The sequence below is a fragment of the Pseudomonas sp. P4_B4 genome (assembly GCF_056402255.1).
The window spans coordinates 281415-338091 of record NZ_JBFUHS010000003.1; the positions used below are offsets into that span (position 1 = coordinate 281415).

Here is a 56677-nt window from a genome sequence, read left to right on the forward strand (position 1 = left end):
ATGCACCGGCCAGAGAAAAACTCTGGCATGAGACAGGCGGGTGGTGCGCCGGTATTCGCCTGTCGCTTTCTCTGGAGCAGGTACGGTCGTCACCCTTGCTCGGCCAATACCTTGAGCGCGAACTGTTGTTGCGGCTGAGCCAGGAACAGCGCGAGGTCCTGTGTGGGCTCGCGCATTTGTCCCGATTCAGCGCGGACTTCTGCGAGCAGTTATGGGAAGGCCAGCAGGGCGCCCGGGTATTTCACAGCCTGCTGGATTGCCGGGCATTTCTGTTCCCGGTCGAGCAACAGCCCGGTTGGTATCGCCTGCTGCCCGCCGTGGCACAGGCCCTGCAAAACCAGTTGAGCGCAGCACCGTTGAATCGGCTGCGCCTGCGGGCTTGTCAGTTGCTCAGCGTGCTGGGGCATGTCGATGAGGCGGTGGAGCAGGCGTTGTGCGCTGATCAGCCCGAGGTGGCCGCCAATTACATGGAGCGCTTGTGGCTGAGCTGGATCCTCGGCGAACGGCATCTGAGCAAGCTGATGGACTGGCGTGAGCGCATCGAACCGCAGTTGCTGCACAGCAGCCCGCGCCTGATTTACCTGTGTGCCAAGGCGCTGTTGTTCAGTGGGCGGCTGGACGAAGCCGCCGATTGCCTGGCGCGGCTCGGGCACTTTCTGCCGTTGCCCGATACCCGGCGCAATCAGCGCCTGCTGGCGAACTGGCAGGCGCTGTACGGCACCTTGCAGGCATTGCGCGGCCATGCCGATTCGGCGCGCCTGCATTGTCGGGCGGCCCTTGACGAGCTGACGGCGGAGGATTGGCTGTCGGTGTTGCTGTGTCATTGCATCCTGGCGCGGATCGCGATGGAGGGCGGCGACCTTGTCGAGGCCCAGTCGCTGCTGGATCACTCACTGGAGCTGGCCCGGCGCCAGGGCAGTCATGAGTCGGAAGTGCTGGTCAACGTCGACCGGGCGCGCCTGCTGATGCTTCAGGGGCAATGGGGGCAGGCGCAATCGCTGGTGCGAAGCGAGCTCAACCGACTGACCGTGAAGGGCGCGCAACCTTACCCGCTGCTCGGGCGGCTGCTGTTCACGCAAGGCGAGTTGCTGTTGCAACAGGGCCATACCCACGAAGCCGAAGTGGTGGTGCAGGCAGGGCTGTTGCAGGTCCGCGACTGCTGCGCCCCCTTTGTGCTCAACGCCTACCTGCTGTTGTCGGAAATCGCTTCGCGCAGCCATGACCCGGAAAAGGCCTGCTGGCACTTGTACGAAGCCGAGCGGCGCATGCATTGGGGCAAGATCCACGCTGCATGTTACCAAGGGCCGATCGCACGGCAGAAAGCCCGGATCGCCGCCCGCGAGCAACCGGCCAACGACGACAAGGTTTCGCCGGTTCGCCTGACCGGCGTGGCGGATTACCAGGATGACCTGACGCCCCGCGAGGTCTCGGTGCTCAAGTTGCTGGCCGAAGGCATGTCGGTACGTGAGGTGGGCAGCCGCTTGTTCATCTCGGAAAACACCGTGAAAACCCACGCCAAGAACATCAACGTCAAGCTCGGCGCGTGCCGTCGCACCCAGGCCATCAACAGCGCCAAGGCCATGGGCATCCTCGCTTGAATCCATCGTCGTTGCGCCACCCACCTGATCCGGGTGGCGGCGCCGCGCCGGCGATGATCAACCATGCAGCCAGACCCTGTGCATTGCAGCCCGACCGTGGCCGCGTCCTGACAAAAACAAGAGAGGTAGTGATGAGCGCCATCGAGAGTTCGACGAGCTGTGACATCCGCACGATCCTGGAAAAACAACGCGCGGCTTTCCAGGCCCGCGAACCCTATACCCTTGAAGAACGCAGCGAGTTGCTCGACCGGGCGATCGGTTTGCTGGTCAATCATGAGCAGGAAATCATCGACGCCCTGACCGCCGATTTCGGCCATCGCAGCCCCGGTTTCTCCAAGGGCAGTGAAGTGCTGTCGCCACTGGCCACGCTCAAGCAGACCAAAGCCGAACTGGCGCAATGGATGCGCCCGGAACAGCGCCAGGCCCGGGCCGGTGAAGCCTGGGTGCAATACCAGCCGCTCGGCGTGGTCGGCATCGTCACCGCCTGGAACGTGCCCGGCTACATGGTGTTCAGCGGGCTTGCCGGCGCGTTGGCAGCGGGCAACCGGGTGATGATCAAACCGTCGGAATTCAATCCGCACACCTCGGCATTGATCGCCCGTCTGATTCGTTCGGTGTACTCCGAAGATGAAGTAGCGGTGGTTCTGGGCGGCGCGCAGGTCGGCCAGGCGTTCTGCGGCCAGCCGTTCGACCATCTGCTGTTCACCGGTGCCACTAGCATCGGCAAACACGTGTTGCGCGCCGCGGCGGAGAACCTGGTGCCGGTGACCCTGGAGCTGGGCGGCAAGTCGCCGACGATCATCTCGCGCTCGGCGGACTTCAACGATGCGGTGGCCAAGGTCGTGATCGGCAAGCTGCTCAACGCCGGCCAGTTGTGCGTGGCGCCGGACTACGTGTTTGTCCCGCAAGAGTCGGTGGACGCCTTCATCGGCGTGGCGAAAGCCGTGGTGGCGAAGTTCTTCCCGACGCTCAGGGACAACCCCGACTACACCTCGATCATCAACGCCCGGCATTTCGAACGCTTGCAGGGTTACCTGAGCGAGGCCCGCGCCGCCGGTGTCGAGCTGATCGAACTGAACGCCGGTGCTGAAGATTTCAGCCAATCGACACTGAACAAGATCGTGCCGACGCTGCTGCGCAACCCCGGTGACGATTTGCAGGTCATGCAGGACGAAATCTTCGGCCCGTTGCTGCCAATCAAACCCTACGAAACCCTCAGCGAGGTCATCGCCCAGATCAACGCGCGGCCGCGTCCGCTGGCCTTGTACTACTTCGGTAACGATGCCGCCGAAGAGGCCCAGGTACTCAGCCGCACCTGTTCCGGTGGCGTGACCCTCAATGGCGTGATGAGCCACGCCAGCACCGAAGGTTTGCCATTCGGCGGCGTCGGCCAGAGCGGCATGGGTGCCTACCACGGCATCGACGGTTTCCGCACTTTCAGCCACGCCAAGGCCGTCTTGCGTACAGCGGCCAACCCGGTCTGAACCCCACATCATTGTTGAGAGAACTGCCATGAAAGCTGCCGTATTCCATCAGGTTGGAGCCCCGCTGGTCATCGAAGAGGTGGGCATCAGCAAACCGGGTCCGCGCGAAGTGTTGATCCGCACTAAAGCGGTGGGTGTGTGCCACTCGGACCTGCACGTCATCGACGGCTCGTTTCCCTATCCCGGCCCGATGGTGTTGGGGCATGAAGCCGCCGGTGTGGTTGAGCAGGTCGGCTCCGAAGTGCGTTCGGTCAAGCCCGGCGATCATGTGGTCACCTGCCTGACTGTGTTCTGTGGCCACTGCGATCATTGCGTGACCGGCCATCTGGCGCGCTGCGTGTCGCCGGAAACCAAACGTGGCAAGGACGAAGAGCCGCGCCTGACCTACGTGCACAAACCGATGCCGCAATTCGTCAACCTGTCCGGGTTCGCCGAGCAGATGCTGGTGCACGAAAACGCCTGTGTGGCGATCCGCCGCGACATGCCGCTGGACCGCGCCGCCTTGCTCGGTTGCGCGGTCACCACCGGTACCGGCGCGGTGTTCAACACCGCCAAGGTGCGGCCGGGCGAAACCGTGGCCGTGATCGGTTGCGGCGGTATCGGCCTGGCCGCGATCAACGGCGCGGCGCTGGCCGGGGCAGGGCGGATCATCGCCATCGACATGCTCGACTCGAAGCTGGAGCTGGCCAGGCAGTTCGGCGCCACCGATGTGATCAACGGCCGCGACGGTGATGCCGCCAAGCAGGTGATGGAGCTGACCCGTGGCGGTGTGCACCACGCGTTCGAATGCATCGGCCTCAAGCAGACCGCCGAGCAGGCGTTCGCCATGTTGGCCCGTGGCGGTACCGCCACGGTGATCGGCATGCTCAAGCCGGGCCTGAAGATCGAACTCGACCCGCTGCAATTGCTCCACGAACGGCGCATTCAGGGTTCGCTGATGGGCTCCAACCGCTTCCCGGTCGACATGCCGCGCCTGGTGGATTTCTACATGTCCGGCAAGCTCAAGCTCGACGAGATGATTTCCCAGCGCATCCGCCTGGACCAGATCAACGAGGCGTTCGATGAACTGCGTCGCGGTGAGCTGGCGCGCTCTGTGATCGTTTTCGAATAAACACCGCAGTTCCCCTGTGGGAGCGGGTAAGCCCCAATGCTTTTGGAGTGGATGGATGGACATTGAATTCACGGTGCAGGAACAGGCCTTTCGCCAGGAAGTCCGGGCCTTCTTGCGCGACAATTTGCCTGGCGAACTGTCCGAGCGAATTTCGTTGGGCAAACGCCTGAGCAAAACGCATCAAGTGCAATGGATGCAGATTCTCGACCGCCAGGGCTGGCTCGCGCCGGGGTGGCCCGTCGAGTTCGGCGGCACCGGCTGGAACGCGGTGCAGAAGCATATTTTCGACGAGGAATGCTTTGCCGCGGGCGCACCGAAGGTGGTGTCGTTCGGCCTGAAAATGGTCGCGCCAGTGATCATCAAGTTCGGCACTACCGAGCAAAAAGCACACTTCCTTCCCCGGATTCTTTCCTGTGAGGACTGGTGGTGCCAGGGCTACTCCGAGCCGGGTGCCGGTTCTGATTTGTCGTCGTTGAAAACCCGCGCGGTGCGCGAGGGCGATCACTACGTGGTCAATGGCCAGAAGACCTGGACCACCTTGGCGCACTTTGCCGACTGGATGTTCTGCCTGGTGCGCACCGACCCCGAGGCTCGTCAGCAACGGGGCATTTCGTTCCTGCTGATCGATATGAAGACCCCGGGCATCACGGTGCGGCCGATCATCACCCTGGACGGCGAACATGAAGTCAACGAGGTGTTCTTCGACAACGTGCGGGTGCCGGTGGCGAATCTGGTGGGGCAAGAGAATGAGGGCTGGACCTGCGCCAAGTACTTGCTGACCCACGAACGCACCAGCATCGGCGGGATCGCGCAGAACAAGGCATTGCTCACCCGGCTCAAGCGCATTGCCGGCCAGGAAGTCCGTGACGGACGGCCGCTGATCGAAGATCCATTGTTCCGCGCGCAGATCGCCGAAGTCGACATGCAATTGATGGCAGCCGAAATGAGCAACCTGCGCACATTGGCGGCGACACAAAACGGCGATGTACCCGGTGCCGAAAGCTCGTTCCTGAAGATCAAGGGCACCGAGATTCGGCAGGCCATCACCTACCTGATCAGCAAGGCCGTGGGTCCCTATGCATTGCCGTTCATCGAGGATGAGCTCGGTTATGGCAGCGAACCGTTGCTCTACACCGACTACAGCAGCGCGGCCACCTACCAGTACCTGGATGCGCGCAAGGCCTCGATCTATGGCGGCGCCAATGAAATCCAGAAGAACATCATCGCGAAAATGATCCTCGAACTCTAAGGCGCCACGACCATGGATTTCAAACTGACAGAAGAGCAGCTGATGCTGCAGGAAACCGCCGCGCGCCTGGTGCGTGACGTTTACGGTTTTGAGCATCGCGAGCAATACCGCCAAAGCAGGCAGGGATTCAGCGGCCCGTTCATGCAGCAACTGGGTGAACTCGGACTGTGCGCCGTGCCCTTTGCCGAAGCCTATGGCGGCTATGGTGGCAGCGGTGTGGAGAACATGCTGATCATGACCGAACTGGGCCGGGGGCTGTGCCTGGAGCCTTACCTGCACTCGGTGATTTTCGCCGGCGGCCTGGTCGAGCAGTTGGGCTGCGCAGCCCAGAAAGACACGCTGTTGCCGCAAGTCGGCAGCGCCAGCCTGCAACTGGCCGTGGCCCTCGATGAGCCGCAGAGTCACTACCAGTTGCACGACGTTCAGACCATCGCCGAGCCAGTCAGCGGCGGCTGGAAACTTAGTGGCCGCAAGTCGGTGATTATCGGTGGCCAAAGCGCCGGGCTGATTCTGGTGTCGGCGCGCACCAGCGGCGGTGTTCGGGACGAGAAGGGCATCACACTGTTCCTGGTCGACCCGCAAGACAACGGCGTCAGTCGACGCGACTTTGACACACTGGATGGGCGGATGGCCTGCGAGCTGTACCTTGAGGACGTGTTCGTCAAAAGCAGTGCGGTACTCGGCGAAGTGGGGCAGGCCTTGCCAGCGCTGCGTTATCAGCAAGGTCGTTGCATCGCCGCGCAATGCGCTGAGGCTGTTGGCAGCATGGAAGCGGCGTGCGCGTTGACCCTCGATTTCCTGAAAACCCGCCAGCAGTTCGGTCAGCCCATCGGCAAGTTCCAGGTGCTGCAACACCGCATGGTGGATATGCGCATCGAACTGGACCAGGCCACCTCGATAACCCTGCTCGCCGCCTGCGTGGCCGATCAGGCCGACAGTGACGAGCGCAGCCGCATCCTGGCAGCGGCCAAGTTCATCGTCAGCCGCGCCAGCCGTTTTGTCGCGGACCAAAGCATCCAGTTGCACGGCGGTATCGGCCTGACCTGGGAATACATGCTGTCGCACCATGCCAAGCATTTGCTGATGGTGGCGCGCCAATTCGGCGACGACGATCACCATTTGCAGGCTTACGCGAAGTTGATGCCGGTGGCGTGAGGCGTCGCGGGGGTGGTGGCTATCGCTGCCTGACACCTTCGAACGAACCTGTGCGCACCTCGCCGCTGCGGGTGTAGCGGGCGATCAGCACCCCTCCGGGGGAGCTGATCGAATTCACCAGGGTGAAGGCCGATGCTTGTGCGTTGTCGTCGAACAAGCGCTTGCCGCACCCCAGCAGGATGGGATGAATCATCAGCCGTAACTCGTCCACCAGGCCGGCGGCAAGCAGTTGGCGCACCAGGTCGCCGCTGCCTTGGGTCAGTAGCTGAGGACCGTCCTGGCGTTTGAGCGCGCTGATCGCGTCGACCAGGTTGCCCTCCAGCGCATGACTGTTGTGCCAGGCCAGCGAATCGGCGTGATGGGTGGCCACGTGCTTGGGGGCGGCGTTGAACAGGTCAGCGATGGTGTGATGGGGTGCGTCGGCCTGAATGTGCGGCCAATAGGCGGCGAAGATGTCGTAGGTACGACGTCCCAGCAGCAACTCGAAAGGCTGTGAGAACAGGTCCTGTACGGCCTGACCGGTGGTTTTGTCGGCGTAGGGCACGATCCAGCCACCGAAGCGGAATCCGCCACTGGAATCCTCTTCAGGCCCGCCGGGCGCCTGCATGACGCCGTCCAGACTCACGAACGCGGCAACGGTCAGTGTGCGCATGCTGTTCTCCTGGTTGATCCTGGTTCAAGCGGTTAGGCAGGGAAGTGTGCGATTCCTTGAGAGCGTTCCCTGAAAGATAGTCGAACCAGACGCTGGGAAATCGACAACAAAATGCGCGGTTTTTATTCCTTGTGGGAATGCATTGCATAAAATTAATGAATTTTTATTATCGGTTTGTGTGGCGTAGTTTGATTTGAGGACATGGAGAGTCGCCTTGAAATCATCCTCTGCCCACACCGCTGAAAAGTTTAATACCTCCCGGGCCAACGAGTACGCAAAGCAGAGTCGTATTGCATTGGCAGGGTATGACGCCAGCCCGGACGAAGTGAAGATCAAGCCTGGAAAAATTCTCAAGGCGCCGATCCCCCGCATTCCGAGGCGGCGGTCCAGAAGTTGTTGCATGACTGCGGATTCGCAGAGGCCACGCGTTTCTTCAGCAGCCTTTTCCGGGGCGCCTGGCTGGCGTGTAAAACGGGTTGAAGGCGACCGGTTGAATCTACAGGCAATTGCTGCCTGTCGTGGAGGGCTGCATCCGCCCCAGGATGTGTCTACAAAATCCAGGGCGATTCAAAATCCGGAAATTCGTGTTAACGGGTTGTTGACGGTGCGGTGTGCAGACTGAGGCTTCGATTCCTGGAGGAGCTTCACATGGCACGTTCGATGGCAAAATGGCTTGCAGCATCCGCTCTTGGACTATCACTTTTACAGCCAGCATTCTGCGCGACTCAAAACTCGCCGAAGGTCTTTGGCTGGATCGAAGAAGGTGTGTTGATGCCTGAAAATATTTCAGTGAAGATCAAGCTTGATACCGGGGCATTGACCTCCTCACTGGACGCCAAGGACTTGGAGCCATTCCAGAAAAATGGCGAAAAATGGGTCCGTTTTAATGTTGAGGTAAAAGACAGCGAAACTGGCAAGCTGGTTACTGCACCGTTCGAGCGGAAGATTGAGCGGAACGTGAAAATCCGAGGTGCCGGTGGTGCCGAACATCGACCAGTGGTCCTGATGAAGATCTGTATTGGCCATCAGATCTATAACGAACAGTTCTCGTTGAAGAATCGGGGCAAGATGAATTACCCCGTGCTCATTGGACGAAGAACGCTGGAGAATGTGGGTCTGGTAGACGTTTCTCACACTTTCACCAGGGAACCGAAGTGCGATAAAGAAACAGCCATCAAGTAGGCATTGATGGCCGTCCAAGCCGGGCTAAAGCTGAAAAACGGCGCAATCGGCTTTCACTTTGGCGGACATATCGGTTCGCAGATGACCGGGTACGCGCGATGTTAATGAGTCAGCCATGCGAATTTTGATTATTGAAGACAACCCGGACATCGTGGCCAACCTCTACGAGTATTTTGAGCCCCTTGGCCATGAACTCGACAATGCCCGCACGGGGCTGGCTGGGCTGGCTCGGGCGACCGAACAACGTTTCGACGTGATCATCCTGGATGGGATGCTGCCGGGCTTGGACGGGGTAGAGGTGTGTCGCCGCTTACGCGATGAGCTGCACTGTAATACGCCGGTTTTGATGCTTACTGCGCGGGACACGGTTCATGACAAGGTAAAGGGGTTGCAGGCAGGCGCCGATGATTACCTGGTCAAGCCGTACTCGCTGATTGAGTTGGAAGCACGGCTTCATGCGTTGATGCGGCGAGCGAGTGCCTTGAGAACGGATCAAGTACTACGTTTTGGTGAGTTGGAATTTGATTGCGGAATTTTTGAAGCTCGTCGCGCAGGACAGCGGATCGAGTTGACACCTTTCGGGTACAAGATATTGGCGGCACTGCTACGCGTGGCGCCAAGCCTGGTAACCCGTGAAGAGCTTGAGCAAGAGCTTTGGAAAGATGATCCCCCGCTCAGCGATGCCTTGCGAAGCCATATCCACGCCCTCAGGCAGGCAATCGACAAATCCTTCCCTGAGTCTGCGCCAATGCTGCTTACTGTTTCCGGAATAGGCTATCGACTGGTTGACCATGATGTTTCAGAGTGAATCGTTACGCGGGCGCATGATTGCAGCCTATGTACTGCTGGCGGTCATTATCGTTGGCTTTTTTTCCGGTGCGACTTTCTACGTAGTAGCGAAAATCGAGAAGGAACTCATCGATACCCGACTTGCGCGTGCAGCCGATCTTTGGGCTGCTGATTCATACCATGCCGTGCAGTCACAAACACTCGATCTCAGCTTTTTTAAGGGCACGTCGATTCCACAGCCTTTTCAAAAATTAGCGTTTGGCACTCACGAAATGAAATTGAACGGACGGGGACTGCACGTACTGATCGGTGAGGCAGGTGGCGAGCGCTATGCTGTCGTGGATGACCAAAGCGACTTTGAGTCTATCGAATCCTCTTCCTACATCACCCTGGGTATTGCGTTTCTGGGCGGCATCGGCTTAGCCATCTTGATCGGCAGAGCCAGTGCAAACCGGGTAATCCTGCCATTGACCAAACTGGCTCAATCGGTTCAGAACAAACACTCGACAGGCAGGCTGCCCGGCCTCGATGCTACGGACGAAATTGGTGTATTGGCACGGGCAATTGATGATCGAACCAACCAGTTGAGCCATGCCTTACAACGTGAACGTTGGTTCACCGCCGACGTCAGTCATGAACTGCGCACGCCCTTGACGATCATGCTCGGCGCAGCGGAAGTGCTCACCAGTCGCTTGCAGGATCGTCCGGAACTTCTGGGCATGACTGAGCGTATTCGACGTAACGCTTCGGAAACTGCCCAGCAGGTCGGGGCCTTATTGCAGTTGGCCCGGGTACCGGAGGTCAGCGACCTTGTTTTGATCAACTTGCGGACCTTGATCGAGCGTGAACTGGAGCGCTGTCAGCCTCTGCTCCGAGGAAAAGCCCTGACGCTCGACTTTCATTGCACCGACGATGTTTTAGCATTGGCCATTCCTGAACTGGTCACCATCGCGGTGAGTAACTTGCTGCGTAACGCTTGCCAGCACACAGAGCAAGGCGTCATCAGCATTTGCTTGAACTCATCGGGGATTGTGGTCGAGGACAGTGGCGCGGGTTTACCTGAAGCCGTACGTGCCCGGCTGTTTGATCGATTCGTCAGAGGAGACGATGACTTCATCAGCGGTTCGGGTCTAGGCCTGTCTATCGTCAAGCGTGTGACAGAACATCTTGGGTGGAGTGTTCGGCATGACCCCAGCCCGAACGGTGGTAGCCGTTTCACATTGCTGTTCTTCAACCGCGCGTAGTTTGCCAACAGCCTGCCGATTCGGAGCCTGAAACACCTCTCCATTCACGGTTGGCCATCAAAGAGTTCCAGCAATGACCTTTTCCAGGATTTCCCCAAAGGTGCCGAGATGAAAGACCTCCTTGAACATCTGCGTCGGTGGGCAAAAGGACTGAAACGACAAACCATGGTGTTATGGTTCTGTTACCAGCACCCTGAAACGCCGTGGCTACCAAAATGGATTGCGATTTTTGTGGTGGCCTACGCACTGAGCCCCATAGACCTCATTCCAGATTTCATCCCGGTATTGGGCTACCTGGACGACGTCATCATTTTGCCTCTCGGCATTCTGCTAGCAATTCGGCTGATGCCAACCAAGGTGTTAGGCGAATGCCAACTCAAGGCAAATGAGTGGGAGAAAGGCCAAGTGAAGCGCCCGGTGAACAGGGTCGCTGCAGTGCTCATCGTTTTGGTCTGGGTAGCGGCGTTGGCAGGCTCGTGGTTTGTATTCACTCACCCCTGAGTAGTCGGATTTTCACTATGTACGGCGCCTCCTTCGATTTGGGTTTGAGCTTGGTACAGGAAGAACTACGAGGCTTGGGGCCTATCCGTACCAGCGCAGCGAGGCTTGACGGCAAAGGTGTGGGCAGGGTCGACAAACCAAGGTCAATCATGCGAAAACCTGGGAGCCGGCGTGGATGGACTCTCGCCATTGGAGCAAGGACGCCAAAAGATTTTCTCGGTATCGTGCGTTGAAGCGGTTACATGGACAGATTCCAATGTCTGGCTGTGGATTCAACCAGTCGCCTGCACGCTCAATGCTGCGTAAATCATATGTTGGCGATAATGCTGGCTTAATTCAGATACGGTGATATCGCCTGAATCAGGGCCTTCGGCAGGCTGCTGAGAGCAAGCATCCAATTGTAAGAGCAATTTTCAGCGACTACACTCCGGCCCATGAAACGCTATCTGCGGTTTTGCCTCATTTTCGTGATTAGCCTGGCGCTTCCTCTCAGCGGGATGGCGGGCGTCCAGGCACCGACAGAACCGTGCCCGATGAAGACGATGGGCATGGTGATGATGGACGACATGGGGATGGACTGCTGCAACGACATGAAAAGCCCGACAGAGCATGGCAAACCCTGCAAGCCAGGCCAGGAATGCAAGACGGGTGGCATGCTGCAAGTCTCGATCCTCAAGCCTCCTGTAACCGTGTTCAGCCCCGTAGTGGTTTCCTTCTTCAGTGATTCCCTGCCCGTACAAACCCCGTCCGGGGTATGGCGACCGCCTCGCGTTTGATTCCTGTCCCACATTGAGCCTCATTCCGCATTAGCGGGATGGACTGGCTGCGCGCATGTCTTTTGACGCGTGCAGTGGATGATCACAGGAATCGTAAACATGAACTCCAAGTGCTATTGCACAGGTTGGTCCCTCGTGGCCGGTCTGGCGGCAAGCGTACTGGCATTGCCTGGCTTCGCTGCCGCATTGACACTCGATGAAGCGTTGCGGCTGGCTGAAAACAATGCACCGTCGCTGACCRCACAAGACGCTAAAATTCAGGCTGCCAGCAGTGCGGCTATTCCAGCGGGTGAATTACCTGACCCCAAGTTGCTGGCAGGTGTGCAGAACTACCCCATCGGCGGCCCGGATCGCTGGAGCATCGACCAGGACTTCATGACCATGCAAATGGTCGGGGTCAGGCAAGATATGCCCAACAGCGACAAGCGCAAAGCGCGCATTGAGGTCGCCGATGCGGCCGTTGATCGAGCTGCGGCAGAGCGTCGGGTCGAACGCCAGAAGGTACGCCAGTCCACGGCGTTGGCCTGGATCAGTAGCTACTCGGTTGAGCGCAAAGATGCGCTGTTCCAGGACTTCTACAAAGAAAACCGCCTGCTGACCGATACCGTCCGGGCCCAGATTGCCGGTGGCCGCGCTCAACCCGCCGATGCGGTGACGCCCAAGCAAGAAGCGGCTCAACTGGCGGAGCAGCAGGACGATCTGGTTCTCCAGAGAGCGCAGGCCCGAGCGGCCCTCAAACGCTGGATTGGCTCCGCCGCCAACGACAAGCCTGTGGGCAGCTTGCCGCAGTGGCCTGTCGATTCCTCAAGCTACGCCCATAAACTGCAACACCACCCCGAGTTGGCAGCGTTTGCGCCGATGACCCGCGAAGCGCAAGCCAAGGTTCGTGAAGCCATGTCGGAGAAACAGTCGGACTGGAGCTGGGAACTGGATTACCAGCACCGTGGCCGTGAGTTTGGCGATATGGTCAGCGTGCAGTTTTCCTGGGACTTGCCGCTGTTTCCTGACTCCCGGCAAAACCCGAAAATCGCAGCCAAACAGGCTGAAGTCAGTCAGCTTGAGGCTGAGCGCGAAGCCCTGTCACGCGAGCACAGTCAGCAACTGGAAAACGAACTGGCTGACTATGAGCGCCTGAATCGTGCGGTAAGCCGCAACCAGGAAAGCCTGCTGCCGCTGGCCAGGGAAAAGGTCGAACTCAGCATGGCCAGCTACCGTGCCGGCAAAGGCGATTTAAACGCCGTTGTTACCGCCCGACGTGAACTCATCGAAGCCCGCCTCAAACAGATCGACGTGGAAGAGCAGCGAGCGCTGACCAGTGCGCGTCTGTTTTTTGCTTATGGGGAGTCCGGCCAATGAACCTTACAAAATGGAACGGGGCATGGCTGGTTGGCCTCTCGCTGGCATTGGGTGTTGCCGGTGGTTACTGGCTGGCTCCCCAGCGCATGAGCGGAGTACCCAGTACCGCCCCGCAGCAGAGCCCCAATTCACCGGATGAACGCAAGGCTCTGTATTGGTACGACCCCATGTACCCGCAGCAAAAGTTCGATAAACCGGGTAAGTCCCCCTTTATGGACATGCAACTTGTCCCCCAGTACGCCGGGGGCGTCGGGGATCGTGCGACCGTCAGTATCGATCCGAGTCTGACCCAGAATCTTGGTCTGCGTTTTGCGACTGTCACTCGTGGCGTCTTTGAGTCCAACCTCGACGTGACAGGTGTCCTGGCGTTCAACGAACGGGATGTCGCGGTGATTCAGGCTCGTACAGCGGGCTTTGTGGAGCGGGTCTATGCCCATGCACCCGGTGATGTGCTCAAAGCCAACGCGGCATTGGCGGATATCCTGGTGCCGGAGTGGGCGGCCGCCCAGACAGAGTTCCTTGCACTCAAGCGCAACGGTGATGCTGACCTGTTGGCTGCGGCCCGCCAGCGACTGAGGCTCACAGGGATGCCGGCTGCGCTGATCATCCAGGTAGAGCGCAGTGGCAAAGTCCAGCCGAACCTGACCCTCACCAGCCCCATCAGCGGCGTGCTGCAAGAGTTGAACGTACGTGCGGGTATGACCGTGTCGGCTGGCGAGACTCTGGCGCGTGTCATTGGCTTGAGCAGTGTCTGGCTCGCCGTGGCCGTTCCGGAATCGGATGCCGGAGCTATCACCGTGGGGCAGGCCGTCGAAGCGCGCTTGCCAGCCTTTCCAGGGGCAACGCTCAGTGGCAAGGTCAGCGCGATTTTGCCTGAAACCAATCCGGACAGTCGCACCCTTCGCGTACGTGTCGAGCTACCCAATCCGGACGGGCGCTTGAGACCAGGTTTGACGGCGCAGGTCCGCCTGAACCGTGCAACTGAGCAAAGTGTGTTGTGGGTGCCGAGCGAAGCGGTGATTCGCACTGGCCGACGTGCCTTGGTGATGCTCGCCGAAGACGCCGGCCGCTACCGCCCGGTGGAGGTGCAGCCCGGGCAGGAAAGCGATGGCAAGACGGCGATTTTGAAAGGCCTGGAAGAAGGCCAGAAGGTGGTTACGTCTGGCCAGTTCCTCCTCGACTCGGAGGCCAGTCTCAAGGGCATTGTTGCTCGCACGGAGCAAGAGTCGCCACCCAGTGGAGCAGCCGCCAGTTTGCATGAGGCTGACGGGCAGATCGTCGAGATCGACGATAAAGAAGTCACGCTCGCTCATGGTCCCTTCAAGACGCTGGGCATGCCTGGCATGACGATGACGTTCCCACTCGCCAACCCGGCGCTGATGCAAGGCCTTAAAGCGGGTGACAAGGTTCGGGTCGCGGTGAGCCAGACCGACGATGGCTTGCGTGTCGAGCGTCTGGACAAATCGGGGAGTCAGCCATGATTGCTGCCCTGATTCGTTGGTCGGTGGCCAATCGCTTTCTCGTATTGCTGGCGACACTGTTCGTCACCGCTTGGGGCATTTGGTCGGTGCAGAGCACGCCCATCGATGCGCTGCCAGACCTCTCCGATGTGCAGGTGATTATCCGCACCCCTTATGCAGGACAAGCGCCGCAGATTGTCGAGAATCAGGTGACCTATCCGTTGGCCACCACCATGCTCTCGGTGCCGGGCGCCAAGACCGTGCGTGGTTACTCCTTCTTCGGTGACAGCTTTGTCTACGTGCTGTTTGAAGACGGCACTGACTTGTACTGGGCCCGCTCGCGGGTGTTGGAGTACCTGAGCCAGGTGCAGAGTCGGTTGCCGGCCAGCGCCAAGCCAGCGTTGGGACCCGATGCGACGGGGGTGGGATGGATCTACCAGTACGCACTGGTGGATCGCAGCGGCGGACACGATTTGGCGCAGCTTCGCGCACTTCAGGACTGGTTTCTCAAGTTTGAACTCAAGACGCTGCCCAACGTTGCGGAAGTGGCCACGGTGGGTGGCATGGTCAAGCAGTACCAGGTGCAGCTGGATCCGCTGAAACTGGCCAGCCTCGGTATCACTCAGGCTGAGGTGACCGAGGCTATCGGCAAGGCCAATCAGGAAACCGGGGGCGCGGTGCTGGAGATGGCTGAGACCGAGTTCATCGTGCGGGCTTCCGGTTACTTGAAGACACTCAATGACTTTCGGGCAATTCCACTCAAATTGGGTGCGGGTGGTGTTCCGGTGACCCTTGGCGATGTCGCCACGATCCAGTCGGGACCGGAAATGCGCCGTGGCATCGCCGAACTCGACGGCGAAGGCGAGACGGTCGGTGGCGTGGTGATTTTGCGCAGCGGCAAGAATGCTCGCCAGACCATTGCAGCGGTCAAGACCAAACTCGACGAGCTGAAAAGCAGTTTGCCGGCCGGGGTGGAAATCGTCACCACTTACGATCGCAGCAAGCTGATCGATCGCGCGGTGGAAAACCTCAGCCACAAACTGATCGAAGAATTCATCGTTGTCGCGTTGGTCTGCGGGATCTTTCTCTGGCACTTGCGCTCATCGCTGGTGGCGATCATTTCGCTGCCGGTGGGGGTGCTGATTGCCTTCATCGTCATGCGCTACCAAGGCATCAACGCCAACATCATGTCCTTGGGCGGGATCGCCATCGCCATCGGCGCCATGGTCGATGCCGCCGTGGTGATGATCGAGAACGCCCACAAGAAGATTGAAGCGTGGCACGTGGCCAATCCTGGAGAGGAACTGAAGGGTGAACATCATTGGCATGTGATGACCGAAGCCGCGGCGGAAGTGGGACCAGCGCTGTTCTTCTGCCTGTTGATCATCACCCTGTCGTTCATTCCGGTGTTCACCCTGGAAGCGCAAGAGGGGCGACTGTTCGGCCCTTTGGCTTTCACCAAGACCTACGCCATGGCCGCAGCGGCGGGGTTGTCAGTGACCCTGGTGCCAGTGCTGATGGGCTACTGGATTCGGGGGCGAATTCCCAGTGAACAACAGAACCCGTTGAACCGGTGGTTGATCCGGATCTATCAGCCGGCTCTGGACGCGGTCTTGCGTCGACCAAAGATCACTCTGCTGGTGGCGCTATTGGTTTTTGTCAGTGCGTTATGGCCATTGTCGCGCTTGGGTGGCGAGTTTCTCCCGCCGTTGGACGAGGGCGACCTGCTCTATATGCCTTCAGCTCTGCCAGGATTGTCTGCGCAGAAAGCCGCGCAACTGCTGCAACAGACTGACCGCCTGATCAAGACCGTGCCAGAAGTTGAACACGTTTTCGGTAAGGCCGGTCGCGCTGAAACCGCGACAGATCCGGCGCCTCTGGAAATGTTCGAAACCACGATCCAGTTCAAACCACATGAGCAATGGCGTCCGGGCATGACCCAGGAAAAATTGGTGGAGGAACTGGACCGTGTGGTGCGAGTGCCCGGTCTGACCAACATCTGGATACCGCCGATTCGTAATCGTATCGATATGCTGGCAACGGGCATCAAGAGTCCCATCGGTGTGAAAGTTGCCGGTACCAACCTGACGGAAATTGATGCGGTCACCCAAGCGGTCGAGCGAGTGGCCAAAGACGTGCCCGGTGTCAGTTCGGCTTTGGCCGAGCGCCTGACCGGTGGTCGCTATATCGATGTGGATATCGACCGCAAGGCTGCCGCCCGCTATGGGCTGAATATCGCCGATGTGCAGTCCATCGTGGCTGGCGCCATAGGGGGTGAAAATGTAGGGGAGACGATAGAAGGGCTCGCACGCTTCCCGATCAACGTACGTTATCCACGTGAGTGGCGCGACTCGCCAGGTGCCCTGGAGCAATTGCCCATCTACACCTCGTCAGGAAGCCAGATCACCCTTGGCACCGTGGCGAAGATCAGAATCACGGACGGTCCGCCAATGCTCAAGAGCGAGAATGCACGGCCCTCTGGTTGGGTATACATCGACGTGCGTGGCCGGGACATTGCCTCGGTGGTCGCCGATCTGCGCCGGGTCGTCAGCGATCAGGTCAAGTTGCAGCCCGGCATGAGCCTGAGCTACTCGGGACAGTTCGAATTTCTCGAAAGAGCCAACGCTCGACTCAAGCTGGTGGTGCCGGCCACGCTGTTGATCATCTTCGTGCTGCTCTACCTGACTTTTGCCCGCTTCGACGAGGCCTTGCTGATCATGGCCACGCTGCCGTTCGCACTGACTGGCGGGGCATGGTTCCTCTATCTGTTGGGATTCAACCTGTCAGTCGCCACCGGGGTCGGTTTTATCGCCTTGGCAGGGGTGTCTGCGGAATTTGGCGTGATCATGTTGTTGTACCTGAAGAACGCCTGGGCCGAACGTGAAGACCTCGGCGACAGCACTGAGCACGGGCTGGTTGCGGCCATTCGTGAAGGCGCCGTGCAGCGCGTTCGACCCAAGGCCATGACCGTGGCCGTGATCATCGCCGGTCTGTTACCCATCCTGTTGGGCAGCGGCACCGGCAGCGAAGTCATGAGCCGCATCGCCGCGCCCATGGTTGGCGGCATGATCACGGCACCCTTGCTGTCCCTGTTTGTCATTCCGGCAGCGTATCGCCTGATGCGCCGCCGTCACCTCCGGGTTGTACTCACCACCCCTCAAGGAAAAATCGTATGAAACTGACCCTGATTGCAGTTGCCAGCACCGTAGTTACGCTGTCTTTTTCTGCCCTGGCAGAGGACATGCCGGGCATGAAAATGGACGGTATGGAAGGCATGGAAATGAAGCAGGAGTCGAAGCAAGTTCCAGCCGCCAGTGCCGAGGGTACGATCAAGGCTATCGATCCTGCGAAGCATACGGTGACCCTCGCCCATGGCGCTGTTCCCGCCGTGCAATGGCCGCCGATGACTATGGCCTTTTCAGTGACGGAAGATCAGCTGTCAGGGCTGACGCTTGGAGACCGTGTATCGTTTTCTTTCCGAGTTGAGGGTGGAAAAGCAACGATTGTGTCCATTAAAAAGTAAGTACCGGTGATGGAAGTGGCCGGCACGCTTTGTCGTGCCGGACATAACCCATTAAATCCGCATGTTCAGGAAAACCGGCACGTCAGTGGGATCGCTGGCAGAAGGGCGATTCCCACCAGCAGATCACCCAACTATTTGAACGAAAGCTCGCCTTGTAAATGCAATTGCTAATTTGTATCATTCGATTTCAATTCAGCGAAGCAGGGAACGCAGCGCCAAAACAATAATAAGGTCAAGGCAATGCTCAAAATGCTTCTCGTGTACGGTCATCTGCTCGCTACGTGTATTGCCCTGGGGAGGGTGTTGCAGGCGGATCACAAGCTTTGGAGTTGGCGCAAGGAAATACTGGACCAGGCGAGGCTTGAGTACCTTGATGAAACCCAGAAAATCGTCAGCCTCGCACTGCTGGCCCTTTGGGCAAGCGGACTGTTGCTGGTGCTTCAGGGTTATCTCATTGAAGGCGACGCGTATCTGCTCAATCAGAAACTCTGGGCCAAGGTGACGGTCGTCGCGCTGCTGAGCCTCAACGGTGCACTATTGCATCGAGTCGGCTTCCCGCTGCTGCAAAAGGCTCCCTTCGTCGCACTGCGCACTGCAGGCCGCACGCGGCTCGCCTTGTTGGGTGCGCTTTCCATGAGCGGTTGGCTATTCGCCGCTTTCCTGGGGGTGGCTCGAGCCTGGAATCACGTGTTGCCTTACCTGCATGTGATGGGCGCATTCGCCGCATTCTCGTTACTGGCTTGTTGCGTGGCACTGGCAGTCGCCGGCAGGGCGGGCAATGCCGGTGCGCAAAAATCCTCGGTACCGGGGTAGCTATCGACGAAGCACGCCAAAAGCCAAGCCCATTTCACCCCCACATGGGCAACCCCCATCTCCATCCCCATCCGTGTCCCCAGCCGTCGGTCGGCTTTCTCCTGCGCCGGTTGACCCGGAGCCAGAAAGGTCTAATTTCATTGTGTGGGAAAAAATCCCACGCAATGAATTCAGGAGAAACTGTAAGTCAGACGGATTGCTCCAATGCCGCTCCCGGATTGCAACGCGTATTGCGTTGACACTGCTCGCGGTAAATCACCAGGAGAATGCACGATGAACACTTACCTGCTTTTCAAGAAAGGATTACTGGCACTGGCAATTGGTGGCGTCCTTTCGGCTTCCATGGTTTTGGTACCGGATTCCGTTTCCCATGACTCGAGTGCCTACGCCAAGGATGGTGGTGGTGGTGGTGGTGGTGGTGGTGGTGGTGGTGGTGGTGGCGGAAGCGGCGGTGGCGGTGGCGGCAATGGTGGTAGCGGTGGCGGTCACGGCGGCAACAGCGGTAGCGGTGGCGGTCATGGTGGCAATAGTGGGAACGGTGGCAACAGTGGCCATGGTGGCAATAGTGGGAGCGGCGGCAACAGTGGCCACAGCGGCAGCGACCATGGGAATTCAGGCCATGCCGGTTCTGGAGCCTCGAACTCCGGTCGCGGTGGTACCCATGCAGAGGCGGGTGACGACCACGGCAACCACGCTCGCGGCGAAGCCGGTGACGACCACGGCGTCCATGTTGGCGGTGAGCCTGGTGATGACCACGGTGTCCACGTTGGCGGTGAGCCTGGTGATGACCACGGTGTCCACGTTGGCGGTGAGCCTGGTGATGACCACGGCGTCCACGTCGGTGGCGAGCCTGGTGATGACCGAGGCGTCCACGTCGGTGGTGAGCCTGGTGACGACCGCGGCGTCCATGTCGGCGGTGAACCCGACGACAACAGCCGGATCTGATGCGTTTTGTGGCCTCATGCCAAACCCTGGGGACCGGTTTTGCATGAGGCGCGACAAAAAATACGCGCGTGCGTTCATGGGATTATTTCCCACGTAGCTATACTGGGGTTATCTATCCAGGAATTCGCTGAATGCAATCGTCGACGCTGCCCACCTCGCTCCTCAAAGCCTTGCGACATGTCATGCGGCCGCTGGTACGCCTGATGCTGCGCAAAGGCGTCACCTACCTGGTGTTTGCCGACCTGCTCAAGGAGGTTTTCGTCGAAGTGGCGGACCGTGAGTTCCGTCTGGGCGAGAAGGCACCGACCGACAGCCGCATCAGCCTGCTCACCGGCGTGCATCGCAAGGATGTACGGCGCTTGCGTAATACCAGTGACCCGGCTTCTTCCACGCTTCCGGAAAACATCACTTTCGGAGCGCAACTGGTCAACGCCTGGGCCAACGCGCCGTTCTGCAACGACGCCGGCCAGCCACTGGCACTGCCTCGATTGGCCCGTGTCGGCGGCGACCGCTCCTTTGACGCCCTGGTGGCGAAGGTCAGCACGGATATCAGGGCGCGGGTGGTGTTGGACGAGTGGCTGCGTCTGGGCGTCGTGCGCCTTGACGAACAAGATCTCGTGCACCTCGAAGCCCAGGCCTTCGTGCCACAAAAGGGCTTCGATGAGAAAACCGCTTACCTGGGCCATAACCTGCACGATCATGCCTGCGCCGCGGTACACAACCTGAGCAGCGAAGGTCCGGCCTTTTTTGAACGCAGCGTGCACTATGACGCACTGTCCCCGATGAGCGTCGAGGCGTTGCGCGAGGCCGTTGCCAGCGAGGGAATGCAGGCCCTGTTGAGTTTCAACCGACTCTCCGCCGAACTGGAGTTCCGGGACCTGCCCAGCCTTGAACCACGCCAGCGCATCACGGTCGGATTGTACTTCTACACTGAAGCTTCCGATCCCGATTCACAAACGGCCCCTAAGCCATGACCGTCAATTTGCGCCTGATTCGTACAATCGCCCTCACTCTGGGCCTCGGGCTTCCGATTGTGCTGCAAGCCGCCCCAGCCTGTGTCAGCCAGAATGACGCGGGCACCAGCACAGTGCCAGTCATCCAGGCTCCGGGCGGTACCGGCGGCACGGGCGCAGCGCCTGGCGGCATGGGCGGTACCGGCATCGACACCGACAACGGCGGGATCGGCGGTACCGGCGCACCGCTGAAAAAGCGCCCTGGCGGCATTGGCGGCACCGGTGCCGTTGCAGGCGGCGTGGGTGGCACGGGCATCGGCAGTGAAAGCGACAACGGCGGGATCGGTGGCACCGGCATTGTCGGCACCATCACCGGGTTCGCCTCGATCTGCGTCAATGGCGTGGAAGTGCACTTCAACAACAACGTCCCAGTCAGCGAGAACGGCATTGCCACCACCAGCACCCACCTGGCGGTAGGCCAAGTGGTTGCCGTGGAAGCGTTCAATTCCCAGCGAGGTCTGGAGGCCGGGCGCATTTCTATCCTGCACGCCTACGAAGGTCCTTTGACAGCCCTGCCGCGCGCTTCCATGCCCATGCGCGTCATGGGGCAACCGGTACGCCTGGCCAACGGTGCTCAAGTCGCTCCCGGTCTGCGCCTGGGTGATCCCGTACGGGTCAGCGGGCTGCGCGATGCTCGTGGCGAAGTGGTGGCCAGCCGCATCGACCTGGCGCCCGGCCTCAAGGAAGCCAGTGCCATCGGCTCGGTGGATCGCAGCGGCTATCTCCAGGGAATCAAACTCAGCAATCACCCAGGCCCGGCGCAGGAAATGCTGGTGCGCGGCCACTGGTCCGGTCGCGAGTTGGACGTGAACCAAAGCCGCCCCGATCCGAGCCTGCCTTTCATTGGCCGGGCACACAATGCGGTGATCGAGGGCCTGGTACAGGGCCGGCAGGACCACCGTTTAGTGGTCGGTGGCTTTAATGTGACGCTGGCGCGCGACACCGTGTTTGTCGGTGTGCAGGCTTCGGAACTGGCGCTGGATCGACGCGTGCGGGTCAACGGCGTGTTCACCGGCGCGCGAGACGTGCAGGCAACGCGTATCGAATTGCCCCGCGAGCGCTCCGATTCGCCAGCCGGCAACCGGCACGGACGACCCGGCACCAGCGAGCAAAACACCGACGACTCAAGTGGCTCGAGCAACTCGAGCGGCTCCGATAGCTCCGGCAGCTCCAATAGCTCCGGCAACTCCGGCAACTCCGGCAGCTCGGGGAACTCGGGCAGTGACAGGAGCGGCCGCTCCGAGAGCGAAGGCAGCGTTGTCGACGATACTCGCCACGGGGGCAATGACAGTCATGGCGGTGGCGACAAGATAGATAGCGTGGACAAGTCCGGCAAGTCGGAGCGTATCGAGAGGGTCGAGCAACCCGACAAAGTCGAGAGGGTGGAAAAGGTAGAGAAAGTCGAAAAGGTCGAACGCCCGGAGAAAGTCGAGAAAGTTGAACGGCCAGAAAAAGTCGAGAAGGTAGATAAGGTTGAAAAGGTCGAGAAGGTAGAGAAAGTTGAGAGGGTCGAGCCGGTCGAAAAAATCGATCACTCCGGCAGGTCGGGTTAAACAGTGCAGTCATGATGCACTATCGTCATAAGTGACTAGGCTTGGTAAGTCACGCAACAAAGCATGCGTGTGAACTTCGATGACGCAAGACACGAGGTGAGCATGAACCCCAAGCGCATCCTGCTCGTAGGTTGGCTTGCCAGCCTGGCCTTGCCAGCCTTGGCCGATACCTTCACGACTTCGATCGGAACCGACTACTCTCGGGGCGACTATGGCACCGGTACAACTTCCGAAACCTGGTACGTCCCGCTGGTGGGCAAATACCAGACCGGCCCCATGACCTACAAGCTCACTGTGCCTTGGCTACGCATCACTAATCCTTCGGTCGGCCCTGACGGCGAGCCGTTGCCCGGCGGCTGCGGCAAAGTGGAAAGCGGTTTGGGCGACACCGTCGCCGGTGCCGACTATGCCGTGCTTGACGGCAGCGTCAGCGGGCTGTTCGTGGACCTGATCGGCAAGGTCAAGTTGCCCACAGCCGACGAAGACAAATGCCTGGGCACCGGCAAAACCGACTATTCCGCCCAGGTCGATGTCGCCAAAGCCTTCGGCCCTGTGACCGGGTTCGCTACCCTGGGCTGGAAAAAATTCGGCGACCCGTCGGGCTCCAACTTCGACAACCCGATATTCGCCGGCCTGGGCTTTGCCATGCCCGTGTTCGTACGCACCACGGCGGGGGTGTCCTACGACTGGCGGCAGAAAGTCGTTTCCACGGGCGACCAGATCAAGGAACTCACCCTCTTCCTCACGCACAAGCTCAATCAGAACTGGAAGTTTCAGTTGTATGCCGTCAAGGGTTTTTCCGACGCCAGCCCGGATGGCGAGGCTGGACTGGTGTTCAGCCACACCTACTGATACCCGCCTGTTTCTCTTCACTGATGCGCTTCACCGCTTCGACCCAGGCGGGTCCGTACGCGGCAGTGCGCTTCGAAAAACCTGCCAGGCCCGCTAGCTCTCACCCCAGGTTCCCTGGGTAAATCCGAATGTCATCTCCTGATCTATTCCATTGAAAAAATTGTCTCGTTTAACCAGCCGATCGGGTGAGGGGCGACTCTCCAATGGGGCAGGTTGAAGTTTTTGCTCAACGCTGCATTTGTTCTGATATTTGGTCGTTGACACTTGGGCTAATAGTACTAATCTGAGTGTGTGGGAATATTTCCCACGCGAATATGCTAACTGGCTCTGAGGGATCGTACGGAAACCGCGGTGGCTCGTTATTGCTGCAGACTTATGGCCGTGCCGGTTGGCTGGCCGCTCCAATGGGCGGCCGGGAACTCACTGGACATTGCGTTCGATACGGAGATGGCGACGCAACTCCAAGCGGAGGTGCATCATGCTGCTCAAGAAATGTTTGTTGGCTCTGGCAATTGGCGGGGTCCTGTCGGCATCGACTGTTCTGGTGCCCGATTACATCGGTAGTTTCTCCAGCGTGTATGCCAAAGATGGCGGCAGCGGCGGAGGTGGAGGCGGAGGCGGCCACGGTGGCGGTAGCGGCGGAGGCGGCGGTGGTCACGGTGGTGACGGCGGAGGCGGTCACGGCGGCGGCAGCGGTGGTGGCAGCGGCGGTGGCGGTGGTGGTCACGGTGGCGGCGGTGGCTCCGGCAGTGGAGGCTCCGGAGGCGGTGGTCACGGTGGTGACGGCGGAGGCGGTAACGGTGGTAGCGGCCATGGAGATGGCGGCGGTCATGGTGGTGCAGGCCATGGCGCTGACGGCCGTGGAGGCCCAGGGCGCGGCGACGCTGACCATGGTGGTATGGCCGGGAACAGAGGCCCGGGCAATGCGCATGACAACGACGATGACCATGGTGGAATGGTCGGGAACAGAGGCCCAGGCAATGCGCGTGACAACGACGCGCGTGACAACGACGATGACAACGACGCGGATAACGCTGCAGATGCAGCCAGGGAAGCCGCAGAAGATGCTGGTGATGCTGCAAGGGAAGCCGCAGAAGACGCCAGGGACGCTGCCAGGGAAGCCGCGGAAGACAGAGGCGCTGCCAGAAATGACGCTGATGTAGCCAGAGACGCGGCCAAGGCTGATGCAGATGCAGCCCGGGACGCCGCCAGAGCTAAGGCGGATGCAGCCCGGGACGCCGCGAGAGCTGAGGCGGATGCAGCCCGGGATGCCGCAAGAGCTGCTGGCGTACCGCGCGCAGATGCAGATGCAGCCAGAGACGCTGCCCGGGCCGCTGCGGATGCAGCCCGGGATGCCGCCAAGGCTGACGCAGATGCCGCCAGAGACGCAGCCAAAGCCAAGGCGAACGCAGCCAGAGAGGCTGATAAAGCCAAGGCGAACGCAGCCAGAGAGGCTGATAAAGCCAAGGCGAAGGCGGCCAGAGAGGCTGACAAAGCCAAGGCGAAGGCGGCCAGAGAGGACGTGGCGGACGCCCCGGACGCGCCAGACGCGCCGGATTTCGACGCGGTTGAGGTAGAGAACTAGGCCTGCACGTTCGGCAATGAACAAGTCAGGCATACCCGTCGATGACGTCCCGGGAGTTTGAAGGACGTATCGGCAATGAGTCGCAAGCCCCGAAGAATCGAGGGGCTTGCGACTTTTTTTCGACTTCGTGTCTTTGAAATTTCCTGCCGCAATACCGCTCATCCATGGTGGTTTGTGCGAAAACCCGCGCGGTTACCTGAGGTTTTTGCACGAATCTTCACGACTGCCGCTCGTATCATTTCACCCGGAAACCACGGTGAGCATTGCGATGACAAAAAACACAACGTTGTGGGACATCAGTCCACCCTTGAGTACCGATACACCGACCTGGCCGGGTGACACGCCCTTCCTTGAGGAGCGCGTCTGGACCTACGGTCCCGAGTGTCCGGTGAATGTCGGACGCATCACCCTGTCGCCGCATACCGGCGCCCACGTCGATGCACCGTTGCACTACAGCGCTGACGGCGCGGCGATTGGCGATGTCGGGTTGGACGTCTATATCGGGCCTTGTCGCGTTTTGCATTGTCTGGACAGCGGCGAGCTGGTGCAGCCGGGGCAACTGGAAGGGCGTTTGCACGATGTGCCCGAGCGGGTGCTGCTGCGAACCTATCGACAAGCACCGCTGACGACCTGGGATTCGAACTTCACGGCGGTTGCCAAGGAAACCATCGACCTGTTGGCGAGCCTTGGCGTGCGCTTGATCGGCATCGATACACCGTCGCTGGACCCGCAGCAATCCAGGACCATGGATTCCCACGGCGCCGTGGCCCGCCATCACATGGCGATTCTTGAAGGCATCGTGCTGGATGAGGTCCCGGAAGGCGATTATGAATTGATCGCCTTGCCGCTGCGGTTCGCTCATCTGGACGCCAGTCCGGTCAGGGCGATTTTGCGGCCGTTGAGTACTACACAACGCGTGTAACCCATTCAACAGATCCGAAGTGGACGCCGGTGCCCGGTTCCGGCGCTCCCTTCGGGTGAGCGGTGTCAGGCATTGCTCTCGGTGAATTTCTCGTAGTACAGCTGCACGCTGTCCAGTGCCTGTGCCTGCAACCAGGTTTTGATCGACTCCACCATCGGCGGCGGCCCGCAGACGTACATGTCGACCTGGCCATCACGCAGTTCGGCGATGTCGAAGTGTTCGGCAATGTAGCCGCGCTTGCCGGTCCAGTGTGGCGACGGTTCGCTGACCACCTCGGTGTAGCGAAACCCCGGGATGCGTTGTTCATACGCCTGGATGCGCGCCTGTTCGCACAAATCGGCCGCATCGCGCACGCCGTAGTACAAGTGCACGGGCTGCTCGCAGCCGCGCTCGGCGAGTTCGTCGAGCATGCCCAGCAATGCCGAAAGACCGGTGCCACCGGCCACCAGGATCAATGGCCTGGCGACGTGCCGCAGATAGAAAGCCCCCAGCGGTGCCTCCAGGGCGATTTCGTCGCCCACCTGGCAGCGTTCGCGGATGTAGTCGCTCATCACCCCATCGGGAAGCAGGCGAATCAGGAATTGCAGCTCATTACTGGCGCTCGGCCGATTGGCGAACGAATAGGAGCGCTTGTTCTCGGTCCCCGGAATCAGCAGCCGGGCGTACTGTCCGGGCAGGTAATCCAGCGATTGTCCCGCATTGCCCAGGTGCAGATGCAGGATCGCCGTGCTGGCCGACACCTGCTTGACATCGGTGACCCTTGCCCTGAGTTGATCGGGGCCGGCGGCGTTGCACAGGCTGGACGCGAAGTCGAAGTAGAACGCGGCGTCGGATTTGACCCGTGTCTGGCAGGTGAGCATCTTGCGTTGTTGCAGGTCCTGGCTGGAGAGGGCTTCCTCATCCACATAGTCCTGGCTGTAATCGCCTGACTCGCAACGGCCCTGGCAGGTTCCGCAGACGCCTTCGCGGCAATCCAGGGGAATGTTGATGCCATTGCGCAGGGCGGCGTCGAGCAGGATTTCGTTGGGTTGCACGGGAAAGAACAGCGTTTTGCCGTCGGCAAAGCTGAACGCGACCTTATGGTTCATGCCCCGGTCTCCTTGGATTCAGAGGTGGTAGAAATCGAGTACCGAGTTGATGGTGTCGTTGAGCAGCAACACGTGCTTGCGGGTGATCAGCCAGCTATCGACGTGGGGCGTGAGGTGATAGGTCGCGCGGCCATAAAACTGCTCGGATGTCGCCAGGCGGTAGTACAGCGTGTGCCAGTTCAGGCGTACCTCCAGCTCGCCGTTTGCAAGGGCGCCGATCCGCACGTTGCTGATCTGATGCAGGGTGCGCGGCATCGGCGTCGCGGACGCGGACTTGCCGGTGCGCAGGCGGAATACGCGGTCCTCAAGGCCTGAACGATTGGGGTAATAGATCAGCGACATTTCGCGTTTGGGGTCGCGGGTGTAGACGTGTTCGGAGTCCCATTGCGGCAAGTGGAACTCGCTGTGCTCGGCGAACAGCTGGACATAGGCATCCCAGTCCTGGGCGTCGCACAGTTCGGATTTGCGATAGAAAAACTGTTCGATCTGGTACTGCAATTGCGCATTCATCATTGCACCTCACGGAGTTTCAGGGATTTCGCGTCCAAGCCATCGAGCAGGAATTTCTGCCAGTTGCTGTGCTGGTTGACGTAAAGCCCTTCGTGGGTGAATTCGGTGCCGGTCATGGCCGGGGCAATGCCGATTGACTCGCTGTTGGGCGTGCCGCCGCTGGCCCAGCGGTGACTGCCGCGGGAGATGTCGCTCCAGCGTTCCAGGCGCGCCTGGAAACCACGCTGGGCTTCACGAAACTCCACCAGGTCATCCGGTGTGCCCAGGCCCGAGACGTTGAAGAAGTCCTCGAACTGGCGAATGCGGTTTTCGCGGTCGGCGTCCGACTCGTTCTTGACCCCCAGGCACTGGCTGATGATTTCGGTCTTGTTCCACGCCACCGGACGGATGATGCGCAATTGCGAGCTGATCTGATCGAGGAAAAACAGGCTCGGATAGATGTTCAGGTTGCGCAGGCGATGCATCATCCACTCGGCCTTTTGCTGGCCGTGTTCTTCGACCAGTCGCGGCATGATCGTCGCGTAGCCGGAACGTACCGACGGGTTTGGCATGTCGCTGAACAGCAGGCTGTGACCGTTATCGAACGCGAACCAGCCGTCATCGGTGTTGGCGTCGCCGGCGCCGAGCTTGCTGTAGTCGAGGGTGCCACTGGCGGCAGTGCCGTTTTCGCTGTTGACCTGCTGGCGATGCTGCACCGTGGCCACGTAGTTGTAGTGCACCGTGCTGACGTGATAACCGTCCAGGCCGTTTTCGTTTTGCAGCTTCCAGTTGCCGTCGTAGGTGTAGGCCGACTTGCCGGGCAGCACTTCCAGCTCACCGGTGGGCGACTGGGCGACCATCATGTCGAAGAACACCTTGGCGTCGCCGAGGAAGTCTTCCAGGCTGTTCTCGGCCTGCACATCAAGGCTGATGAAGACGAATCCCTTGTAGCTCTGGATGCGGGCCTTTTTCAGGCCGCGTGTGGCCTTGTCGAAGCCTTCCGGGTACTCGCCCGGTGCCTTGACCTTGACCAGGCGGCCATCGCTTTTGTAGCACCAGGCATGGAAGGGGCAGGTGAAGGTCGACTGGTTGCCCTTGCCGACGCGGGTCAGCGTCGTGCCGCGATGCTGGCAGGCATTGATCAGTGCATTGAGCTGACCGTCACCGTCGCGGGTGATGATCATCGGCTGGCGGCCGGCGCGGATGGTCACGAAGTCGTGGTTGTTGGCCAGCTCGCTTTCGTGGCAGGCGTAGATCCAGTTCTTCTCGAAGATCAGTTCCATTTCCAGATCGAACAGCTGCGGTTCGGTGAACATGTCCCGGGCGATGCGGAATACGCCTTCTGCCGGACGGAAGTCCAGGCAGCTTTCGATAAACGTTTTCCATTGCTCGACGTTTTTTTCGCCACTCATGAGGTGTACCTGTTTTTATTGGGGCTAATCGGTACGTTCATTAGAGAGAGTGGGGCGTGCCTGGGTCTATCCGCTTTGTGGGCGAAGGCAGTCCATAAAGTTTGGCGGTAACACTCAGGGGGCGGGCTGGGCAGCGAATACCCAGCGGCATGCACCAGGCGATAAACGGCTGCTGCGGTTTGCGGTAATCAGGTACTGTTCGAGCGGGCGTTCGATACCCTTTGATGGCATTTTCCGGCTCGAGTCGCCAAGCGTTATCCACTTAATTGGCGATTGCTATCCACCGGGTCAGCACCGCGATCTTGTGGCTTGGAACTTGCCTTTGCAAACCGCATACGCGCCATCAGAGCGCGCCGAAAAAAACCTTGAGTGCACCGTGATGAGCAGCAAAGTCGATCCGCAGTTTCGCGACATTCGTGTCGACAGCGATGACCTGGAGGCCGCCAGAAGCTGGATGTCCGGTATCTGCGGACCTCATCGGCTGGTGAGTGCGAACCCCGAACGGATCCGCTTTCATCACAACGCCAACATGTTCAAGTCGATGGCCACCACCCTGGGCACGATCGAATACGGTACCGATGTCACCATCGATATCGAGGACGCCGAGCACTTCAGCAGCTACAGCCTGAGCTTGCCGCTGGTGGGCGAACAGGAGCTGAGCAAGGCTGGCAGCGTGGTCAGGTCTGACCGTGATCAAGGGGTCATCATTTCCCCCAATGAACACCAGCTGCTGGCGATTTCCGGTGACTGTCGCAAGGTCCAGGTGGTGATTACCCGAGTGGCGATGAGCGAGGCTCTGGAAGGGATGCTGCAACGGCCCCTGGATGCGCCGCTGCGCTTCGAGCCGGTGATGGATGCGATCGATGGGCCATCGGCGTCGTGGTGGCGCATGGCGCGTTATTTCATCGACGAGATGGAGCGCAGCAGTGAACTGTTCGAGCAGGTGGCCTTTACCCGGGACATTGAAAGCTCGCTGATCAAAGGCTTGATCCTTGCCCAGCCAAACAACTATTCGCAGGAGCTGCGGGACGCGCTGGGCGTGAAGTTGCCGCACTACCTGGTCAGGGCCCGGCAATACATCCACGACAACGCCCGGGAAGCGCTGCATCTGGAGGACATCGAAGCCGCTGCCGGCGTTTCGCGCTTCAAGTTGTTCGACGCGTTCAAGAAGTACTTCGCCCTGTCGCCGATGGCCTACCTGAAAAAGTATCGCTTGAACGCCGTCCGCCAGGAGATCCTCGAGCACGGCACGGTGCGCAGTATTTCCGGGATCGCCATGGGCTGGGGGTTCATGCACCTGGGGCGTTTTTCTACCGAGTACCGCAAGCTGTTCGACGAAACCCCGAGCATGACCTTGCAGCGCAACGAAGCCCGGCGCCAGCAGGGACTTTGAAGGGCCGCCGCGGCCTTACTTGCGTACCACCAGATCCAGCAATTGCTCACGCTCCTTGATTTTTTGCAGGACGATTTCCGAACGAATATCGGTGACGCCGGCGGTGCGGTTGAGGTGATTGACGATGAAATCCGAGAAGTGCTTGAGGTTGCGGGCCTGGACCCGCAACACATAGTTGCTCGCCCCGGTAATGACATAGGCGGTGACCACCTCCGGCCACTGCTGCACCTTCTTGATGAAGGTCTCGTGCCAGTCCTCGACGTCCTGTCGCAGCGACACATGAACGATCGCTTCCAGCTCAATGCCCAGCCGCTCGGCATTCAGCACCGCGCGATAGCCGGTGATGATCCCTTCGCTTTCCAGCAGGCGTAAACGTCGCAGGCAAGCCGAGGGTGACAAGGCGACTTTCTCCGCCAATTCCTGATTGCTGATACGGCCATCCTGTTGCAATTGATGCAGGATTCTCAGGTCTGTCGAGTCAAGATTCATGGTTTGAATAAATCCGCGTTTATTGGGGTTTGATTCGAACATTCTGCGAAATAATTACTACATGGCCGGTTACTTTGCACGAAAATTCTTCAAAGGTTCGTTCATTATCTCTCCATCGAAAGGCAAGTGAATCGCCTTGAATCAGGGCGCCTGAACCGGCTGATGCAACCTGCCCGGATGGCGTCGCATAACAAAAAACAGGACACCCGATGACGACAAGAAACAGTTGCCTGGCGCTTGATGCCCAGGACGCGCTGGCGCCCCTGCGCCAGCAATTTGCGCTCCCCGAAGGGATTATCTATCTCGATGGCAATTCCCTGGGCGCGCGGCCGGTCGCTGCATTGGCGCGGGCGCAAGCGGTGGTCGCCGAGGAATGGGGCAATGGCTTGATCCGCAGCTGGAACAGCGCAGGCTGGCGCGAGCTGTCCGAGCGTTTGGGCAACCGCCTGGCCGGTTTGATCGGTGCGGGGGAGGGTGAAGTGGCGGTGACCGATACCACTTCGATCAACCTGTTCAAAGTGCTGAGCGCTGCCTTGCGCGTACAGGCTACAAGGTCGCCGCAGCGGCGAGTGATCGTCAGCGAGTCGAGCAATTTCCCCACCGACCTGTACATCGCCGAAGGCCTCGCGCAGATGCTGCAACAGGGTTACACCCTGCGCCTGGTCGACAGTCCTGAAGCGTTGCCGCAAGCGATTGACCAGGACACGGCGGTGGTCATGCTCACCCACGTCAACTACAAGACCGGATACATGCACGACATGCAGGCCCTGACCGCGCTGAGCCACGAGTGTGGCGCGCTGACCATCTGGGACCTGGCCCATTCCGCCGGCGCGGTGCCGGTCGACCTGCACCAGGCGGGTGCCGACTACGCCATCGGCTGCACCTACAAGTACCTCAATGGCGGGCCGGGCTCGCAAGCATTTGTCTGGGTTTCGCCACAGTTGTGCGATCTGGTGCCGCAACCCCTGTCCGGCTGGTTCGGCCATTCGCGCCAATTCGCCATGGAGTCGCATTACGAGCCGTGCAGCGGCATCGCCCGCTACCTGTGCGGCACCCAACCGATTACCTCATTGGCGATGGTCGAGTGCGGCCTGGATGTGTTCGCCCAGACCGACATGGCCAGCTTGCGCCGCAAATCCCTGGCCCTGACGGACTTGTTCATCGAACTGGTCGAGCAGCGTTGCGCGGCTCACGAACTGAAGTTGATCACGCCCCGTGAGCACGCCAAACGTGGCAGTCACGTCAGCTTCGAACACCCCGAAGGTTATGCGGTGATCCAGGCCCTGATCGAGCGGGGCGTGATTGGTGACTACCGCGAGCCGCGCATCATGCGTTTTGGTTTCACCCCGCTGTACACGACCTTTACCGAAGTCTGGGATGCGGTACAGATCCTCGGCGAGATCCTCGACCGGAACACCTGGTCGCAAGCGCAATTCCAGGTTCGCCACAGCGTGACCTGAACCCTCCGACATCCGATTCCTGCCGCAGGATTTTCTCCGCGGCAGGGCTTCGGCCGCCGGCAATAACCAGTTCTGCAATCACAATAATAAGGAGCACGCAGAATGAAACTGTCCCTCTGGCCTGCCTTGCCGCTCGCCATCTCCAGTTGCCTTGGCCAAATGGCCTGTGCCGCTTCTGACAACGGATTTGTCGAAGACAGCAGCCTCACCCTGACCAACCGTAACTTTTATTTCTACCGCAATAACCTCAACAACCCGGGCGGGCAGAACTACCGGGACGAGTGGGCCCACGGGATCATGCTCGATTACCGCTCCGGCTACACCCAGGGCACGGTGGGGTTCGGGGTCGATGCCTATGCGCAGTTGGGCCTCAAGCTCGACAGTGGCAAGGGACGCACGGGCACGGGTTTGCTGCCGGTCGATTCCGATGGCCGTCCCGAGGATGAGTACTCCGAAGCGGGTGGCGCGGTGAAGGCGCGGATTTCGCAGACCGAGCTCAAGTACGGCAACCTGACCCCACTCAACCCGGTGTTCGGCACCGGCAATGCGCGACTGTTCACCAGCGTTGCCACCGGCTTTCAGCTGACCAGCAATGAACTCAAGGCATTGCAACTGGACATTGGTCACTTCACCGCCGGCAACGACAGTAATTCGACCAATGCCAATGGCGCGCTTAAAGCGCTGTACGCCGGCGTGGAAACCCGCAGCGTCGATTATCTGGGCGGCAGTTACGCCCTGAGCGATCAACTGAGTGTCAGCCTGTACGGTTCGCAGTTCACCGACATCTGGCGCCAGTACTACGGCAATGCCAACTACACCTATGCCCATGGTGAAGGCCAGTCGCTGAACCTGGATTTCAATCTCTATCGCACCAACGACAGCGGCCAGAGCCTGGCCGGCAAGATCGACAACACCACCTGGTCGCTGGCCACCGCGTACAAGTTCGGTGCCCATCGAGTGACCTTGGCGTATCAGCGGGTCGATGGCGATGAGCCGTTCGATTACCTGGGTTTCGATCAGCAGCCGGGCACCTCGATTTTCCTCGCCAACTCGATTCAGGTCCTCGACTTCAACGCCCCCAACGAACGCTCCTGGCAACTGCGTTACGACCTGGACATGGCGCCTTTCGGCGTACCGGGCCTGAGCTTCATGTCGCGTTACGTCAGTGGTGACCACATCGATGACAGCCATTACGAGGGCGGACCCAATGGCGCCTATGGACGTTACGGCGATGACGGCAAGCGCTGGGAGCGCGACCTCGAAGCGCGCTATGTCGTGCAGTCAGGCAAGGCCAGGGACCTTTCAATACGCGTGCGTCAGGCCAGTGTGCGCTCCACCTCGCAGGTCGCCCGCGCCGACACCACCGACAACAACGAAGTGCGGGTGATCATCGAGTATCCACTGAGTATTTTCTGATCCGTGTCCTGCTGTGCGTGGCTGATCCCCACCGTTAAACCTACGACGTGCTCTTCAAGAAAGACAAAATCCAGAGGACATAAAAATGACCGATAACTCCGGTTTCGAAACGATATCCAAGCGTGAACACGGCCTGCGGCGTCAGCTGACGTCGGGGCAGATGAGCATGATCGCCATTGGCGGTGCAATCGGCACCGGGCTGTTCATGGGCAGCGCCTATGCCATCGGCTATGCCGGGCCGAGCGTGTTGCTCAGCTACGCCATCGGCGCAATCATCACCTTGCTGCTGATGGGCTGCCTGGCGGAAATGACCGTGGCCCATTCGACCTCGGGTTCGTTCGGTGCCTACGCCGAATTTTATGTCAGCCCGCTGGCCGGGTTCCTGGTGCGTTATGCCTATTGGGCGGCGATTGTGCTCGCGGTCGGCACGGAAGTGACGGCGGTGGCGATGTACATGAAGTACTGGTTTGCCAACGTGCCGGAGTGGATATGGATCGTCTCGTTCTCCAGTGTGTTGATCGTGCTCAACGCCATCAGCGTGAAGACCTTCGGCACCTTCGAGTACTGGTTCTCGACCATCAAGATCGGCGCGATTGTCGGCTTCATCATCCTGGCGGTGTATGTGGTGTTCGGTTCCGGCAACCCGGAATACGGCGTGCACAATTACACCGCTCACGGCGGTTTCTTCCCCAATGGTCTGCAAGGGATGTGGATAGCGGTGATCGTGTCGATCTTCAGCTACCTGAGCGTGGAGATGATCGCGGTGGCCGCCGGTGAGGCGAAAGACCCGGAACAAGCAGTGAGAAAAGCCTTTCGCGGGACTATCGTGCGCCTGGTGGTGTTCTACCTGCTGACCCTGGCGTTGATGCTGGCGATCGTGCCTTGGGTCCAGGCTGGCCATGCCCAGAGCCCGTTCGTCACGGTGATGCAAGCCATCGGCATTCCCGGCGCCACCGGCGTGATGAATTTCGTCATCCTGATTGCGGCGTTGTCAGCGATGAACAGCCAGTTGTACATCACCACGCGCATGATGTTCAGCCTGTCCCGTGCCGGCTACGCACCAAAATCCATGGGAGTGTTGAGCAAGACCGGGATCCCGCTGAACGCGCTGTTGCTCTCCAGCTCGGGTATCGCCCTGGCGACGTTGCTCAACATCCTGTACCCGGAAAGTTCGTTCACCCTGATGATGGCGATCTCGATGTTCGGCGCGATCTTTACCTGGTTCATGATCTTCCTGACGCACTTCTGTTTCCGTCGTTTTCACGAACGCAATGGCAACCGCAAACTGTCGTTCCGCATGCGTCTGTTTCCCTACAGCACATTGCTGGGGCTAGTACTGATGGGGGCGGTGATGATCACGACCTACTTCACTGAAGCCTTCAAGATGACCCTGGTGTTCGGTGTGCCGTTCCTGCTGGTGCTGTCGATTGTCTACGGTATTTTCTTCAGGAAAACCAGGGCGGTCACGGCGCTGAGTGCGCAGCCCAAGCTATAGCCTGAAGGTCGTGCCGGGGCGGTGAAGTTCAGTCAGGTCGATGCCTGGGCAATGCCCGGAACCTGACGATGCGTCGCCCCGGGCTCGATCAGGTTTCGGATTGATACTCGGGTTGTTGTTGATTTTTCAGGGTGCATTTCAATGGCGGGTGTTGGTCGATTCTGTTGAAAAAGTCGGTCTCGGTGGCCGTCGCCTGTTCAGAGCTCAAAAAGCGTGCGTTTTGGGCGTTGCTGCGTAAAAAACCAAGGCAATTCCGCCGTCCAAACGATTCAGATCTCAACGTGGGCAACGGTCCTCAAGAGTCTTGATTAACCCGTTGTCTTAATGCCCACAGCCCTCCAGTTAATTATGTGGGGCGCACAACATCAAAGGTGAATCGGAGCCGCGGTCCGGAAAAGAAACCGCGGCGACCGATCAATCAGGCGGCGGGGAGCAGGCCTTTCTGTTTGGCGACATGAGTCGCCAGTGCGTCCATCAAGTCCGGGGACAGGCAGTCATAGGGTTCCAGGCCGATCGAGCGCAGGCGCTCGCGGATAGCCTTCATTTGCGCTGGCGGTGTGCCGGTTTCGATGATGGAGGACACGAACGCCGCAAATCCCGGCGCAGCCCATCCGCTCTGTGGCGAAAGCTCGGTGTGGACGAAGTCCAGGCCATAAAACGCATGGTCCTTGTTCTCGATGCGCCCAAAGAGATGGGCGTGACACTGCTTGCAGGCGTGGCGCTGGATGGTGGCGGTTTCATCGACAATCGCCAGTTTTTCGCCGTGGGCAATGACGCTGACCTTATCTCGAGGCACCACGGCGATGACGGCGAATGTCGCGTTTTGTGGTTTCCAGCATTTGCTGCAGCCGCACGCGTGGTTATACAGAGTTTGTGCGTCGATCTTGACCTCGACCTTGTCGGTCGCACACAGGCATTGCAGGGTGCCACCTGTGAAATTCGCGGCGGCGGGTTGGATACCATTGTCCAGTGCAGGGTGAAGTTGCAAGGTGCTCATGCTGGCGTCTCCGTTTCAGGGTGTCAGACAAAAGTGCCTGGGGCCGTGCCCCAGACCGGTAGTTCATCGGAACTCGATGACGGCGCGGATTGATTTGCCTTCATGCATCCGATCGAACCGCGGCGGATTTCGAAAAGGACACAGTGCATAAACGAGTGACCTCCTTCGGTGCGACCGGTCGGTTACCCAGATCAAGAATAGTCTGCGATGACGCCTCGAGCGCACGGACGAGTGTGCCGAATTCAGAACGCCAGCGAGAGCCAGGCGCGGTACCCCACTTGACGCATCAATGGTCACACAGTGGATCGTTTGTAGGGACGGACTTCATTACCGTGGTGTCTGTTATCAGCATCCCTGCCTAAGGCGGATAATCGGGGAGGCGTATCAGTCAAAAAGCGTCACGGCAGATCCTCACTGTTGCCGCTGACGCGGCCCCCAACAGCCAAATGCGCGCCGATGTTGGCCGCACGGACCAATCTATGCTTTCTACTACCGACTGCGCAGGCAATCCAAAAAAATCTCAACGTTGATCGTATCAAGTGTGTTTTCACACAGCCTGGGCCCATGGCTGACATTCAAGACAGGCTCCATATGGCCGATGTTGTGCCCCTTGGGAGACAACGATGGCCAATCGAAGAGAAAAATAAACGGTTGCTGCCGACGAAGATCCAAGCTACTTGCCATTCCTGGCATGCGCTACCTTTGTTCGAATACCATCAAAATACTGGGACTTCAGCTCTGTCGTTAACGGCCCAAGGATGAGGTTTGCTTTGAACCGGGCCAACAGATGCTCAATCATCCGATCTACCTTGGCGTAGGCAGCAGTGACGCTTGAAGGCACCGGCGGATCAAACTCAATCCCTTCCATCTCGATATCGAGTCGTTTCAACACGGGTTCGGCGTCCAGGATCTGGTGGCGTATCTCATCCGGCGAGCATCGCATGTTTGACCTCCTTGTTTGCTGTACGTACAAGCGGCACACCTTTTGTTAACTGCTGAATCGGGTGAAGCCGACAGGGCTGGTGTGTACTGTCTTAAAATTGAAACAAAATTGTCGCGCAGAAGTATTACTGAAATATTTAATTCCTATGATCGAGGGAGTTTTTTCAGGTTAACTCTCTCATGCGTCGAGCTGTGTTCAATCAAGTTGGCGGTCCGCGTTTTCTTAAGAACGTTCTAAAGTTGATGAGATGAATTGGAGATCTAAATTCAGCCAATCTTGGGAGGCCTCATGGCTATGGTCGAAGCTCGGCGTAGACTACTCTGGCATGGCATGTTCTTAGTGTTCCTGGGTCTTTGCACAGGCCTGTTCGAGCTGCAGTTCAGCAATCCGCGTTTAGGGCTTGCTGCGCACCTCGAAGGAGTAATGAATGGAATCCTGCTCTTAGCGTTTGGCGCAGTCTGGATGGAGATACACCTTGGCACACGCACAAAGGCAGTTGCGTACTGGACGGCTCTTTACGGCGCCTATTCAAACTGGGCGTTTACGGTACTGGCTGCCACTCTCGGGACGATGTCCGTGTCGCCTATCGCGAGTGGTGGACGCATGGGGGAACCGTGGCAGGAGAGCTTAGTGACGGCAGGGTTTGGAACTGTGGGAGTCGCCATCATAGTCGCTGTTGTTCTCATGCTGTGGGGGTTGAGCAACACAACCGCCACTCACTGAATGGGCAGAGGTGACGCGCTTTGAGGTAGAGGTTAAAAGTTCGCTCAGCCTCATCGGTTGCCAGCTTGTCCTCAGCCTCCTGAAATCCTGCCGCGATCCTTAGCAGTTCCTGGGCGTCAGCCTCAAGGCCAGACTCCGAAAGCCTCACAGCTACCTGCATCAGATCGACGCCCGACCATTTGAGCAGGGCGGCCGCCTGCTTCAGGTCTCGGCGCAGGTCTTGGTTCGGTTTGGTGAGCCCCATGATCCCCACCTAAATATCACCGCCAGGCCAGCTACCCATCTCTGTAATGCGCACAATCTTTCCTGCCTTCACCTCGTCCGCATGCGCAATCAGCCGGTCTGCCAGCCGGTGCAGCTTTTCGATCTTCAGCGTCGCTTCCTTCATCTCGACCTCGTTGTACTGCTTTGCTGCTCCGAATAAGTCATGGGCAGCCTGTGCTATGGCATGCGAAGCAGCTTTCAGGTCGCGACACAACTGTTGGTTGGACTGGACTGAGGGCATGGGATGGGACTCCGGCGAGGTGGCGGATCAACTAGTACCGCCCTAGCACCCTGCTTGGGGCGAGGATGTTGCCGACGTAGTGGATCTTCTCGATGTCGCTGCGCTCGATCGTGCGGCGCTCACCATAGATGTTGTACCGGTGCAAGTTGATTGGCCGGGGCAGTTACTAGCTCCTAAGTATGTGGTCGATGGTTGTGGTGGTTATACGRCCAAGAGGATGTCGCGGTATCGGCCGATGGGCTCGGTGGCGGGGCGGCCAGCTCTTCAAGGTGGGCGATGATGTCGTTCGGCTTGAGCACCAGTACGTCACTGTCCAGGGTGTCCAGAATCATCTCGGCAGTGTTGCCGATCAATGCGCCGGACAACCCGGTACGGGCCACGCTACCGATTACCGTGAGTGCGGCTTCGAGCTTGTGTGCGATGTACGGGATCAACACATCGGCTGAGCCTTCCTCGATATGCAGGCGATCGTCGCTGATGTTGAATTCTGCCTGGAACGTCTTGCACAGTTCGCGATATAGAGCCTGAATGCTTTCCTTGAGCTGGAGTACGGGGTTGGCTGCCGAGAGCAGGGGGTAGGGGTGGGCGCTCATCATGTGTAGTGTGCCGCCGGCCATTGCGGCGATGTCGTAACCGTGGCTAACGATGCCTGAATGCAGGACGCGGTGCTCCACGTCACTGTTACCGGCATCAATGGCCGCGAGAATGGTGCCGCCGGTCCAGGGTCTTGCGGTTTTTACTATCAGTACCGGGCTGGGGCAGTATCGCAAGAGCTTCCAGTCCTCGGGGGTGAGAAGGGCTTTCATCAGTGATGTGTGGGGTAGGTGCTGCTTGATTACCAAGCCGCATCCCACCGCCTGTTGGGCGGCGATGATGGTTTTGTGTGAACTTCCGTACCAGGCCTGCTGGGTACTGACGCTATAACCTTCCTGTGTCAGTTCGACTTGAATGTCGTTCAGGTAAGAGCCATGGTGGTTTCCCTTGTCGCAGGCCAGCAGATGCAGGTGCGACCGGGTAGCGCCGGCAATCATTTTGGCTCTGTTCAAGATCAGATCCCTGGACTGCTGTGAATCCACTACCACCAACGTGTTGCGAATGGTGTGCATGAGTGTCTTCCTTTGCTGAGTACAGTTTTCTTGTGGGTGGCGGGGTTTCTTGGCCTATACCCTTTCGAGCTGGGTTTACGCGTACTGGCCAACCGTTGCCCGCCTGTTAGCCGAAAGTTCACTTACCTGCACCATGCAGTCGACATCTAAAGTCGAATCTTGCCCAATCAGTCCGATTGTGACGCTTGAATCGAGCAGGCATTGAAAGCCAGGAAACTGCCGCTGATCGTTTATGCAACTACGCAATATGACTCTCTAGCACTGGCGCCGTTGTTCCATTGCATCTATATTAAACAGAGAAAGTTGTAACGCGGTCGGTACACTTTGCCTCGGAGGAATCGCGTTACTTGTTGTCGGTTGCGCTATTGACAAAGGAAGCGCAATAGCATCTGCCGCCTCAATGCCTCGATTGGCTGCGCCTTTATCCAGCTGAACAAATTCCCCACCCCAAGTGGATGCCCAGATCTTGGAGTTATGGTCGAGTTGCTCTCCGGCGAGCGTTTTTGCTCGCGCAACTCAATGATTGAGTATGGTGGCTATTCTGCTTGATGCTTAGTTAGTTAGTCGGCTGAGCTAGTTGATTTTCTGCTAAGTAAACTCTAAATAAATCCCATTCGATCTGATGAAATAGCACATTTGCTGCTGATCGAAACACTTTAAGCAGATTCCCATTATCCAATGCCAAGTATGCCGAATAATTCAAGCAGACTTGTCGCGGGGGTTTCCAGAGTGCATTGGGCCAGATGCTGCCATAGACTCGATCGCTTGTTTTTTTCAAGCGCCGTTACGCGAAGAGACAATGTGCACGTCCGATGTCGCCGTGACTGGGACTTGCTTGAAGGCCGGATTTTGGCCGTAGCAGTCTGTCGAATCAGCTTGAGCTTAGCTTGAATGAACACGCAGCCACATTAAACAAGCTCTCCAAAGCACCCCCAAGGAGCAGCCATTGGCAGCTCCTTGGGGATCTCCTTCGTCATTCAGATTGTGCCAGGCATAAAAAACTACCCTCAGGCCTGCGGAACTCATCGAAATGAGCCTCGTAGGTGCTTATCGATGACAATCACTCCTCTGAAACCCCTGGGTGCTAAGCAGGACGCGGTGCTTCAACAGGCGGGGTTCCGTCGTGAAACATCGTCTTCAGTTGAGCACGCAGTTCTGGTGAGTCGGTGTGCTTGTGAACACTGACCGCATGCTGCGCGGCGGCCTCGAGCAGTTCGTTTTCAGAGTCTGCAGACAGTGCGATTGAGCAGTGGGAATCGCTCGGAAACTCGCGGCAGTCGATGTATTTACGCGCCATGAATGTTTTCCTCCCTACGACGAAGGCAGGCCGTGGCCTGCGTGAACGATCGCTCGACGCGTCTCCCATACATCAAACACGACTGCATGCCACATCGAGTGTGCCGATCGTTAAAGTATAGGCCCACCGATGTCAGGGTAGTTGTGCCAGACATAGAAAACGGCTGCGCGGAAACAGGGAACAGATCACGACGGCTCGGCATTTACCTGAAATCGTGGTCTGTCCCTTTTTATGCTGGTTACGTGGCAACTACTAATGACTTCACAGCCAGAAGTCATTCATTGTGGGTGTAGCCGGCGCTGCTGCCAGATTCCTGAGCTGCCCCATCCCGCCCTTCAAAAACGAACAGATTTTGCCACTCACGCTGAACGCAATCTGCCATGGTCTTATTAGTTTTTCAGGGTGCAGGGGGGGCGCTGACTCAATGCTGAACCGACGAATGGGTAGCTACTACATGGCCTCTGCGATCATGGGGATCTCGCCTTGGAACTGCCAAAAAATGCGAGGGTGGTTTCCTGCGCCGCCCTGGCATCCATTCACGCGCGCAATGCCTCAGGCGCTGCCAAAAAAGATGTCGGTACTCTGAACATGGGTCCCGGGCTGCACATCGGCCGATACTCCGAGACGGGATGGGAGATTCAGACTACGTAGGAGAGGAGACGGGATGACACCAAGGAATGGCGTCGCATGTTCCGCTTGTGAATGAGGACATGGCACTGGTACTCGAGGTCGCCTGGGCTTTAATCGATGTGTGCTGCTGGAGGCAGGTGGCCTTTTCCGTTCGTCTGTTCTTCCGGTAAGCACCTGAATGAGAGGCGCATCCAAAGGACCACCACCTATGCTTAGCACACCCCTCATTAGCGTCATCGCCCATGCCTGTAGCCGTCTCCTTCGAGTTACTTACCTCAAGGCTGCGTGTTCCCGCTGCCCCGCTGAACAGGCAGGTCATCGATGTATCAGAACTTAGCGCTGCTTGCCGCCTTCCTCCTTACCTACAGCATATTTGCGGGGCGTTTCGAGTCACGCCTGCTCAATGGCCCGCTTATGTTCATGCTTGCCGGTCTGCTTCTCGGCCCGGCATTTCTGGGCATTCTGCAACCCCGGATTGACAGGGATGGTCTCAAGTTCCTGGCTGAGCTGACGCTGGCGATCGTTCTGTTCAGCGATGCGGCCAATGCCGACTTGAAAGTCCTGCGGGCCAATGAAGGACTTCCGCTGCGCTTGCTGATGATAGGGCTACCACTGACCGTAGCGGGTGGTTGGCTGGTCGGCGTCTGGCTGTTCCCACAGGTCCCACCGTTGGAATTGGCAATACTGGCAACCCTTCTGGCTCCCACCGATGCTGCGCTCGGTAAGGCTGTTGTGAGCAATCACAAGGTTCCCGCGTCCGTGCGTGAAGGGTTAAACGTCGAGAGCGGGTTGAATGATGGAATCTGCGTTCCAGTGTTGCTTATGTTTTTGGCATTGTTGGTCGAACAGCAGACACAGTCCCCTCTCTCACTGGCATTAGAGTTAGTTGTTGAGGAACTGGGCATCGGTGCATTCATCGGTATTAGCCTTACGCTCCTCGCCTGGCAGTTGCAGCGCTACTCCGGAAAACACCAGTGGCAAACGCCCATGTGGTCACAATTGATCCTGCCCGGGCTCGCCATTCTGTGCTTTGCCACAGCGCAAACACTAGGTGGTAGCGGGTTTATCGCCGCGTTCGTCGGTGGGTTGCTCGCAAGTTTTCTGTTTACCGAGCAAAAGCACCAGATGCTCAAGGCCAGCGAAGAGTTCGCCAGCCTGTTATCGGTCATTACCTGGGTCGTATTTGGCGCACTGGTGATCCCTTGGGCCTGGAGCAGCCTCACCCTGAACATCTGGCTTTACTCGGTGCTCAGCCTGACCGTGATTCGCATACTGCCCGTGCTGATTAGCCTGGTGGGAACCCGCTTCGATTTCGAAACCCGCCTTTTCATCGGTTGGTTCGGCCCGCGAGGTCTGGCCAGCATTGTCTTCGCCGTCATGATATTGGCCTATCCCCTACAAGAAAGTCGTACCTTGGTGGCTACTGCCGTCTGTACCGTTTTACTCAGCGTGCTACTACATGGTCTGAGTGCCAATCCATGGGTTGCACGGCTGGCCAGTCGCGATCAGTGAGATTTTTCAGAAATACCACGATTTTTTACGGGTGTTAGCGTTGTGACGTGATGATCACTACAAACGAACGGCTTATCAGCCGTCATCTACAAAGGGCGGCGTGTAGTTGTTTGAAGCCAATTACGTGAGTGGCATCTTGGGTCGTTCTCTGCCGGTCGCCGATCCTGATCCCTCTAGGCAGTCTGTGCGCATGGGCTACACTCAAAGGTGCGCCGATTTAATCCTACTTGCGGGGGCGCTTGAGAAATACTCGCTAAAGCGGAGTAGCTACCATGCCTACTCTTTCGATTGATTCACACACCCGTCTGCTTATCGCCAAAGCCATCATCTCTACCACAGGTGAAGCCGAAGCTATTCGTATCGTCCCGCTGCCGGACGGCGGTCAACTATTGCTGATGTTCAACTGCGGGCATATCGCCGTCGACCTCGTATCGGATCAGGACGATCTGTTCGACTACCACCGCCTCGTGTTCGACGTATCTGCACAGGTCATTGCCGACATGGAAAGCCATCGCGGCGAATAGGTCGGGTTGTTCCGATCCTGAGAAACTAGGCCGTCTCGCGAGACGGCCTTTTCACAATAGTTCGCGACGGGCTCGCTGTTGGCGCAGTCGCTCAGAAACCGTAGGTTTGCGTGTCACTGGTGACACTGACCGGGCTGGACCATGTCCTTGCTCGGATGGACTGCCTGCGTAGTTCGCCAAGCTACTCTCGCGGGTCTCGCGCACCAACGCATGATCGGCGCGTTCGGATTCAGTCAATGGCAGCTCAGAGGCCCACCTGACCCTTTCAGGATCTGGCTCAGGTGGCGGTTCAGGTTCACGTGGTGGTGTGGGATTCTGCCATGCGCAGGCGTCCTGTGGTGTAACCTCGACGGCCATGGCGGGGTCAGCGTACACCGCCTTGCTCAATGCGAACGCGACCCGACGCGCTGCTTCGAATTCGGTCAGGTTGTTCGTATTGAATTGCTGGTTTATTTGAATGTCGGGATCGTCTTTCGGCATGGGTGGGAAAATTCCTAGGATGGATAGTCAACTGGACGACTTCAGCATTCAAATTGAGGCCCTGTCGAGGCACGCTGTGAATGGCCCTTAAGCTTTTAGCAGCTGAATGACTGCTTCTCGCAGCTTTTCGCGAATGACCGTTTCTGGCCCAGAGTGTGTAAAAACGTACGTCGAGGTGCATCACATCCAGCTAGCAAGCTAGGCCAACCGGCGGAACGCTCTGACGAACATAATAATTGTCGAATTCACTGCTTTCGACGAATTGGAAGCCACGGCGAGTATAAAAGCGATTCGAAGCGCTTTCTTTGAGAGCACCAACTTTAATAGGAAGCGCAACCGCATCCGCCTCTTTGAAAATCTGTGTGAGAACAGCAGAGCCTATCCCTGATCCTTGCGCGTTCGGTCTCACATACAAGTGGTCGAGCAAGAGTTCATTGTGGTGATGCTTGACCACTACAAAACCAACCCTCTCTCCAGATACCTCGATGTAGTGTGTGTTGTGGGCTTCAAAACCGCTAAGAAACCGCTCGCGCGCGCGCACTGGATCAAATCCCCGACACGCTCCAGACTTTCGCGCATAGCCTCAATTCGAATGGCTACAAGATTGTCCAAGTCGCTTTGTTGAGCTAGGACCAAAACGACTGGGGAATTTTGATTGGGTGTGACGGGCATATTTTGCGCTCTAACTACCATCCAGGGATGGCCAGTATAGAGAGCCTGATATGTGGTTCCCAGTTTGGCTTCACCGTCGAATACAGACATCCACCTCAAATGCGAATGAAGGGCTGCCTCTCTGTACTATTATTTTTGCGTATTCATTTACAGGGGGAAGCCAGTGAAACGCTTCATCCAAGGTGAACATCGAGGCCAAAGCACCTTACTTCCCGAAAGCCTCGACGACTACGTCAGCGATACCAATCCGGTGCGCGTAGTCGACGTCTTTGTCGACGAACTCGACCTGGTCAATCTGGGTTTTTAAGGTGCGATCCCAGCCGATACGGGCCGGCCTGCTTACCACCCGGCGATCTTGCTGAAGATCTACATCTACGGCTATCTCAACCGCATCCAGTCGAGTCGACGTTTGGAGCGAGAAGCTCAACGTAACATCGAGCTGATGTGGTTGACTGGGCGTTTGATGCCGGATTTCAAGACCATCGCCAACTTCCGAAAAGACAACAGCAAGGCCATCCGAGGCGTCTGTCGCCAGTTCGTCGTGCTGTGTCAGCAATTGGGACTGTTCGGAGAACATCTGGTCGCCATCGATGGCAGCAAATTCAAAGCAGTCAACAATCGCGACCGCAATTTCACCAGCGCCAAACTGAAGCGGCGAATGGAAGAAATTGAATCGAGCATCAACCGTTACCTGACGGCACTCGATGCAGCTGATCGGCAAGAACCAACAGCTTCCGAGCCCAGCGCCGTGCGGCTGGAAGAGAAAATCGCCAAGCTCAAAACTCAAATGAAGGAGCTTCAGGCGATCGAAATCCAGCTCAATGAATCGCCGGATAAACAGGTCTCACTGACCGATCCAGACAGCCGCTCCATGATGACTCGCGGCACTGGAATCGTCGGTTACAACGTGCAGACAGCGGTCGATACCCAGCACCATTTGATCGTTGCGCATGAGGTGACCAACGTCGGTTCCGACCGCGATCAACTCAGCTCGATGGCCAAGCAGGCCCGCGAGGCGATGGCGTCAGAAACGCTTTCGGTAGTGGCTGACCGAGGTTACTTCAAAAGCGAAGAAATCCTGGCTTGTCACGATGCCGGCATCACCGCCTATGTGCCCAAGCCGATGACCTCTGGAGCCAAAGCAAACGGGCGTTTCAATAACGATGCCTTCATCTATGACGCGGCAAAAAACGAATACGTTTGCCCGGCTGGAGAGGTGTTGATTTGGCGCTATACCAACGTTGAAAAAGGCCTGACGTTGCACCGTTACTGGAGTTCCAACTGCCAGGGCTGCGAACTGAAATCGAAGTGCACACCGAGCAAGCAACGGCGAGTTCGGCGATGGGAGCATGAAGCCGTATTGGAGGAAATGCAGAACAGGCTGAGCAACGCCCCGGAGATGATGCGGATCCGAAAACGGACAGTTGAGCATCCCTTCGGGACGCTCAAGCAATGGATGGGCGCGACACACTTCCTGACCCGAAAGCTCAACGGGGTGAGCGCCGAGATGAGCTTGAACGTGCTCGCCTACAACCTGAAACGGGTCATGAAAATCATCGGTACCACTAGCTTGATGAAAGCGTTAACGGCGTAAAAACCGGTCTTTTTACCCCATCCAAAAGACTTTAAGAGGCAGCTGAGCCGTTTTAACTGTTCCTGAAAACGTCTTGACCTTGATCAGTTTGCGAAACGTGAGCACGGTCTCCTAGCATCTATATAGAAAACCCAATCTGACGTTTTTACACACTCTGGGCCGATTTCGGCCTGTTACGACGGGCCGCAATCGAGCGATTCGGTTGAAAAAGTCGACCCGGCCAAGTGGGGAATTGATTAAATCCAGGCGTATATTGATAGTGTCGATCCTGATAGTTGAGGCGATAGTCAATCGTCGGTGGTGTGACAGGCGAGAGCGCTGGGGGAGCTAGATAACCCGGAACGTTTGGAGGTGTTACATGAGCCAATATCAACGACTCTTTCTGATAGCTGGTCCAGCCATGCGTCACACCCCAGCGTTGGAGCGAGCTGTCGCCATTGCCGAAGCCACCGGCGCAGCGCTGCACATCACGGTGTTTATCGAAGACTCCAACCTCTTGGGTTTGATGAGCGCCAGTGCGCGTTTTCGTGAGGCTTGTCAGCAAGAGAACGAAAAGTGGCTGAAGGATGAAGCCGATCTAATCCGCGGGCGCGGGGTCATGGTGAGTACCGAAGTGCTTGTTACGCGAACCGCGCTGCAGGAAATACTTCAGCATGTAGCAGAAATGCAGCCGGATCTGGTTATCAAGGACGTGCAACACGAGTCAGCGCTCAAACGCGTTTTCATTACACCTCTGGATTGGCAACTGCTGCGCGAATGTCCGGTGGCTGTGCATCTGGTCAGCGATGTCAGGTGTCCACTTCCGCGGGTGGTAGTGGCGGCAGTCGATCCGTCACAACCCGAGACTCAGATCACTGGCATCAACGACCGCATCATCCAGGCGGCGAACGGGTTGTCTATGCAATGCAACGCGGAGCTGCATCTGCTGCATGCCTACGATCTATCGTTGACACATATATCCGACGCAGGCGCTGGTGCAGTGACGATGCCAGGCTTCAGCATCGATGTACGCAAGTCACTGCATAAGTCATTTACCGCATTGGCCGACCACTATGGCGTACCCATTGAGCGACAACACTTCGTTACAGGGCCGCCTGGCAAAGCGCTAGCCGACTTTGCAGCGCATCACCGGGCCGATGTGATCGTCATGGGAAATGCGCATCGCAAGGGTCTGGGCAAATGGGTGGGCAGTACGACGGAGCAGGTTCTGTATCAAGTGCCCTGCAACATTTTCGCCGTTACGGGTTCTGCGGAGCAGTGAATGGGTTCGCTATTGAATGACTCGCAAAGAGCGCCTCAGCGACTGGGACGGGATTCTTTGCGGGCGCGTGTTGAGATATCCCGGTAGGTATCGCCAGCTCCAACCGACACTTTGCAGATGTTCAGCCAGACGAACACAAATCCATCCCTTTTCCCATGATTGCTCACCCTTGTTCCGTCTCAGCAAGAACCACTTCGGTTGGATTGGCTATTGCATAAAAAATACGGCATACCTCTGGAACCATTTTGATAGTGTTTAACACGTTCCACCCATAGCGGTCGCTGGCGGACCTCAAGAGTTAATCTCGGACACATAGCAGTCAGTTCTCTGACTGTCCGTATATGGCTGCTGATTACGATCGGCTGTTCTCGAAGCCAAATGGTCCGTAACGGCGGCGAGTAAATGTTACGGAACTGAATCTGACCTGCATCTCGTTTTCATCGTGGCGATAAGACGTACAAATAACGGGCACGATCTTAGCTGCGCAAGGGGATGCTGGCTTATTGTGATCTACACTCCTTGGGCGTGTGAGTTGGCGCTTCGCCACAGGATTTACTTAGTCGCCAAGTAAAGAGACAGACCTGAATTTCAGTTGGGTCGCGGTCTGGGTGGGGCATGCCAGTCGATCAGCAAAAACCCTTGTCTGGCAATCGTGTATCAGGCGAGTTCGACAACGCCTGGATTGAAGCCCTGATCGCCAACTTGACTTGGCACTACTGAAAAAAGTCGGGAGGGTTTCAGGCATTCAAATTACTTCACCGTGGTCATGAACACTCACGGTGCCAGCTTGCTCAAAACTAACGAGGTGGAAATGAACGGGAAGTCTAACCGGGGCTGGACAATGGCTGCGGCACTCGTCGTAGTGGGTTCAACGCTTCTCGCGGGGTGTGCGAGCAAGGCGGATTCGATCACGCAGGCAGACAAGGCCGATGTGGCCAAGGGCGTGCCCGCGCCGAGTCTCGAGCAGACTAAGGCGATCGCCGAGGAAGGCTTTATCTACGGCTTGCCGCTGGTCATGAACTACGCCGTGATGAACGAGTTTGCGGTGGACTCTAGTTCCAGCCAGTTCAAGGCCCCCTTCAACCAACTGCACAACGAGCATCGGGTCGCGACGCCCGCTGACACCGCCGTAATTACGCCAAACAGCGACACCCCATACTCGATACTCTGGACCGACCTGCGCGCAGAGCCTCTCGTGATCACGGTGCCGGCAGTCTCCAAAAAGCGCTACTACTCGGTGCAGCTAATCGACGGCAACACCTATAACTACGGCTACATCGGGAGCCGGGCAACTGCCAGCGCACCCGGGAGCTATCTGATTGCAGGCCCCGATTGGAAGGGTGCGACACCCCCTGGCATCGATAAAGTGTTCAATTCCACGACCCCCTTCGCACTGACGTTGATCCGGACCCAGTTGTTCAATCCAGCCGACATGCCGAATGTCGAGAAGGTTCAGGCGGGTTACAAGGTCCAGCCGCTTTCCGCTTTCCTCCATCAACCAGCGCCGCTCGCTGCCCCGAAGATTGATTTCGTACCGGCCACCACGGATGGCATCAAAGACAACTTCTTTGAGTACCTGTCGGCCGCGTTGGAGTATGTGCCGCCATCGGCTGACGACAAGGAGATCCGGTCGAAGCTGGCCAGCATCGGCATAGGCCCCGGCCGGAGCTTCGAATTCAAAGACCTATCGCTCGAGCACAAGGCGGTGGTCTTGCTGGGGATGAAGGCTGGCGACGAGAAGGTTGACAAGTTTCTCTCGAGCGGAATGAAAAATATCAACGGCTGGAACGTCGGCGCGTTCTTCGGCGACCAGGCATTCTACAAGGCCGACTGGCTGATGCGTGCCGGCGCCGCGAAGGGCGGCCTTTACGGCAATGACGCCGTTGAGGCGATGTACCCCTATACCCGCACCGACGGCAACGGCCAGACGCTGGATACCAGTAAGCGCAACTACACGCTCACCTTCCCGGCCGGCAAACTGCCGCCAGTCAATGCCTTTTGGTCGGTGACCATGTACGACGGCAAGAGCCAGCTGCTGATCAAGAATCCGCTCAACCGTTACTTGATCAATTCGCCGATGCTGTCGGCCATGAAGAAAAACGCGGATGGTTCACTGACGCTGTACATCCAGAAGGACTCCCCCGGCAAGGCCAAGGAGGCCAACTGGTTGCCGGCGCCTGATGACACGGTCTATCTGGTGATGCGTCTCTACTGGCCGAAGACCGCACCGCCTTCGATTCTTCCCGCTGGCGAAGGCAGCTGGCAGCCACCGGCGCTGGTGGTATCGAAGTAGTGCGACTCTTGCGACCCATTGCCGACACTCGCCGTAGGTCGGTGTCGGCCAGTGCTGCCTTTTTGCCAATAGCTGCCGATCATGACGGGCTGCTATTGGCCCAGAGTGTGTAAAAACGCTTCACCAAAATTGAAGTACGCGCATCTACGTTAAATCTGAAATTTATCGGCACGTCACAGATGTGGATTTCGCGTAGAAACGCGATTTCCAGTCCGATTTTGAGTACCTGTCGCGCTCAAAACCGTTTTTACACAGCCTCGGCCGATTGTTGCCTCTGGCTAGGGGCAGCAGTCAACCCAAAGCCGACGGTGGTGACAGGCAGAAAGCGGCCATTACCGGTAAGGTCTCGTCGTGCAGACGTAGAACCTTGAGTACCTCCATGTCGTCCTGGCGCGGAAGTCCCTGGTCGAGTAGTAGCAGTGCATACGAGGTGGTTTCCAAAGCGAGTACAGCAGCCTTACCGTCCGTGACCCAATCCACCGTGTATCCTTTCTGGCGCAAGCCTTTTTGCAAGCCGCTGCCGATCATCAGGTCGTCTTCTGCCAGTAATATTCGCATCGCCTGATCCCTCTCCTCACATCAGCAGTTCGTACTGCAGTGTGCCGAAGTCTTGACTCTGCGCATATCCCAAGGACATTGACTGGCCCTCAGTACTACGGATTATGGAACCCCGGTAGCACATTCATGCTGCTGTCGACTCGTGAACTTGGCGAATCCATCTGGCTCGCCACCGTACCTATGGACATGCGTTCCGGAACCGACACCGTGCTGGCGCGGGTATTTCACTTTATTGGTTGTGTACCGATTTTCGAGTAACTGTCCAAAGGCTGTGAGCTACAGTTGTACTGTCTCCTCTCCAGGGTTTTCAAGTCGTTCGGCTTAGTCAACAGCTTAGGGCCAGGCCTTGTCGAGGCCATGGCTACTCAATCCGATAGTCGAGCACGACTGATGAACTCTTGATACATCCTTTAGGAAAACCGGTGCGATGTATCAAGACGATTCACATCTGGCGTCATTGATGGCTGCAGCCCAGCTCGGCGATCAGGCAAACTACACGCGACTATTGCGCGAGGTTACCCCGATCCTGCGTAGGCTGGCCAGCCAGGGGTGGCCGATGGGTAGCCCCGCCGATATTGAGGACGTAGTTCAGGACACGCTGCTGACACTTCATTTAATCCGCCATACCTATGATCCAACTCGCCCTTTCATGCCGTGGCTGATGGCGATCCTGCGGCGGCGCCTCGTGGACGGTGTGAGACGTCGCTCGCGAACAGACCGGAAAGAACTCGTGATTGACGCGCTCGACGTAACCTTTGCGGTCGAGCCGACGAATGATACTTACGAAACCCCGGTGGACACGGAAACGCTGGGAAAGGCTATCGCCTCGCTTCCTCAAGGGCAGCGGCAAGCAATCGAGCTGCTCAAGCAGCGGGAAATGTCGCTCAAGGAGGCGTCGGCGGCGACCGGGATGAGCATTGCAGCGCTCAAGGTGGCCACTCATCGAGCGTTGAAAAGACTTCACGACTTGCTGCTGATGAAGTGACATGAAAACCGATGAACTTATCGATGTGCTCGCGGCGGATCTGAAGCCGGTTCGACACCTGCCTCCCCCCATCTGGCGTTTGATCGGGTGGCTCACCGTATCGGTGCCAGTCTTGGCGCTTATGGTCGCCGTAATGGGGATGCGCGCAGATATCGGGGTGAAGCTCGCCGAGCCGAATTTCCTTTCGCAGGAACTGGCATCGCTGGCCACGGCGTTAATAGCTGGCTGGGCCGCGCTCGTCACCTGTGTGCCGGGTGAACCGGGCTGGAAACTGTGGACACCCGTGGCTCCGCTGACCCTCTGGATAGCGACCCTGGGCCATCAGTGTTGGGACGAGTGGATACGCTTGGGGTTGAGCGGGATGGCGTTTCATTCCGACCTCATGTGCCTGCCGGGTATCGCGATGACCGGCGCTGTCCCGGCACTGGCGATCGTGCTGGCGATCCGGCGTGGTGCACGCCTGCCCACTCCCGGAGCGGTGTGGTGGGGCAGCCTGGCGGCTGCGGCACTCGCCAATGTGGCACTGCGGCTTTTCCATCCGGAAGACGCCGCGTTGATGGTAATCGTTTGGCAATTTGGCAGCGTACTGCTGTTCATGACCCTGCTTTCGCTGTGCCGACGCTATCTGGTTCCGGAACGGACGGTGTGCTCCCTTCACTGATCGGGCTGTCTCGCGGCAGGCAATGCGTCCTTCGTGATCGACCTGTAACCTTTTGCCTCCGATGACGAAGTATTGGTTATCGGTCTCGCATCGAGGCCGCTCACGTCAGGAACCTGGGCTATGAACCGTCGACTTTACGCCGCCACCACGTTGTCTGCCGCAATGGGGCTGGCGCTCGCGATGCAGGGTATACCGGCCGGCGCGCAGGAGATGAAAGACATGTCGAATGCGCCACCGATCGTGAAAGAAAACATGATGAACATGCAGAAAAATCACCTCGAAAAATGCTACGGGATCAATGCCGTAGCGAAAAACGACTGTGCCGAAGGCACCCATTCCTGCGCTGGCCAGGCCACCCAGGCACGCGACACGAAATCGTTCGTGCTCTTGCCCGCCGGGGTGTGCGGCAAGATTGCGGGCGGGGCAATGAAATCCGCCTGATCGACGGAGAGCGCGGCATGAGTCTGTCTCAATTCGGCCGATGTGCGACGTCTGGCCCGATCCCGCCTTCGGCGGGGGTCGGGCTGCGCTTCCCGCATCATCAGGTCTTCGTCGATACGCGTCCACCGGTCGGATGGCTGGAAGTGCATGCTGAAAACTACATGGGGGGCGGCACGCCGTTACGCTATCTGGAAACGCTGCGGCGCGACTATCCTGTCTCGTTTCACGGGATCGGACTGTCACTGGGCAGCGCGGATGGGCTCGACCCGATCCATCTTGAGCGCCTGCGCCTTGCAAGCGAGCGCATCGAGCCCGGCCTGATATCGGAACACCTGTCGTGGAGCGTAGTCGGACACACGTATCTCGCTGATCTCCTGCCTCTACCGATGACGGAAGAGGCGCTTGACGTCGTCTGCCAGCACGTCGAGCAGACGCAGACGCGGCTGGGTCAGCGCATTCTGGTCGAGAACCCATCGACCTACCTGCAGTTCAGTCATTCAACAATTCCGGAATGGGAGTTTCTGTCAACCGTCGCCGCGCGTACGGGCTGCGGAATTCTGTGCGACGTCAACAACATCTATGTGAGCGCGCAGAACCACGGCTGGGATGCGTCGGCCTACCTGCGGGCATTGCCGCCGGCCGCGATTGGCGAGATTCATCTGGCGGGCCACTCAGTCGTGGTGCTCGATTCCGGCTCCATGCTGCGCATTGACGACCATGGCTCACGGGTCGCACCTGCCGTCTGGTCGCTCTATGAAGAAGCGCTGGCCTGTTTCGGCCCGGTTCCGACGTTAATCGAGTGGGATACCCATATCCCTTTGCTGGACGTGTTGATCGAAGAAGCCGCGCACGCCGAGTGCTGCCTCATGCATTCAGCGCAAAGGAACGATCATGCCGTCCTTGCGTGAGTTGCAGGATGCGGTGCGGCGCAGCATTGTCGACTGTGACAATGTCGATGCCATGGCGCACGTCGTTGCCGACGGGATCGCTGCGCAGGAGCGTCTGTCGGTCTACCGCAACACCTTCACGCAAACCCTGATACGCGCGCTTCGCCTGTCTTACCCGGCTGTCGACCGGCTGGTGGGCACTGAATTTTTCGACGCAGCGGCACGCGAATACATCGTGCAGCAGCCCCCCCGCAGCAGCTACCTCGATGAATTCGGCGGCGATTTTGCGGGCTTTCTCGAACGATTTGCGCCGTGCGCGTCGATACCTTATCTGCCCGATGTGGCACAACTCGAATGGGCCGTCAGCTGCGCCCTTCACGCAGCCGATGCACCGGCGCTGACGATTGCGTCACTGCGTGCAGTCGAGGCTACGCAATACGCTTGGCTCAGCTTTGTGCCTCACCCATCCGTCAGCATGATTCGAACCGGCTACCCTGCTGACACGATCTGGCATGCGGTGCTCATGGATGATGACGCGGCGTTGGCGGCGATCGACCTGTCGGGCTGTCCGACTTACCTGATGGTTCAGAGGGGGAGTTCCGGCGTTCAGGTTGACCGCGTCGACGGGACGGTCTGGCGCTTTAGCCGTGCGCTGTGTTCGGGATGCATGCTGGGCCTTGCCCTCGACGATCATCCCGGCATCGATGCCACTGTGGCATTGGCCGGTCTCCTGGCACAAGGGTGCTTTGCCGGGTTCAACCTCGCATCGCATACAGGGCCAATTCAATCGCTAACGGAGTTGCCATGAGCCACCCGACTGCGCCGCGCGGGCCAACCCTCACGCTTTACCTGCATGCCTTGCACTGGCTCGAACGCATTCCCTATTGGTTCCTTGCCATTGTGTTACGACTAGCAGTGGCTACGGTGTTCTGGAACTCGGGCATGACCAAACTCGCCAGCTGGGACACGGTTATTGCGTTGTTCACCGACGAGTACCAGTTGCCGCTACTACCGCCGGAAGTGGCGGCGTATATCACGGTATCGATCGAACTCACGTCACCGGTACTGTTGATCTTCGGTCTGCTCACCCGACCCACGGCCGCCGTCCTGCTGGGCATGACGACGGTCATCGAGGTATTCGTCTATCCACTGGCGTGGCCAACCCATATCCAGTGGGCCGCCATGCTGCTGGTACTGCTGGCGCGCGGCCCCGGCAGACTCTCGCTGGACGGGTTAATTCGCAAGCACCTGCTAGGCGACGCCTGATTGCAGCATTGTAACCGGGTGGAGAACTGCGCGTACCCGGATGCCTTTGCCGGACGCTTACGCGGACTTGACCAGCACGCGTCGTAATCATGGCCGGCAGAGAGCGACCCGTTGCAGCCAGTCGCGACAGGCTCAAATTGGCCACAGGACACCTGAGTGAGTGATCTGCCCCGCTGCCGGTCGCGAGATATGCCGGCTAATCGTCTGGCGCGGCGAGTATGAGACGCTGCTCGAGTGGCTGGAGGCTTGGCTCACTGACCTACGTCGCTGGTACTACGGACCGAGATAGCGCGGTGCGGGTGGTCTAGAGACAAGGGTGAGCTGTGGCGCAGGGTTGCGAGGGGTCCATTCGGGTTCTGACAGTCCTGGCGCCCATGGCCTGCCCGAGGAGGCTCGCGATTGGAAATGGTTTCACCCCTTCGCCACTCCGCCATTACCAGCGGATCGACGGTGTCGATACGCCAGCCTTACGCCTTCTTTGGATAGTCCAGCCCTACTTTTGTTGGCTTGGTCTTGCCGATGCCCGACCACGACTTCGTATTGAACCTGAACTCGACGATAGCGCAGGTCGGCATCTGGTTGATCTCGCTCGTGAGGTGATGCGCGAGCTCGGCCAACTCGGGGTTGTGACCGACCAGCATCACGCGCTTCAGTTTGTCGCCAAGCTCTTGAATGACGTCGAGCAAGTTATCCATCTCGCAAGCATAAAGCCGATCATTCACCACGATATCCTTACTCCTGCAATCGAGCATCTTTGCGATGACCTCCGCAGTCGCAAGCGCGCGTGTCGCTGGGCTCGACATGATCATATCGAGCTTCACATTGCGCTCCGCCAGTCGCTTACCCATCTTCGCCACATCGCGTCTGCCCCGATCCGCCAATGGTCGGTCTCGGTCGGGTAACGAAGTATCGTCCCAACTCGACTTGGCGTGACGAACGAGGAATAGCGTTTTCATTGCACTTATCCTGGACGTGCTCGGGGGAGAGCCCATTCCTATTGGATGCGATGCTTGAGCGGCGCAATCGCAAGCGGCCTTCGGCTCGTAGCCGAAGACCGCATCCACGACGACATTGATTGAACCTACATCACTACCGTCTGCTTGCAAATGGGATTTTCACCTGAGGGCTCGGTCATGACCAGGAGGGCTCCCCATGGCGAAAATCGTCTATCGGATACCAGCCGCGACTGGCAGCTCCTGGCCGTTCTCTACCGGTCATGTCTCGACGAATCTTGCTGGTCAAATACGGTGCACATGACTGGTCAGGTCGAATACAAATGGGGGCAAGCCCGCGCAATTACCCAGCTGTGATCTGAAAATGGCCGAGAGGAAATTCTCATGCTCTGAGGACTCCATTCAAAGCATTTGGTCAAGTCCCATGCAAACAGCTGGTCAGTTCCAACGCAAATGGGTGGTCAGATGCAATGCAAACGGGTGGTCAAGTAGGGTGCAATTTTGCAGTTGCCAGTCCTGCGCAATGTAGAAGCAGTGTACGAGACGGGTAAGGAGCGCCGGGTAGAGCGCTGGGAACATGAAGCCATAGTCGATGCGATGCAGGTACGGCTGGAAAATGATCCAACGATGATGAGACGTCGTCGACAGACCGTTGAACATCCTTTTGGAACGCTCAAATACTGGATGGGAAGTACCCACTTCCTGACTAAAACCCCGCCGAGAGTAAGCACTGAGATGAGCCTTCATGTGCTCGCCTACAACCTCAAACGAATGATGAGCATCTTCGGCATCGCAGGATTGCTTAAAGCGATCAGGGCGTGAATCCAGCAACTTGATCGTCCGTGAATAGCTGTTTGGGCCGCTGACGCGGCCCAAACAGCATTACGAACGCCTATGTCGCTGACTAGTGGTATTCGCGCTTTCGCCTGCTGGTTTCGCAGGTAACGCACCCAACTCTCAGTTTTCGACGTGTTCAGTGCGTTTTCACACAGCCTGGGTCGATTTCTGCCCGTCACGAAGGGCTGCAATCGCCTGTGGATTCAACCGGTCGATGCAACAGATTGGCTCAATCGTTCAGCGGGTGTGTCGTAGTTCAGTGTTTTCCGAGGGCGGCGATTTATGCCACGGATAGCCCTTCGCGCTGAGTTGAAAGGCGTAATCGAATAAACGCTTCATGTACTCGCCATCGAATTTCTGATTGTGCGGAAAGTAAAAGTCGGAGCCAATGTACGCAAGATTGAAATCCGCTCCATCCTGCTGCGCCATACGGTAAATTCGCTCCAGGTCGCTGATCCCCTGAGTTTGAATCAATGCACTGATAGCTCGACCACCGATGCTCAATGTACGGCGTTTCGTCCCAGACCATTGCGGCTCCAGTGTCCCA

50 protein-coding genes and 7 pseudogenes (1 of these 57 running past the window's edge) are annotated in these 56677 nt (G+C 58.3%); 41 read left to right on the plus strand and 16 right to left on the minus strand.

Annotated elements, in window-relative coordinates:
* The 5 genes in view from AC1DVE_RS05720 to AC1DVE_RS05740 are tightly spaced (at most 55 nt apart) and all read left to right on the plus strand, a layout consistent with a single transcriptional unit that may run on beyond the window.
* Positions 1 to 1598, plus strand: the 3' portion of a protein-coding gene (locus AC1DVE_RS05720; RefSeq protein ID WP_223456034.1) for a helix-turn-helix transcriptional regulator. 613 nt of this gene lie to the left of the window's left edge; 1598 of the gene's 2211 nt are visible here — the last part of the coding sequence; the start codon falls outside the window, past its left edge; the stop codon is at positions 1596 to 1598.
* Between the two features lie 53 nt (positions 1599 to 1651).
* The gene (locus AC1DVE_RS05725; RefSeq protein ID WP_223456071.1) at positions 1652 to 3082 is read left to right on the plus strand and encodes a coniferyl aldehyde dehydrogenase; all 1431 of its coding nucleotides are present in this window, start codon (positions 1652 to 1654) and stop codon (positions 3080 to 3082) included.
* A gap of 28 nt (positions 3083 to 3110) precedes the next feature.
* Positions 3111 to 4193, plus strand: coding sequence for a Zn-dependent alcohol dehydrogenase (locus AC1DVE_RS05730; RefSeq protein ID WP_046040422.1), 1083 nt, complete (start codon positions 3111 to 3113; stop codon positions 4191 to 4193).
* Between the two features lie 55 nt (positions 4194 to 4248).
* The gene (locus AC1DVE_RS05735; RefSeq protein WP_223536531.1) at positions 4249 to 5442 is read left to right on the plus strand and encodes an acyl-CoA dehydrogenase family protein; all 1194 of its coding nucleotides are present in this window, start codon (positions 4249 to 4251) and stop codon (positions 5440 to 5442) included.
* Positions 5443 to 5454: 12 nt separating this feature from the next.
* Positions 5455 to 6597: an acyl-CoA dehydrogenase family protein gene (locus AC1DVE_RS05740; RefSeq protein ID WP_223456032.1), complete on the plus strand. Its 1143-nt coding sequence runs from the start codon at positions 5455 to 5457 to the stop codon at positions 6595 to 6597.
* A gap of 19 nt (positions 6598 to 6616) precedes the next feature.
* On the opposite strand, the gene AC1DVE_RS05745 is transcribed toward AC1DVE_RS05740, so the two are convergent.
* Positions 6617 to 7249 (minus strand): dihydrofolate reductase family protein, encoded by a 633-nt coding sequence (locus AC1DVE_RS05745; RefSeq protein WP_477783825.1) that lies wholly within the window; start codon positions 7247 to 7249, stop codon positions 6617 to 6619.
* Between the two features lie 304 nt (positions 7250 to 7553).
* Here AC1DVE_RS05745 and AC1DVE_RS05750 point away from each other — a divergent pair.
* The 18 genes and pseudogenes from AC1DVE_RS05750 to kynB all read left to right on the plus strand — a co-directional run.
* Positions 7554 to 7729, plus strand: a pseudogene (locus AC1DVE_RS05750) (SAM-dependent methyltransferase); the annotation flags it as partial.
* A gap of 168 nt (positions 7730 to 7897) precedes the next feature.
* Complete coding sequence (rloA3, locus tag AC1DVE_RS05755; RefSeq protein WP_477783826.1) at positions 7898 to 8431, plus strand: retropepsin-like aspartic peptidase RloA3; 534 nt, start codon at positions 7898 to 7900, stop codon at positions 8429 to 8431.
* 115 nt (positions 8432 to 8546) lie between these two features.
* Positions 8547 to 9239, plus strand: coding sequence for a response regulator transcription factor (locus AC1DVE_RS05760; protein WP_223456029.1), 693 nt, complete (start codon positions 8547 to 8549; stop codon positions 9237 to 9239).
* Positions 9240 to 9255: 16 nt separating this feature from the next.
* Complete coding sequence (locus tag AC1DVE_RS05765) at positions 9256 to 10464, plus strand: sensor histidine kinase (protein ID WP_223533326.1); 1209 nt, start codon at positions 9256 to 9258, stop codon at positions 10462 to 10464.
* Between the two features lie 108 nt (positions 10465 to 10572).
* On the plus strand, positions 10573 to 10965 hold the full coding sequence (locus AC1DVE_RS05770; protein ID WP_223456027.1) for a YkvA family protein: 393 nt from the start codon (positions 10573 to 10575) through the stop codon (positions 10963 to 10965).
* Between the two features lie 434 nt (positions 10966 to 11399).
* Positions 11400 to 11741 carry a hypothetical protein gene (locus AC1DVE_RS05775; RefSeq protein WP_223456026.1) on the plus strand — a complete coding sequence of 114 codons (342 nt, stop codon included), beginning with the start codon at positions 11400 to 11402 and terminating at the stop codon, positions 11739 to 11741.
* 99 nt (positions 11742 to 11840) lie between these two features.
* On the plus strand, positions 11841 to 13097 hold the full coding sequence (locus AC1DVE_RS05780; protein WP_477783827.1) for a TolC family protein: 1257 nt from the start codon (positions 11841 to 11843) through the stop codon (positions 13095 to 13097).
* On the plus strand, positions 13094 to 14578 hold the full coding sequence (locus AC1DVE_RS05785) for an efflux RND transporter periplasmic adaptor subunit (protein ID WP_477783828.1): 1485 nt from the start codon (positions 13094 to 13096) through the stop codon (positions 14576 to 14578). The genes AC1DVE_RS05780 and AC1DVE_RS05785 overlap by 4 nt, the downstream gene beginning before the upstream one ends.
* Positions 14575 to 17733, plus strand: a complete 3159-nt coding sequence (locus AC1DVE_RS05790) for an efflux RND transporter permease subunit (protein ID WP_477783829.1) — start codon at positions 14575 to 14577, stop codon at positions 17731 to 17733. Before AC1DVE_RS05785 ends, AC1DVE_RS05790 begins: the two co-directional genes overlap by 4 nt.
* Positions 17730 to 18080 carry a copper-binding protein gene (locus tag AC1DVE_RS05795; protein ID WP_223456022.1) on the plus strand — a complete coding sequence of 117 codons (351 nt, stop codon included), beginning with the start codon at positions 17730 to 17732 and terminating at the stop codon, positions 18078 to 18080. The genes AC1DVE_RS05790 and AC1DVE_RS05795 overlap by 4 nt, the downstream gene beginning before the upstream one ends.
* Before the next feature lie 240 nt (positions 18081 to 18320).
* The gene (locus AC1DVE_RS05800) at positions 18321 to 18893 is read left to right on the plus strand and encodes a hypothetical protein (RefSeq protein WP_223456021.1); all 573 of its coding nucleotides are present in this window, start codon (positions 18321 to 18323) and stop codon (positions 18891 to 18893) included.
* Between the two features lie 273 nt (positions 18894 to 19166).
* The gene (locus AC1DVE_RS05805; RefSeq protein WP_477783830.1) at positions 19167 to 19838 is read left to right on the plus strand and encodes a hypothetical protein; all 672 of its coding nucleotides are present in this window, start codon (positions 19167 to 19169) and stop codon (positions 19836 to 19838) included.
* A gap of 131 nt (positions 19839 to 19969) precedes the next feature.
* Complete coding sequence (locus AC1DVE_RS05810) at positions 19970 to 20812, plus strand: DUF6502 family protein (RefSeq protein WP_223461845.1); 843 nt, start codon at positions 19970 to 19972, stop codon at positions 20810 to 20812.
* Entirely contained in the window at positions 20809 to 22404 is a 1596-nt protein-coding gene (locus tag AC1DVE_RS05815) for a DUF5666 domain-containing protein (protein WP_477783831.1), read from the plus strand. Before AC1DVE_RS05810 ends, AC1DVE_RS05815 begins: the two co-directional genes overlap by 4 nt.
* Positions 22405 to 22506: 102 nt before the next feature.
* On the plus strand, positions 22507 to 23256 hold the full coding sequence (locus AC1DVE_RS05820) for a hypothetical protein (protein ID WP_223461841.1): 750 nt from the start codon (positions 22507 to 22509) through the stop codon (positions 23254 to 23256).
* A gap of 478 nt (positions 23257 to 23734) precedes the next feature.
* Positions 23735 to 23950, plus strand: a pseudogene (locus AC1DVE_RS05825) (hypothetical protein); the annotation flags it as partial.
* 261 nt (positions 23951 to 24211) lie between these two features.
* The gene (locus AC1DVE_RS05830; RefSeq protein WP_223461344.1) at positions 24212 to 24841 is read left to right on the plus strand and encodes a hypothetical protein; all 630 of its coding nucleotides are present in this window, start codon (positions 24212 to 24214) and stop codon (positions 24839 to 24841) included.
* 268 nt (positions 24842 to 25109) lie between these two features.
* Positions 25110 to 25763, plus strand: coding sequence for an arylformamidase (gene kynB / locus AC1DVE_RS05835; protein ID WP_223461346.1), 654 nt, complete (start codon positions 25110 to 25112; stop codon positions 25761 to 25763).
* Between the two features lie 65 nt (positions 25764 to 25828).
* Here kynB and antC read toward each other — a convergent pair whose 3' ends face one another.
* From antC to antA, 3 genes are read right to left on the minus strand one after another with little or no spacing between them, the layout of a single operon-like run.
* Positions 25829 to 26851, minus strand: a complete 1023-nt coding sequence (antC, locus tag AC1DVE_RS05840) for an anthranilate 1,2-dioxygenase electron transfer component AntC (protein ID WP_223461348.1) — start codon at positions 26849 to 26851, stop codon at positions 25829 to 25831.
* Positions 26852 to 26869: 18 nt separating this feature from the next.
* The gene (gene antB, locus AC1DVE_RS05845) at positions 26870 to 27361 is read right to left on the minus strand and encodes an anthranilate 1,2-dioxygenase small subunit (protein ID WP_223461350.1); all 492 of its coding nucleotides are present in this window, start codon (positions 27359 to 27361) and stop codon (positions 26870 to 26872) included.
* A complete protein-coding gene (gene antA, locus AC1DVE_RS05850) occupies positions 27361 to 28752 on the minus strand; it encodes an anthranilate 1,2-dioxygenase large subunit (protein ID WP_223461352.1) in 1392 nt (463 codons plus the stop codon). Before antA ends, antB begins: the two co-directional genes overlap by 1 nt.
* 379 nt (positions 28753 to 29131) lie before the next feature.
* Here antA and AC1DVE_RS05855 point away from each other — a divergent pair, with 379 nt between their 5' ends.
* Positions 29132 to 30145, plus strand: coding sequence for an AraC family transcriptional regulator (locus AC1DVE_RS05855; protein WP_223461354.1), 1014 nt, complete (start codon positions 29132 to 29134; stop codon positions 30143 to 30145).
* 15 nt (positions 30146 to 30160) lie between these two features.
* Here AC1DVE_RS05855 and AC1DVE_RS05860 read toward each other — a convergent pair whose 3' ends face one another.
* Positions 30161 to 30634 (minus strand): Lrp/AsnC family transcriptional regulator, encoded by a 474-nt coding sequence (locus tag AC1DVE_RS05860; protein ID WP_007971266.1) that lies wholly within the window; start codon positions 30632 to 30634, stop codon positions 30161 to 30163.
* A 209-nt stretch (positions 30635 to 30843) separates the two neighbouring features.
* On the opposite strand from AC1DVE_RS05860, the gene kynU reads away from it, so the two are divergent.
* The 3 genes from kynU (at position 30844) to AC1DVE_RS05875 (ending at position 35005) form a co-directional block, all read left to right on the plus strand.
* Complete coding sequence (kynU, locus tag AC1DVE_RS05865; protein WP_223461356.1) at positions 30844 to 32094, plus strand: kynureninase; 1251 nt, start codon at positions 30844 to 30846, stop codon at positions 32092 to 32094.
* A gap of 102 nt (positions 32095 to 32196) precedes the next feature.
* Positions 32197 to 33510 (plus strand): OprD family porin, encoded by a 1314-nt coding sequence (locus AC1DVE_RS05870; RefSeq protein WP_223461358.1) that lies wholly within the window; start codon positions 32197 to 32199, stop codon positions 33508 to 33510.
* A gap of 85 nt (positions 33511 to 33595) precedes the next feature.
* Complete coding sequence (locus AC1DVE_RS05875) at positions 33596 to 35005, plus strand: amino acid permease (protein WP_223461359.1); 1410 nt, start codon at positions 33596 to 33598, stop codon at positions 35003 to 35005.
* 418 nt (positions 35006 to 35423) lie between these two features.
* Here AC1DVE_RS05875 and gfa read toward each other — a convergent pair whose 3' ends face one another.
* Together gfa and AC1DVE_RS05885 are read right to left on the minus strand one after the other, a co-directional pair.
* Positions 35424 to 36002, minus strand: a complete 579-nt coding sequence (gene gfa, locus AC1DVE_RS05880) for an S-(hydroxymethyl)glutathione synthase (RefSeq protein WP_223461361.1) — start codon at positions 36000 to 36002, stop codon at positions 35424 to 35426.
* A 673-nt stretch (positions 36003 to 36675) separates the two neighbouring features.
* Entirely contained in the window at positions 36676 to 36945 is a 270-nt protein-coding gene (locus tag AC1DVE_RS05885; RefSeq protein WP_477783832.1) for a hypothetical protein, read from the minus strand.
* A 462-nt stretch (positions 36946 to 37407) separates the two neighbouring features.
* Here AC1DVE_RS05885 and AC1DVE_RS05890 point away from each other — a divergent pair, with 462 nt between their 5' ends.
* Complete coding sequence (locus tag AC1DVE_RS05890) at positions 37408 to 37668, plus strand: hypothetical protein (RefSeq protein WP_477783846.1); 261 nt, start codon at positions 37408 to 37410, stop codon at positions 37666 to 37668.
* Here the strand turns inward: AC1DVE_RS05890 and AC1DVE_RS05895 are convergent.
* The 4 genes from AC1DVE_RS05895 to AC1DVE_RS05910 form a co-directional block, all read right to left on the minus strand.
* Complete coding sequence (locus AC1DVE_RS05895; protein WP_223461364.1) at positions 37628 to 37912, minus strand: hypothetical protein; 285 nt, start codon at positions 37910 to 37912, stop codon at positions 37628 to 37630. The two genes, AC1DVE_RS05890 and AC1DVE_RS05895, sit on opposite strands and share 41 nt — an antisense overlap.
* Positions 37913 to 37921: 9 nt before the next feature.
* A complete protein-coding gene (locus tag AC1DVE_RS05900; protein WP_223461366.1) occupies positions 37922 to 38173 on the minus strand; it encodes a hypothetical protein in 252 nt (83 codons plus the stop codon).
* Positions 38174 to 38346: 173 nt separating this feature from the next.
* On the minus strand, positions 38347 to 39279 hold the full coding sequence (locus tag AC1DVE_RS05905; RefSeq protein WP_477783833.1) for a universal stress protein: 933 nt from the start codon (positions 39277 to 39279) through the stop codon (positions 38347 to 38349).
* A gap of 1084 nt (positions 39280 to 40363) precedes the next feature.
* The gene (locus AC1DVE_RS05910) at positions 40364 to 40576 is read right to left on the minus strand and encodes a DUF1059 domain-containing protein (RefSeq protein WP_008001113.1); all 213 of its coding nucleotides are present in this window, start codon (positions 40574 to 40576) and stop codon (positions 40364 to 40366) included.
* Positions 40577 to 41527: 951 nt separating this feature from the next.
* Between AC1DVE_RS05910 and AC1DVE_RS05915 the strand changes: the two genes are divergently transcribed.
* Both AC1DVE_RS05915 and AC1DVE_RS05920 read left to right on the plus strand, forming a co-directional pair.
* Positions 41528 to 42718, plus strand: a complete 1191-nt coding sequence (locus AC1DVE_RS05915; protein WP_477783834.1) for a cation:proton antiporter — start codon at positions 41528 to 41530, stop codon at positions 42716 to 42718.
* Positions 42719 to 42990: 272 nt separating this feature from the next.
* Complete coding sequence (locus tag AC1DVE_RS05920; protein ID WP_223460645.1) at positions 42991 to 43242, plus strand: hypothetical protein; 252 nt, start codon at positions 42991 to 42993, stop codon at positions 43240 to 43242.
* 670 nt (positions 43243 to 43912) lie between these two features.
* Here the strand turns inward: AC1DVE_RS05920 and AC1DVE_RS05925 are convergent.
* Positions 43913 to 44394 (minus strand): annotated as a pseudogene (locus AC1DVE_RS05925) (GNAT family N-acetyltransferase).
* 163 nt (positions 44395 to 44557) lie between these two features.
* Between AC1DVE_RS05925 and AC1DVE_RS05930 the strand changes: the two are divergent.
* Both AC1DVE_RS05930 and AC1DVE_RS05935 read left to right on the plus strand, forming a co-directional pair.
* Positions 44558 to 45988 (plus strand): annotated as a pseudogene (locus tag AC1DVE_RS05930) (IS1182 family transposase).
* A 358-nt stretch (positions 45989 to 46346) separates the two neighbouring features.
* Positions 46347 to 47249: a universal stress protein gene (locus AC1DVE_RS05935; RefSeq protein ID WP_223460644.1), complete on the plus strand. Its 903-nt coding sequence runs from the start codon at positions 46347 to 46349 to the stop codon at positions 47247 to 47249.
* Between the two features lie 166 nt (positions 47250 to 47415).
* On the opposite strand, the pseudogene AC1DVE_RS05940 reads toward AC1DVE_RS05935, so the two are convergent.
* Positions 47416 to 47523: pseudogene (locus AC1DVE_RS05940) on the minus strand (adenosine-specific kinase); the annotation flags it as partial.
* Between the two features lie 567 nt (positions 47524 to 48090).
* Between AC1DVE_RS05940 and AC1DVE_RS05945 the strand changes: the two are divergent.
* Entirely contained in the window at positions 48091 to 49542 is a 1452-nt protein-coding gene (locus tag AC1DVE_RS05945; protein WP_223460643.1) for a DUF1254 domain-containing protein, read from the plus strand.
* A gap of 291 nt (positions 49543 to 49833) precedes the next feature.
* On the opposite strand, the gene AC1DVE_RS05950 is transcribed toward AC1DVE_RS05945, so the two are convergent.
* Positions 49834 to 50100 carry a response regulator gene (locus AC1DVE_RS05950; protein WP_223460642.1) on the minus strand — a complete coding sequence of 89 codons (267 nt, stop codon included), beginning with the start codon at positions 50098 to 50100 and terminating at the stop codon, positions 49834 to 49836.
* A 126-nt stretch (positions 50101 to 50226) separates the two neighbouring features.
* Here AC1DVE_RS05950 and AC1DVE_RS05955 point away from each other — a divergent pair, with 126 nt between their 5' ends.
* The 7 genes from AC1DVE_RS05955 to AC1DVE_RS05985 all read left to right on the plus strand — a co-directional run bounded on the left by AC1DVE_RS05955 (position 50227) and on the right by AC1DVE_RS05985 (position 54340).
* Entirely contained in the window at positions 50227 to 50358 is a 132-nt protein-coding gene (locus tag AC1DVE_RS05955; RefSeq protein WP_263287435.1) for a hypothetical protein, read from the plus strand.
* A 169-nt stretch (positions 50359 to 50527) separates the two neighbouring features.
* Positions 50528 to 51085, plus strand: coding sequence for a sigma-70 family RNA polymerase sigma factor (locus tag AC1DVE_RS05960; RefSeq protein ID WP_223460641.1), 558 nt, complete (start codon positions 50528 to 50530; stop codon positions 51083 to 51085).
* 1 nt (position 51086) lies between these two features.
* A complete protein-coding gene (locus AC1DVE_RS05965; RefSeq protein ID WP_223460640.1) occupies positions 51087 to 51746 on the plus strand; it encodes an NrsF family protein in 660 nt (219 codons plus the stop codon).
* Between the two features lie 120 nt (positions 51747 to 51866).
* Entirely contained in the window at positions 51867 to 52187 is a 321-nt protein-coding gene (gene bufA1 / locus AC1DVE_RS05970; RefSeq protein WP_223533653.1) for a BufA1 family periplasmic bufferin-type metallophore, read from the plus strand.
* Positions 52188 to 52204: 17 nt separating this feature from the next.
* Positions 52205 to 53095 carry an MNIO family bufferin maturase gene (bufB, locus tag AC1DVE_RS05975; RefSeq protein WP_477783835.1) on the plus strand — a complete coding sequence of 297 codons (891 nt, stop codon included), beginning with the start codon at positions 52205 to 52207 and terminating at the stop codon, positions 53093 to 53095.
* A complete protein-coding gene (locus tag AC1DVE_RS05980) occupies positions 53079 to 53882 on the plus strand; it encodes an HvfC/BufC N-terminal domain-containing protein (RefSeq protein WP_223460634.1) in 804 nt (267 codons plus the stop codon). Before bufB ends, AC1DVE_RS05980 begins: the two co-directional genes overlap by 17 nt.
* Entirely contained in the window at positions 53879 to 54340 is a 462-nt protein-coding gene (locus tag AC1DVE_RS05985) for a DoxX family protein (RefSeq protein ID WP_223460632.1), read from the plus strand. Before AC1DVE_RS05980 ends, AC1DVE_RS05985 begins: the two co-directional genes overlap by 4 nt.
* 467 nt (positions 54341 to 54807) lie before the next feature.
* On the opposite strand, the gene AC1DVE_RS05990 is transcribed toward AC1DVE_RS05985, so the two are convergent.
* The gene (locus AC1DVE_RS05990; protein WP_223460630.1) at positions 54808 to 55296 is read right to left on the minus strand and encodes a SixA phosphatase family protein; all 489 of its coding nucleotides are present in this window, start codon (positions 55294 to 55296) and stop codon (positions 54808 to 54810) included.
* Between the two features lie 540 nt (positions 55297 to 55836).
* On the opposite strand from AC1DVE_RS05990, the pseudogene AC1DVE_RS05995 reads away from it, so the two are divergent.
* Positions 55837 to 56115: pseudogene (locus tag AC1DVE_RS05995) on the plus strand (transposase); the annotation flags it as partial.
* A gap of 218 nt (positions 56116 to 56333) precedes the next feature.
* Here the strand turns inward: AC1DVE_RS05995 and AC1DVE_RS06000 are convergent.
* Positions 56334 to 56465: pseudogene (locus tag AC1DVE_RS06000) on the minus strand (IS30 family transposase); the annotation flags it as partial.
* Positions 56466 to 56677: the final 212 nt, after the last annotated feature.

Bases quoted from the DNA above. Each gene is read 5' to 3' on its own strand.
- AC1DVE_RS05725 (WP_223456071.1), top strand. From the start codon at position 1,652: ATGATCAACCATGCAGCCAGACCCTGTGCATTGCAGCCCGACCGTGGC.
- AC1DVE_RS05730 (WP_046040422.1), top strand. From the start codon at position 3,111: ATGAAAGCTGCCGTATTCCATCAGGTTGGAGCCCCGCTGGTCATCGAA.
- AC1DVE_RS05735 (WP_223536531.1), top strand. From the start codon at position 4,249: ATGGACATTGAATTCACGGTGCAGGAACAGGCCTTTCGCCAGGAAGTC.
- AC1DVE_RS05740 (WP_223456032.1), top strand. From the start codon at position 5,455: ATGGATTTCAAACTGACAGAAGAGCAGCTGATGCTGCAGGAAACCGCC.
- AC1DVE_RS05745 (WP_477783825.1), bottom strand. From the start codon at position 7,249: ATGCGCACACTGACCGTTGCCGCGTTCGTGAGTCTGGACGGCGTCATG.
- rloA3 (WP_477783826.1), top strand. From the start codon at position 7,898: ATGGCACGTTCGATGGCAAAATGGCTTGCAGCATCCGCTCTTGGACTA.
- AC1DVE_RS05760 (WP_223456029.1), top strand. From the start codon at position 8,547: ATGCGAATTTTGATTATTGAAGACAACCCGGACATCGTGGCCAACCTC.
- AC1DVE_RS05765 (WP_223533326.1), top strand. From the start codon at position 9,256: ATGATTGCAGCCTATGTACTGCTGGCGGTCATTATCGTTGGCTTTTTT.
- AC1DVE_RS05770 (WP_223456027.1), top strand. From the start codon at position 10,573: ATGAAAGACCTCCTTGAACATCTGCGTCGGTGGGCAAAAGGACTGAAA.
- AC1DVE_RS05775 (WP_223456026.1), top strand. From the start codon at position 11,400: ATGAAACGCTATCTGCGGTTTTGCCTCATTTTCGTGATTAGCCTGGCG.
- AC1DVE_RS05785 (WP_477783828.1), top strand. From the start codon at position 13,094: ATGAACCTTACAAAATGGAACGGGGCATGGCTGGTTGGCCTCTCGCTG.
- AC1DVE_RS05790 (WP_477783829.1), top strand. From the start codon at position 14,575: ATGATTGCTGCCCTGATTCGTTGGTCGGTGGCCAATCGCTTTCTCGTA.
- AC1DVE_RS05795 (WP_223456022.1), top strand. From the start codon at position 17,730: ATGAAACTGACCCTGATTGCAGTTGCCAGCACCGTAGTTACGCTGTCT.
- AC1DVE_RS05800 (WP_223456021.1), top strand. From the start codon at position 18,321: ATGCTCAAAATGCTTCTCGTGTACGGTCATCTGCTCGCTACGTGTATT.
- AC1DVE_RS05805 (WP_477783830.1), top strand. From the start codon at position 19,167: ATGAACACTTACCTGCTTTTCAAGAAAGGATTACTGGCACTGGCAATT.
- AC1DVE_RS05810 (WP_223461845.1), top strand. From the start codon at position 19,970: ATGCAATCGTCGACGCTGCCCACCTCGCTCCTCAAAGCCTTGCGACAT.
- AC1DVE_RS05815 (WP_477783831.1), top strand. From the start codon at position 20,809: ATGACCGTCAATTTGCGCCTGATTCGTACAATCGCCCTCACTCTGGGC.
- AC1DVE_RS05820 (WP_223461841.1), top strand. From the start codon at position 22,507: ATGAACCCCAAGCGCATCCTGCTCGTAGGTTGGCTTGCCAGCCTGGCC.
- AC1DVE_RS05830 (WP_223461344.1), top strand. From the start codon at position 24,212: ATGGTCGGGAACAGAGGCCCAGGCAATGCGCGTGACAACGACGCGCGT.
- kynB (WP_223461346.1), top strand. From the start codon at position 25,110: ATGACAAAAAACACAACGTTGTGGGACATCAGTCCACCCTTGAGTACC.
- antC (WP_223461348.1), bottom strand. From the start codon at position 26,851: ATGAACCATAAGGTCGCGTTCAGCTTTGCCGACGGCAAAACGCTGTTC.
- antB (WP_223461350.1), bottom strand. From the start codon at position 27,361: ATGAATGCGCAATTGCAGTACCAGATCGAACAGTTTTTCTATCGCAAA.
- antA (WP_223461352.1), bottom strand. From the start codon at position 28,752: ATGAGTGGCGAAAAAAACGTCGAGCAATGGAAAACGTTTATCGAAAGC.
- AC1DVE_RS05855 (WP_223461354.1), top strand. From the start codon at position 29,132: ATGAGCAGCAAAGTCGATCCGCAGTTTCGCGACATTCGTGTCGACAGC.
- AC1DVE_RS05860 (WP_007971266.1), bottom strand. From the start codon at position 30,634: ATGAATCTTGACTCGACAGACCTGAGAATCCTGCATCAATTGCAACAG.
- kynU (WP_223461356.1), top strand. From the start codon at position 30,844: ATGACGACAAGAAACAGTTGCCTGGCGCTTGATGCCCAGGACGCGCTG.
- AC1DVE_RS05870 (WP_223461358.1), top strand. From the start codon at position 32,197: ATGAAACTGTCCCTCTGGCCTGCCTTGCCGCTCGCCATCTCCAGTTGC.
- AC1DVE_RS05875 (WP_223461359.1), top strand. From the start codon at position 33,596: ATGACCGATAACTCCGGTTTCGAAACGATATCCAAGCGTGAACACGGC.
- gfa (WP_223461361.1), bottom strand. From the start codon at position 36,002: ATGAGCACCTTGCAACTTCACCCTGCACTGGACAATGGTATCCAACCC.
- AC1DVE_RS05885 (WP_477783832.1), bottom strand. From the start codon at position 36,945: ATGCGATGCTCGCCGGATGAGATACGCCACCAGATCCTGGACGCCGAA.
- AC1DVE_RS05890 (WP_477783846.1), top strand. From the start codon at position 37,408: ATGGAGATACACCTTGGCACACGCACAAAGGCAGTTGCGTACTGGACG.
- AC1DVE_RS05895 (WP_223461364.1), bottom strand. From the start codon at position 37,912: ATGGGGCTCACCAAACCGAACCAAGACCTGCGCCGAGACCTGAAGCAG.
- AC1DVE_RS05900 (WP_223461366.1), bottom strand. From the start codon at position 38,173: ATGCCCTCAGTCCAGTCCAACCAACAGTTGTGTCGCGACCTGAAAGCT.
- AC1DVE_RS05910 (WP_008001113.1), bottom strand. From the start codon at position 40,576: ATGGCGCGTAAATACATCGACTGCCGCGAGTTTCCGAGCGATTCCCAC.
- AC1DVE_RS05915 (WP_477783834.1), top strand. From the start codon at position 41,528: ATGTATCAGAACTTAGCGCTGCTTGCCGCCTTCCTCCTTACCTACAGC.
- AC1DVE_RS05920 (WP_223460645.1), top strand. From the start codon at position 42,991: ATGCCTACTCTTTCGATTGATTCACACACCCGTCTGCTTATCGCCAAA.
- AC1DVE_RS05935 (WP_223460644.1), top strand. From the start codon at position 46,347: ATGAGCCAATATCAACGACTCTTTCTGATAGCTGGTCCAGCCATGCGT.
- AC1DVE_RS05945 (WP_223460643.1), top strand. From the start codon at position 48,091: ATGGCTGCGGCACTCGTCGTAGTGGGTTCAACGCTTCTCGCGGGGTGT.
- AC1DVE_RS05950 (WP_223460642.1), bottom strand. From the start codon at position 50,100: ATGCGAATATTACTGGCAGAAGACGACCTGATGATCGGCAGCGGCTTG.
- AC1DVE_RS05955 (WP_263287435.1), top strand. From the start codon at position 50,227: ATGCTGCTGTCGACTCGTGAACTTGGCGAATCCATCTGGCTCGCCACC.
- AC1DVE_RS05960 (WP_223460641.1), top strand. From the start codon at position 50,528: ATGTATCAAGACGATTCACATCTGGCGTCATTGATGGCTGCAGCCCAG.
- AC1DVE_RS05965 (WP_223460640.1), top strand. From the start codon at position 51,087: ATGAAAACCGATGAACTTATCGATGTGCTCGCGGCGGATCTGAAGCCG.
- bufA1 (WP_223533653.1), top strand. From the start codon at position 51,867: ATGAACCGTCGACTTTACGCCGCCACCACGTTGTCTGCCGCAATGGGG.
- bufB (WP_477783835.1), top strand. From the start codon at position 52,205: ATGAGTCTGTCTCAATTCGGCCGATGTGCGACGTCTGGCCCGATCCCG.
- AC1DVE_RS05980 (WP_223460634.1), top strand. From the start codon at position 53,079: ATGCCGTCCTTGCGTGAGTTGCAGGATGCGGTGCGGCGCAGCATTGTC.
- AC1DVE_RS05985 (WP_223460632.1), top strand. From the start codon at position 53,879: ATGAGCCACCCGACTGCGCCGCGCGGGCCAACCCTCACGCTTTACCTG.
- AC1DVE_RS05990 (WP_223460630.1), bottom strand. From the start codon at position 55,296: ATGAAAACGCTATTCCTCGTTCGTCACGCCAAGTCGAGTTGGGACGAT.